The sequence below is a fragment of the Pseudomonas sp. genome (assembly GCF_035512415.1).
Classification (GTDB): Bacteria; Pseudomonadota; Gammaproteobacteria; order Pseudomonadales; family Pseudomonadaceae; genus Aquipseudomonas.
The window spans coordinates 1-55,913 of record NZ_DATKDZ010000042.1; the positions used below are offsets into that span (position 1 = coordinate 1).

51 protein-coding genes and 4 tRNA genes (1 of these 55 running past the window's edge) are annotated in these 55,913 nt (G+C 62.2%); 31 read left to right on the top strand and 24 right to left on the bottom strand.

Features of this window, described 5'->3' with window-relative positions:
* Window positions 1–301 precede the first annotated feature (301 nt).
* Together VMP31_RS20915 and VMP31_RS20920 are read left to right on the top strand one after the other, a co-directional pair.
* Entirely contained in the window at window positions 302–913 is a 612-nt protein-coding gene (locus tag VMP31_RS20915) for a LysE family translocator (RefSeq protein ID WP_325509635.1), read from the top strand.
* The gene (locus VMP31_RS20920) at window positions 913–2,109 is read left to right on the top strand and encodes a benzoate/H(+) symporter BenE family transporter (protein WP_325509636.1); all 1,197 of its coding nucleotides are present in this window, start codon (window positions 913–915) and stop codon (window positions 2,107–2,109) included. The genes VMP31_RS20915 and VMP31_RS20920 overlap by 1 nt, the downstream gene beginning before the upstream one ends.
* Before the next feature lie 189 nt (window positions 2,110–2,298).
* Here VMP31_RS20920 and VMP31_RS20925 read toward each other — a convergent pair whose 3' ends face one another.
* Together VMP31_RS20925 and VMP31_RS20930 are read right to left on the bottom strand one after the other, a co-directional pair.
* The gene (locus VMP31_RS20925; RefSeq protein WP_325509637.1) at window positions 2,299–3,375 is read right to left on the bottom strand and encodes a 3-deoxy-7-phosphoheptulonate synthase; all 1,077 of its coding nucleotides are present in this window, start codon (window positions 3,373–3,375) and stop codon (window positions 2,299–2,301) included.
* 285 nt (window positions 3,376–3,660) lie between these two features.
* Entirely contained in the window at window positions 3,661–4,104 is a 444-nt protein-coding gene (locus tag VMP31_RS20930) for a PilZ domain-containing protein (RefSeq protein WP_325509638.1), read from the bottom strand.
* Window positions 4,105–4,424: 320 nt separating this feature from the next.
* Between VMP31_RS20930 and VMP31_RS20935 the strand changes: the two genes are divergently transcribed.
* The 4 genes from VMP31_RS20935 (at window position 4,425) to cysB (ending at window position 8,001) form a co-directional block, all read left to right on the top strand.
* Window positions 4,425–5,372, top strand: a complete 948-nt coding sequence (locus VMP31_RS20935) for a putative 2-dehydropantoate 2-reductase (RefSeq protein WP_325509639.1) — start codon at window positions 4,425–4,427, stop codon at window positions 5,370–5,372.
* A gap of 10 nt (window positions 5,373–5,382) precedes the next feature.
* Window positions 5,383–6,288, top strand: coding sequence for a 5'-nucleotidase (locus VMP31_RS20940; protein ID WP_325509640.1), 906 nt, complete (start codon window positions 5,383–5,385; stop codon window positions 6,286–6,288).
* A gap of 120 nt (window positions 6,289–6,408) precedes the next feature.
* Complete coding sequence (locus tag VMP31_RS20945; protein WP_325509641.1) at window positions 6,409–6,909, top strand: universal stress protein; 501 nt, start codon at window positions 6,409–6,411, stop codon at window positions 6,907–6,909.
* Between the two features lie 117 nt (window positions 6,910–7,026).
* Window positions 7,027–8,001 carry an HTH-type transcriptional regulator CysB gene (gene cysB / locus VMP31_RS20950; RefSeq protein ID WP_325509642.1) on the top strand — a complete coding sequence of 325 codons (975 nt, stop codon included), beginning with the start codon at window positions 7,027–7,029 and terminating at the stop codon, window positions 7,999–8,001.
* Between the two features lie 93 nt (window positions 8,002–8,094).
* Here the strand turns inward: cysB and VMP31_RS20955 are convergent, their stop codons facing one another.
* Entirely contained in the window at window positions 8,095–8,856 is a 762-nt protein-coding gene (locus VMP31_RS20955) for an SDR family oxidoreductase (RefSeq protein ID WP_325509643.1), read from the bottom strand.
* Window positions 8,857–9,082: 226 nt separating this feature from the next.
* Here VMP31_RS20955 and VMP31_RS20960 point away from each other — a divergent pair, with 226 nt between their 5' ends.
* Together VMP31_RS20960 and VMP31_RS20965 are read left to right on the top strand one after the other, a co-directional pair.
* The gene (locus VMP31_RS20960) at window positions 9,083–10,090 is read left to right on the top strand and encodes an NADP-dependent oxidoreductase (protein WP_325509644.1); all 1,008 of its coding nucleotides are present in this window, start codon (window positions 9,083–9,085) and stop codon (window positions 10,088–10,090) included.
* 451 nt (window positions 10,091–10,541) lie between these two features.
* A complete protein-coding gene (locus tag VMP31_RS20965; protein ID WP_325509645.1) occupies window positions 10,542–11,489 on the top strand; it encodes a transposase in 948 nt (315 codons plus the stop codon).
* A 16-nt stretch (window positions 11,490–11,505) separates the two neighbouring features.
* Here the strand turns inward: VMP31_RS20965 and VMP31_RS20970 are convergent, their stop codons facing one another.
* The 4 genes from VMP31_RS20970 to VMP31_RS20985 form a co-directional block, all read right to left on the bottom strand.
* On the bottom strand, window positions 11,506–14,574 hold the full coding sequence (locus tag VMP31_RS20970; RefSeq protein WP_325509646.1) for an efflux RND transporter permease subunit: 3,069 nt from the start codon (window positions 14,572–14,574) through the stop codon (window positions 11,506–11,508).
* Window positions 14,571–15,602, bottom strand: coding sequence for an efflux RND transporter periplasmic adaptor subunit (locus VMP31_RS20975; protein WP_325509647.1), 1,032 nt, complete (start codon window positions 15,600–15,602; stop codon window positions 14,571–14,573). Before VMP31_RS20975 ends, VMP31_RS20970 begins: the two co-directional genes overlap by 4 nt.
* A 125-nt stretch (window positions 15,603–15,727) precedes the next feature.
* The gene (locus tag VMP31_RS20980; protein WP_325509696.1) at window positions 15,728–16,507 is read right to left on the bottom strand and encodes an ABC transporter permease; all 780 of its coding nucleotides are present in this window, start codon (window positions 16,505–16,507) and stop codon (window positions 15,728–15,730) included.
* A gap of 11 nt (window positions 16,508–16,518) precedes the next feature.
* Window positions 16,519–17,451, bottom strand: coding sequence for an ABC transporter ATP-binding protein (locus tag VMP31_RS20985; RefSeq protein ID WP_325509648.1), 933 nt, complete (start codon window positions 17,449–17,451; stop codon window positions 16,519–16,521).
* Window positions 17,452–17,910: 459 nt separating this feature from the next.
* Here VMP31_RS20985 and VMP31_RS20990 point away from each other — a divergent pair, with 459 nt between their 5' ends.
* Window positions 17,911–20,358 carry an acyl-CoA dehydrogenase gene (locus tag VMP31_RS20990; protein ID WP_325509649.1) on the top strand — a complete coding sequence of 816 codons (2,448 nt, stop codon included), beginning with the start codon at window positions 17,911–17,913 and terminating at the stop codon, window positions 20,356–20,358.
* 208 nt (window positions 20,359–20,566) lie between these two features.
* A complete protein-coding gene (locus VMP31_RS20995; protein ID WP_325509650.1) occupies window positions 20,567–20,977 on the top strand; it encodes a PA2817 family protein in 411 nt (136 codons plus the stop codon).
* Between the two features lie 117 nt (window positions 20,978–21,094).
* Here the strand turns inward: VMP31_RS20995 and VMP31_RS21000 are convergent.
* The 4 genes from VMP31_RS21000 to VMP31_RS21015 all read right to left on the bottom strand — a co-directional run bounded on the left by VMP31_RS21000 (window position 21,095) and on the right by VMP31_RS21015 (window position 21,494).
* A tRNA-Gly gene (locus VMP31_RS21000) sits at window positions 21,095–21,170 on the bottom strand.
* A gap of 26 nt (window positions 21,171–21,196) precedes the next feature.
* Window positions 21,197–21,272: transfer RNA gene (locus tag VMP31_RS21005), tRNA-Glu, on the bottom strand.
* A 43-nt stretch (window positions 21,273–21,315) separates the two neighbouring features.
* Window positions 21,316–21,391 (bottom strand) — tRNA-Gly (locus VMP31_RS21010).
* A 27-nt stretch (window positions 21,392–21,418) separates the two neighbouring features.
* Window positions 21,419–21,494, bottom strand: a tRNA-Glu gene (locus tag VMP31_RS21015).
* A gap of 226 nt (window positions 21,495–21,720) precedes the next feature.
* On the opposite strand from VMP31_RS21015, the gene VMP31_RS21020 reads away from it, so the two are divergent.
* The gene (locus VMP31_RS21020; RefSeq protein ID WP_325509651.1) at window positions 21,721–22,491 is read left to right on the top strand and encodes a hypothetical protein; all 771 of its coding nucleotides are present in this window, start codon (window positions 21,721–21,723) and stop codon (window positions 22,489–22,491) included.
* A 49-nt stretch (window positions 22,492–22,540) separates the two neighbouring features.
* Window positions 22,541–23,203, top strand: coding sequence for a glutathione S-transferase family protein (locus VMP31_RS21025; protein ID WP_325509652.1), 663 nt, complete (start codon window positions 22,541–22,543; stop codon window positions 23,201–23,203).
* Window positions 23,204–23,221: 18 nt separating this feature from the next.
* On the opposite strand, the gene VMP31_RS21030 is transcribed toward VMP31_RS21025, so the two are convergent.
* Both VMP31_RS21030 and VMP31_RS21035 read right to left on the bottom strand, forming a co-directional pair.
* Window positions 23,222–23,704 (bottom strand): GAF domain-containing protein, encoded by a 483-nt coding sequence (locus tag VMP31_RS21030; RefSeq protein WP_325509653.1) that lies wholly within the window; start codon window positions 23,702–23,704, stop codon window positions 23,222–23,224.
* Window positions 23,697–24,590 (bottom strand): ATP-binding protein, encoded by an 894-nt coding sequence (locus VMP31_RS21035; protein WP_325509654.1) that lies wholly within the window; start codon window positions 24,588–24,590, stop codon window positions 23,697–23,699. Before VMP31_RS21035 ends, VMP31_RS21030 begins: the two co-directional genes overlap by 8 nt.
* Before the next feature lie 99 nt (window positions 24,591–24,689).
* On the opposite strand from VMP31_RS21035, the gene VMP31_RS21040 reads away from it, so the two are divergent.
* Window positions 24,690–27,005 (top strand): hybrid sensor histidine kinase/response regulator, encoded by a 2,316-nt coding sequence (locus VMP31_RS21040; protein ID WP_325509655.1) that lies wholly within the window; start codon window positions 24,690–24,692, stop codon window positions 27,003–27,005.
* 27 nt (window positions 27,006–27,032) lie between these two features.
* Here VMP31_RS21040 and VMP31_RS21045 read toward each other — a convergent pair whose 3' ends face one another.
* The 3 genes from VMP31_RS21045 to msrB form a co-directional block, all read right to left on the bottom strand.
* The gene (locus VMP31_RS21045; protein WP_325509656.1) at window positions 27,033–27,500 is read right to left on the bottom strand and encodes a MarR family winged helix-turn-helix transcriptional regulator; all 468 of its coding nucleotides are present in this window, start codon (window positions 27,498–27,500) and stop codon (window positions 27,033–27,035) included.
* Window positions 27,497–27,982, bottom strand: a complete 486-nt coding sequence (locus VMP31_RS21050) for a glutathione peroxidase (RefSeq protein ID WP_325509657.1) — start codon at window positions 27,980–27,982, stop codon at window positions 27,497–27,499. Before VMP31_RS21050 ends, VMP31_RS21045 begins: the two co-directional genes overlap by 4 nt.
* Before the next feature lie 111 nt (window positions 27,983–28,093).
* Entirely contained in the window at window positions 28,094–28,489 is a 396-nt protein-coding gene (gene msrB, locus VMP31_RS21055) for a peptide-methionine (R)-S-oxide reductase MsrB (protein ID WP_325509658.1), read from the bottom strand.
* Window positions 28,490–28,796: 307 nt separating this feature from the next.
* On the opposite strand from msrB, the gene VMP31_RS21060 reads away from it, so the two are divergent.
* From VMP31_RS21060 to htpX, 4 genes are all read left to right on the top strand, one after another.
* Window positions 28,797–30,008 carry a pyridoxal phosphate-dependent aminotransferase gene (locus VMP31_RS21060; RefSeq protein ID WP_325509659.1) on the top strand — a complete coding sequence of 404 codons (1,212 nt, stop codon included), beginning with the start codon at window positions 28,797–28,799 and terminating at the stop codon, window positions 30,006–30,008.
* Between the two features lie 12 nt (window positions 30,009–30,020).
* Entirely contained in the window at window positions 30,021–30,764 is a 744-nt protein-coding gene (locus VMP31_RS21065; protein ID WP_325509660.1) for an SDR family NAD(P)-dependent oxidoreductase, read from the top strand.
* Window positions 30,764–31,216 (top strand): hypothetical protein, encoded by a 453-nt coding sequence (locus tag VMP31_RS21070; protein WP_325509661.1) that lies wholly within the window; start codon window positions 30,764–30,766, stop codon window positions 31,214–31,216. The genes VMP31_RS21065 and VMP31_RS21070 overlap by 1 nt, the downstream gene beginning before the upstream one ends.
* A 145-nt stretch (window positions 31,217–31,361) precedes the next feature.
* Entirely contained in the window at window positions 31,362–32,234 is an 873-nt protein-coding gene (gene htpX, locus VMP31_RS21075) for a protease HtpX (protein WP_325509662.1), read from the top strand.
* Window positions 32,235–32,287: 53 nt separating this feature from the next.
* On the opposite strand, the gene VMP31_RS21080 is transcribed toward htpX, so the two are convergent.
* Window positions 32,288–32,944 carry a thiopurine S-methyltransferase gene (locus VMP31_RS21080; protein WP_325509663.1) on the bottom strand — a complete coding sequence of 219 codons (657 nt, stop codon included), beginning with the start codon at window positions 32,942–32,944 and terminating at the stop codon, window positions 32,288–32,290.
* Between the two features lie 173 nt (window positions 32,945–33,117).
* Here VMP31_RS21080 and VMP31_RS21085 point away from each other — a divergent pair, with 173 nt between their 5' ends.
* Window positions 33,118–33,885, top strand: a complete 768-nt coding sequence (locus VMP31_RS21085) for a class III extradiol ring-cleavage dioxygenase (protein WP_325509664.1) — start codon at window positions 33,118–33,120, stop codon at window positions 33,883–33,885.
* A 148-nt stretch (window positions 33,886–34,033) separates the two neighbouring features.
* Here VMP31_RS21085 and VMP31_RS21090 read toward each other — a convergent pair whose 3' ends face one another.
* Window positions 34,034–35,761: a DEAD/DEAH box helicase gene (locus tag VMP31_RS21090; RefSeq protein ID WP_325509665.1), complete on the bottom strand. Its 1,728-nt coding sequence runs from the start codon at window positions 35,759–35,761 to the stop codon at window positions 34,034–34,036.
* Window positions 35,762–36,113: 352 nt separating this feature from the next.
* Between VMP31_RS21090 and VMP31_RS21095 the strand changes: the two genes are divergently transcribed.
* Window positions 36,114–36,905, top strand: coding sequence for a crotonase/enoyl-CoA hydratase family protein (locus VMP31_RS21095; protein WP_325509666.1), 792 nt, complete (start codon window positions 36,114–36,116; stop codon window positions 36,903–36,905).
* A gap of 100 nt (window positions 36,906–37,005) precedes the next feature.
* Here VMP31_RS21095 and VMP31_RS21100 read toward each other — a convergent pair whose 3' ends face one another.
* The gene (locus VMP31_RS21100; RefSeq protein WP_325509667.1) at window positions 37,006–37,779 is read right to left on the bottom strand and encodes a spermidine synthase; all 774 of its coding nucleotides are present in this window, start codon (window positions 37,777–37,779) and stop codon (window positions 37,006–37,008) included.
* A 163-nt stretch (window positions 37,780–37,942) separates the two neighbouring features.
* Here VMP31_RS21100 and VMP31_RS21105 point away from each other — a divergent pair, with 163 nt between their 5' ends.
* The 5 genes from VMP31_RS21105 (at window position 37,943) to VMP31_RS21125 (ending at window position 43,173) form a co-directional block, all read left to right on the top strand.
* On the top strand, window positions 37,943–39,283 hold the full coding sequence (locus VMP31_RS21105; RefSeq protein ID WP_325509668.1) for a flavin-containing monooxygenase: 1,341 nt from the start codon (window positions 37,943–37,945) through the stop codon (window positions 39,281–39,283).
* The gene (locus tag VMP31_RS21110) at window positions 39,283–40,218 is read left to right on the top strand and encodes a bile acid:sodium symporter family protein (protein ID WP_325509669.1); all 936 of its coding nucleotides are present in this window, start codon (window positions 39,283–39,285) and stop codon (window positions 40,216–40,218) included. Before VMP31_RS21105 ends, VMP31_RS21110 begins: the two co-directional genes overlap by 1 nt.
* Window positions 40,218–41,000 carry an SDR family NAD(P)-dependent oxidoreductase gene (locus VMP31_RS21115; RefSeq protein WP_325509670.1) on the top strand — a complete coding sequence of 261 codons (783 nt, stop codon included), beginning with the start codon at window positions 40,218–40,220 and terminating at the stop codon, window positions 40,998–41,000. The genes VMP31_RS21110 and VMP31_RS21115 overlap by 1 nt, the downstream gene beginning before the upstream one ends.
* Complete coding sequence (locus VMP31_RS21120; RefSeq protein WP_325509671.1) at window positions 41,000–41,728, top strand: sulfite exporter TauE/SafE family protein; 729 nt, start codon at window positions 41,000–41,002, stop codon at window positions 41,726–41,728. Before VMP31_RS21115 ends, VMP31_RS21120 begins: the two co-directional genes overlap by 1 nt.
* Before the next feature lie 98 nt (window positions 41,729–41,826).
* The gene (locus VMP31_RS21125) at window positions 41,827–43,173 is read left to right on the top strand and encodes a class II 3-deoxy-7-phosphoheptulonate synthase (protein WP_325509672.1); all 1,347 of its coding nucleotides are present in this window, start codon (window positions 41,827–41,829) and stop codon (window positions 43,171–43,173) included.
* Window positions 43,174–43,293: 120 nt separating this feature from the next.
* Here VMP31_RS21125 and VMP31_RS21130 read toward each other — a convergent pair whose 3' ends face one another.
* Together VMP31_RS21130 and VMP31_RS21135 are read right to left on the bottom strand one after the other, a co-directional pair.
* On the bottom strand, window positions 43,294–44,205 hold the full coding sequence (locus tag VMP31_RS21130; protein ID WP_325509673.1) for a response regulator: 912 nt from the start codon (window positions 44,203–44,205) through the stop codon (window positions 43,294–43,296).
* A 1-nt stretch (window position 44,206) separates the two neighbouring features.
* On the bottom strand, window positions 44,207–45,322 hold the full coding sequence (locus VMP31_RS21135) for a sensor histidine kinase (protein WP_325509697.1): 1,116 nt from the start codon (window positions 45,320–45,322) through the stop codon (window positions 44,207–44,209).
* A 346-nt stretch (window positions 45,323–45,668) separates the two neighbouring features.
* Here VMP31_RS21135 and VMP31_RS21140 point away from each other — a divergent pair, with 346 nt between their 5' ends.
* Window positions 45,669–45,845, top strand: a complete 177-nt coding sequence (locus VMP31_RS21140) for a DUF2897 family protein (protein WP_325509674.1) — start codon at window positions 45,669–45,671, stop codon at window positions 45,843–45,845.
* Window positions 45,820–47,214, top strand: coding sequence for a hypothetical protein (locus VMP31_RS21145; protein ID WP_325509675.1), 1,395 nt, complete (start codon window positions 45,820–45,822; stop codon window positions 47,212–47,214). Before VMP31_RS21140 ends, VMP31_RS21145 begins: the two co-directional genes overlap by 26 nt.
* A gap of 29 nt (window positions 47,215–47,243) precedes the next feature.
* Here VMP31_RS21145 and VMP31_RS21150 read toward each other — a convergent pair whose 3' ends face one another.
* The 3 genes from VMP31_RS21150 to VMP31_RS21160 form a co-directional block, all read right to left on the bottom strand.
* Window positions 47,244–48,077, bottom strand: coding sequence for a transporter substrate-binding domain-containing protein (locus tag VMP31_RS21150; RefSeq protein WP_325509676.1), 834 nt, complete (start codon window positions 48,075–48,077; stop codon window positions 47,244–47,246).
* A gap of 67 nt (window positions 48,078–48,144) precedes the next feature.
* Window positions 48,145–48,963: a substrate-binding periplasmic protein gene (locus VMP31_RS21155; protein ID WP_414705484.1), complete on the bottom strand. Its 819-nt coding sequence runs from the start codon at window positions 48,961–48,963 to the stop codon at window positions 48,145–48,147.
* 66 nt (window positions 48,964–49,029) lie between these two features.
* A complete protein-coding gene (locus tag VMP31_RS21160; RefSeq protein WP_325509677.1) occupies window positions 49,030–49,653 on the bottom strand; it encodes a TetR/AcrR family transcriptional regulator in 624 nt (207 codons plus the stop codon).
* Between the two features lie 216 nt (window positions 49,654–49,869).
* Here VMP31_RS21160 and VMP31_RS21165 point away from each other — a divergent pair, with 216 nt between their 5' ends.
* The 5 genes from VMP31_RS21165 to VMP31_RS21185 form a co-directional block, all read left to right on the top strand.
* Window positions 49,870–51,657: an acyclic terpene utilization AtuA family protein gene (locus VMP31_RS21165; protein ID WP_325509678.1), complete on the top strand. Its 1,788-nt coding sequence runs from the start codon at window positions 49,870–49,872 to the stop codon at window positions 51,655–51,657.
* Between the two features lie 99 nt (window positions 51,658–51,756).
* Window positions 51,757–52,626 (top strand): SDR family oxidoreductase, encoded by an 870-nt coding sequence (locus tag VMP31_RS21170; RefSeq protein WP_325509679.1) that lies wholly within the window; start codon window positions 51,757–51,759, stop codon window positions 52,624–52,626.
* Window positions 52,627–52,630: 4 nt separating this feature from the next.
* Entirely contained in the window at window positions 52,631–54,247 is a 1,617-nt protein-coding gene (gene atuC, locus VMP31_RS21175; protein ID WP_325509680.1) for a geranyl-CoA carboxylase subunit beta, read from the top strand.
* A gap of 119 nt (window positions 54,248–54,366) precedes the next feature.
* Window positions 54,367–55,527, top strand: coding sequence for a citronellyl-CoA dehydrogenase (atuD, locus tag VMP31_RS21180; protein ID WP_325509681.1), 1,161 nt, complete (start codon window positions 54,367–54,369; stop codon window positions 55,525–55,527).
* Window positions 55,528–55,537: 10 nt separating this feature from the next.
* Window positions 55,538–55,913, top strand: the beginning of a protein-coding gene (locus VMP31_RS21185) for an enoyl-CoA hydratase/isomerase family protein (protein ID WP_325509682.1). It continues 422 nt past the right edge of the window; only the first 376 of its 798 coding nucleotides appear in the window; the start codon lies at window positions 55,538–55,540; its stop codon lies off the right edge, out of view.

Sequence of the window (55,913 nt, forward strand, 5' to 3'; positions counted from 1 at the left end):
TCGTATCGACATGGTGGTGCACTCCTGCCACGGCATCGCTCGAACTCCTCATTCGAAAGATTCCGTAAGCCTAAATGCGTTACCTATGTCTCCCGACACCTGTTACCTATGTCTCCCGGCTGAACACACGGCGCACCCTACGGCCACAGGCAGGCCAACTGTATTGCTGAGCCGGCGAAACTGTACCGGTGTTTTATCAGTGCACTTTGCAACTGTTACGCCCATTGCCCGCCCCGCTGTACCGCGACGCCCTGCCCCGCGCGCCTTAGGCTGAGCAGCACTATCCCCGAGTGCCGCCGCCATGACTGCCGAACTGCTGATCGCCTTTATCGCCTTTGCCTTCGTTACCTCGGTAACGCCTGGGCCAAACAATATGATGCTGCTGGCCAGTGGGGTGAACTTCGGCCTGCGCCGCAGCCTGCCGCATATGTTCGGCATCAGCCTGGGCTTTATGCTGCTGGTGGCCTCGGTGGGCCTGGGTCTCGGCCAGTTGTTCGAGCAGGTGCCGTTGCTGCACAACGTGCTGCGCTACCTGGGCGCGGCTTATCTGCTGTACCTGGCCTGGAAGATCGCCCGCTCCGGTGCGCCGCAACATGGCGAGCAGCCGGTGGGCAAGCCCTTTACCTTTCTCCAGGCAGCGGCCTTCCAGTGGGTCAATCCCAAGGCCTGGATCATGGCTATCGGCGCGATCACCACCTATACCCCGCAGGAGAATTTCGTGGTCAATGTGCTGCTGATTGCGGCACTCTTCGCCCTGGTCAACTGCCCCAGCGTGGGCCTGTGGACCGTTGCCGGCAGCCTGCTGCGCAACTGGCTGAGCAACGCCCGCGCCCTGCGCGTGTTCAATATCGGCATGGCCCTGCTACTGGTGGCCTCGCTCTACCCCATCTTCGCGGACACCGGATTGCTCTGATGCACGACCTGTCTCAAGCGCGTTTACGGCCACTGGCAGACACCTCCACTTCGGCGGTGGTGGCCGGCTTTATCGCCATGCTCACCGGCTACACCAGCTCCCTGGTGTTGATGTTCCAGGCCGGCCAGGCCGCGGGTCTGACCAGCGGGCAGATTTCCTCGTGGATCTGGGCGCTGTCGATCGGCATGGCGCTCTGCTGCATCGGCCTGTCGCTGCGCTACCGCGCGCCGATCATGATTGCCTGGTCGACCCCCGGCGCGGCGCTGCTGATCACCAGCCTACCCGGGGTGCCCTATGCCGAGGCCATCGGTGCCTATATTTTCGCCTCGGCGCTGATCGTGCTGATCGGCCTGACCGGCACCTTCGACCGCCTGATGCGCCGTATCCCCGCCTCCATCGCCGCCGCCCTGCTGGCCGGAGTGCTGTTCAAGATCGGCCTGGAAATCTGCGGTGCCGCCGAACAGCAACCCGTGCTGGTGGTGGCGATGCTGTTCGCCTACCTGCTGGGCAAGCGCCTGCTGCCGCGCTATGCGGTGCTGGCGGCGCTGATTGTCGGCTGCCTACTGGCCGGGTTGTTCGGCCTGCTGGATTTCAGCGAATTCGAGTTGCAATTGGCCACGCCCGAATGGACCACGCCGAGCTTCTCCTGGGCCGCGGCGATCAGCATCGGCATTCCGCTGTTTATCGTCGCCATGGCCTCGCAGAACCTGCCGGGCATGGCCGTGCTGCGCGCCAACGGCTACGACGTACCGGCCTCGCCACTGCTGAACACCAGCGGCCTGGCTTCCATCCTGTTGGCACCCTTCGGCTCCCACGGCATTCATATGGCGGCCATCAGCGCAGCCATCTGCGCCAGCCCGGAAGCCCATGAGGACCCGGCCAAGCGCTACACCGCAGCCATCTGGTGCGGGGTGTTCTATGGTATTGCCGGCATTTTCGGCGCAACTCTGGCGGCGTTGTTCGCCGCCCTGCCCAAGGCGTTGATCCTGTCCATCGCCGCATTGGCGCTGTTCGCCTCGATTATCGGCGGCCTGACCCAAGCTATGAGCGAGCCAAAAGAGCGCGAAGCGGCGCTGATCACCTTTCTGGTCACCGCCTCGGGCATGACCCTGTTCTCGGTGGGTTCGGCGTTCTGGGGCATAGTCGCGGGCTTACTGACCCTGGTGATTCTCAACTGGGGCAAGCGGGACGGATAGGTGCCGTATTGTTGATCTTTGCAGCCAGTGCTGCGGACCTGTAGGAGGCGCTTCAGCGGCGAGCTTTTATCGCGGCTGTCGCGGCTAAAGCCCCTCCCACACAGCCTCTGCGCAACTCCACATAGCACCCAAACATAAAAAACGGGCTTATGCATACGCATAAGCCCGTTGTTGTTACAGCGGGTGCAATCAGCCGCGCTGGCGCTTGGGCAGCACGTCCTTGAGTTTGGCGTGCATATTGCGCAGGGTCTTCTCGGTGCTTTCCCAGTCGATGCAGGCATCGGTCACGGATACACCGTACTTGAGCTGGCTGAGGTCCTTGGGAATCGACTGGTTGCCCCAGCCCAGGTGGCTCTCCACCATCAGGCCGACGATGGACTGGTTGCCTTCCAGAATCTGGTTGGCGACGTTGTCCATCACCAGCGGCTGCAGGGCCGGATCCTTGTTGGAGTTGGCGTGGCTGCAGTCGACCATGATGTTCGGGCGTATGCCGGCTTTTGTCAGTTCCTGCTCACAAACGGCAACACTGACCGAATCGTAGTTGGGTTTGCCGTTGCCGCCGCGCAGCACCACATGACCGTAGGCATTGCCCTTGGTGGTGACGATGGAGACGCCGCCTTCCTGGTTGATGCCAAGGAAACGGTGCGGGCTGGAAACCGACTGCAGGGCGTTGATGGCCACGGTCAGGCCGCCATCGGTGCCGTTCTTGAAGCCAACCGCCGAGGACAGGCCGGAGGCCATCTCGCGGTGGGTCTGGGATTCGGTGGTGCGCGCGCCGATGGCCGACCAGCTGATCAGGTCCTGCAGGTACTGCGGGGAAATCGGGTCCAGGGCCTCGGTAGCGGTGGGCAGGCCCATTTCCGCCAGGTCGCGCAGCAGCTGGCGACCGATATGCAGACCGTCCTGGATCTTGAACGAGTCATCCAGGAACGGATCGTTGATCAGGCCTTTCCAGCCGACGGTGGTCCGTGGCTTCTCGAAATACACGCGCATGACCAGATACAGGCTGTCCGACACCTCGGCGGCCAGGGCCTTGAGGCGCTCGGCATACTCGTGGGCGGCCTTGATGTCGTGGATCGAGCACGGCCCTACCACCACAAACAGGCGATGGTCCGTGCCATCGAGGATATTGCGGATCACCTCACGACCGCTGGCAACCGTATGCAGCGCAGTCTCGGTCAGCGGGATTTCACGCTTGAGCTGTGCTGGGGTAATCAGGGTGTCGTTGGAGGCAACGTTCAGGTCATCAATCGGTAAATCAGCCATCGTGCTATTCATCAGTCAGAGTCATCAGGTCACGGGTGCCGGCCGCCAGCGATCCCCGTGTGGCGGAGCACAGCAATATGAGCACAGCGGGGAAGCCGAACCTTAGCGCGTAAAGGCCTGGCTCGACAATGGGCCTTAGGTCGTTAACAGGCCGTTGAAAACTACCTACGTTGCCGATACGGCGTTAAAAACAGGCTCGGAATGCTCATTTGCAGCTCGTAAACTCCGCTTCCTCGCCTGTTTTTGCCTTGTCTCGGCGGCCTCGCCTACATTTTCAACAGCCTGTTAAGCGCCCCGATAGCCTAAATCGCTGTTCAGACTGGCCTGGGAGAATTCCACGGCATGCTCGGCTATCCATTCCTGGGCGACCACCTCGGCGCACAGGGTGCAGCCCAACTCCTGCTCGCGCTGGTGACGGTAATGCTCGATCTGACAGACCTGCTCGACCATACGCGCGCGAAACAGAGTGTCCTCGTCGACAAAAGCGATACCGACCAGATAGCCCTCCTCCTGCTTGCGGCACCAAGCCACCACGCCGGGGTAACGGGCATACTCGCCAAACACCGGGATGCGCATCTCCACCGCAGTACCGCGCCGAAAAGCCCGTTTGGAATTGCATGCCACACCACCGAGGCTGATATTGTTCAGGCGCTGCTTCGGCACGGGAGCCTGCTTGCGCACAATCAACTCGACCGGCATATCACTGGGATGACGCAAAAAATGACGCATCTCAAACAACCTCTAATGCCATCAAATTGATACCACAGCGAACAGTATAGTGAATGAGCTGGAACTGCTTGATCTCGTTGCCTATCGCCATCTGCCGGACCTGCCGCGGCTTCACTGTTGCTATTTACCAGCATAGGCTGTGCCAGTTGCCGCTGAACACGCCATACAGCGCGGCGCAGAGAGGCCTGGCCGGCAAGCAGCGAGCCGCCATAAATGCCCTGGTGATACTTTTATGGCGCAGCGCGGCTATGCCTGCACTGCGTTGACTTAATTCTGGCGCTGGACAATCCCTTGTCGCGCCCAACTGAGGAGCTTGTTTGATGAATGCCTCTCCCCGTATCGGCATTATCGGTGCCGGTGCCATTGGTGGTTTCTACGGTGTGATGCTGGCCAGCGCCGGCTTTGACGTGCACTTTCTGCTGCGCAGCGAGTTCAATGCGGTAGCCCGCCAGGGTCTGCAGCTGAACAGCGCGGTGCACGGTGCCCTGAGCCTGCAACCGGTGCAGGCCTACCGCAGCGCCACCGAGATGCCCGCCTGCGACTGGTTGCTGGTGGGCGCGAAAACCACCAGCAATGCCGAACTGGCCTCCACTATTGCCCAGGCCGCCGCGCCCGGAGCCAAGGTGGTGCTGCTGCAGAACGGCCTGGGGGTTGAAGAAGAACTGCGCCCTCTGCTCCCGGACAGCCTGCATCTGCTTGGCGGCCTCTGCTATATCTGCGTACACCGCAGTGCCCCGGGGGTGGTCGAGCATCAGGCCCTGGGAGCGATCAATCTGGGCTATCACTCAGGGCCGAGCGACGCAGCCGAAAGCCGCCAGGCAATCCTCGAGACTGGTGTGGCGATGTTCAAACAGGCCGGCCTGGACTCCAGTGCCATGGCCCAACTGGATCAGGCACGCTGGCAGAAGCTGGTGTGGAACGTGCCCTACAACGGCCTGGCCGTGCTGCTGAACAGTGACACCACAGCCCTGATGGGCAATGCCGACAGCCGCGCGCTGGTCGAGGCGATCATGCAGGAAGTGGTAGACGCCGCCACCGCCTGCGGCCATCAACTGCCGCCCGGTTTTGCCGGCAAGCTGCTGGCCGCCACCGACCGTATGCCCGACTACCTGCCGAGCATGTACCACGACTTTGCCCGGCAGCGGCCCATGGAGCTGCATGCCATCTACGCCGCGCCCCTGGCCGCCGCCGCGCAGGCGGGTTGCGCCATGCCGCGCACCGAGATGCTCTACCAGGCCCTGCGCTTTCTCGCACAACGTCCGCGATAGGAACAACCTTATGAGCAAGGGATTAGGCGACAAGCTGGTGCTGGCGATTTCCTCGCGGGCGCTGTTCGACCTCAGTGAAAGCCACCGCATCTATGAAAGCCAGGGCGTTGCGGCCTACCGCCAGTACCAGATCGAGCATGAGGACGAAATCCTCGCCCCGGGCGACGCCTTTCCCCTGGTGGAAAAACTTCTGGCCCTTAACAGCGCCCTGCAGCAACAACGGGTGGAAGTGATCCTGGTCTCGCGCAACAGCGCCGACACCGGCCTGCGCGCCTTCAACTCGATTCAACACTATGGCCTGGGCATCTCCCGCGCCGCCTTTGTCGGTGGCCGCAGCCCCGATCCTTACCTGGCCGCCTTCGGCTGCCACCTGTTTCTCTCCACCCACGCCGAGGATGTGCGCAGCGCCCTGCGTGCCGGTTTCGGTGCGGCCACCATCCTTTCCGGCGGTGCCCGGCGCGCGGCCAGCAACGAACTGCGCATCGCCTTCGACGGCGACGCCGTGCTGTTTTCCGATGAATCCGAGCGGGTCTATCAGCAGGCCGGCCTGGAAGCCTTCCAGAGTCACGAGCGCCAATCAGCCCGCGAGCTGCTCGGCGGCGGCCCGTTCAAGCCCTTCCTCGCCGCCCTGCACCGCCTGCAGCAGGAGTTCCCGGAAGAACAGTGCCCGATTCGCACCGCCCTGGTCACCGCCCGCTCGGCCCCAGCCCATGAGCGAGTGATCCGCACCCTGCGCGAATGGAATATCCGTCTGGATGAGTCCTTCTTCCTCGGCGGCCTGGAAAAAGCCGCGATCCTGGAAACCTTCGGGGCCGACGTCTTCTTCGACGACCAGGCCGGCCACTGCGAAAAGGCCCGCGAGGTGGTCGCCACCGGCCATGTGCCCCATGGTGTCAGTAACGAGCCGCAACCCTGACCGCCAGCAGACGGCCTGGGTATATAACCATTCGTCCTCAATAGCGGCGCTTTCTTGGACTTATCAAAGGCGCTGCTAAGCTCAAATCAGGCCCGCCCCTCAGGCAGTCAAGGAGGCCGGATGATCCGCACGATTCTCTACGCAACCGACCTCGGTCTTTATGCCCCCTATGTGCTGCAACATGCGCTGGCGCTGACCCGCGCCTTCAATGCCAATCTCTATGTGGTCCACGCCGTGGAGCCCATGGGCCTGTTTGCCGAGTCGGTGCTGCAAACCTATCTGGACGAGGAAAGGCTCAAGGAACTGCGCAAGAACGGCCTGAGTACGGTCATGGCCAGCATCGAACAACGGGTACTGGAGGGCTTTCGCGACGAAATCGGCGAAACCTGCCACGACCTTGATCTGATCAAGGCGGTGCGTGTGGTGCAAGGGGACCCGCCGCTGGTGATTCTCGAACAGGCCCAGCAACTCGGCGTGGACTTGCTGGTCTTAGGTAGCCACAGCCACGGCACGGATATGGACACCCCCCTGGGGCGCACGGCCTCGCGCCTGGTTCAGCTCGCCGAAGCGCCGGTCTATCTGGTGCCCATGCTGCAGCACCGCAGCCGCGGGGAGCTTTAGGAGAATAAAACAGCACATCTAAATATCTGGTCTAGATTTAAGGCTCGACCCATTAATATGGTTATATAAAAACATGCCGGTAACCTGAACGGCTCCGACCAGCTTTGAGGGATTTTTATGAAGCTTCAGCAACTGCGCTACATCTGGGAAGTCGCGCATCACGACCTCAACGTATCCGCCACAGCGCAGAGCCTCTATACCTCGCAACCGGGCATCAGCAAACAGATCCGCCTGCTTGAGGACGAACTGGGCGTGGAAGTCTTCGCCCGCAGCGGCAAGCACCTGACCCGAGTGACGCCGGCTGGCGAGCGAATCATCAATACCGCCGGGGAAATCCTGCGCAAGGTCGAAAGCATCAAGCAGATTGCCCAGGAATTCTCCAACGAGAAGAAAGGCACCCTATCGATTGCCACCACCCATACCCAGGCGCGTTACGCCCTGCCGCCGGTGATCAGCAGCTTTATCAAGCAATACCCGGATGTCGCCCTGCATATGCACCAGGGCACGCCGATGCAGATCGCCGAAATGGCCGCCGACGGCACCGTCGACTTCGCCATCGCCACCGAAGGCCTGGAACTGTTCAACGACCTGATCATGATGCCCTGCTACCGCTGGAACCGCTGCGTAGTCGTGCCCCAGGGCCACCCGCTGACCAAGCTGCCGAAGCTGACCCTGGAAGCTCTGGCCGAATACTCCATCGTCACCTACGTGTTCGGTTTTACCGGTCGCTCCAAGCTGGACGAAGCCTTCAGCCATCGTGGCCTGACGCCCAAGGTGGTGTTTACCGCCGCCGATGCCGACGTGATCAAGACCTATGTGCGCCTGGGCCTGGGCGTGGGCATCGTGGCCAAGATGGCGGTCGACGCCAAGCTCGACCCGGACCTAGTGGTGCTGGATGCCAGCGAGCTGTTCGAAGCCAGCGTGACCAAGATCGGCTTTCGCCGCGGCACCTTCCTGCGCGGTTTTATGTGCGACTTTATCGAGAAGTTCGCCCCGCACCTGACCCGCGACGTGCTGGCCAAGGCCGTGCAGTGCCATACCAAGGCCGAGTTGGAAGAGTTGTTCGAAGGGGTTGAGCTACCGATTCACTAGGGTCGTGCGTGCCAGTGCGCACTACCGTTACGACGCAGATAACCATGCAAAAGGGCAGCTATGAAGCTGCCCTTTTGCATTGCGCCAATCTGTTCAGATCGCCGTCGCGCCGCCATCCACTGCCAGCGCCTGGCCGGTGGTGAACGCCGCGTTATCGCAGCACAGGTAGAGCACCGCGGTGGCGATTTCCTCGACCTTGCCAATACGCCCGACCGGGTGCATGGCAGCGGCGAACTCGCCCTTCTTCGGGTCAGCTTCATAGGCGCGGCGGAACATGTCGGTGTCGATCACCGCCGGGCACACCGCGTTGACGCGGATCTTCTTCTTCGCGTATTCCACCGCCGCCGATTTGGTCAGACCGATCACCGCGTGCTTGGAAGCCGCGTAGATACTCATCTTCGGGGCCGCGCCGAGGCCGGCGACCGAGGCGGTGTTGACGATGGCACCGCCCCCCTGGGCCAGCAGCAGCGGGATCTGGTGCTTCATGCACAGCCACACGCCTTTGACGTTGACGCCCATGATGGCGTCGAACTCGCTCTCGCTGCCATCGGCCAGCTTGCCCTTCTCGATCTCGATACCGGCGTTGTTGAAGGCATAGTCCAGACGACCGTAGGCGGCCACCGTGGCATCCATCAAGACCTTGACCTCGGCATCGCGGGTCACGTCGCAGCGCACGAAGGTGGCCTGGCCACCCGCAGCGCGGATCAGTTCGGCAGTGCCCTCGCCGCCTGCCACGTCGACATCGGAAACCACGACCTTGAGGCCTTCGTTGGCAAACGCCAGGGCGGTCGCCCGGCCAATACCGGCAGCGCCGCCGGTGACCAGGGCAACCTGGCCGGAAAAGCTCAAACTCATCTGTGTGTCCTCGCAAGGCGTTGAAGTCTGCGCCGAGTCTAGTCAGAGCAGCGCCCTAGGCGGCAGCACTATTCGAACAGCGGTTATGGCTCCATGCAAAATAATGATTAAGACCCTGGGCCTGCTATCAGCCGAATGGATTAAGCGCTATTCGGGCCAAGGGCAAACCTTGCCCATCGGCCCAACAGGGGCTATCACAAGTCTTTCCGCTCACCGAGTAACAACCATGACTGCCAACCTGAATCGCCAGTTTCTCCTCGCCCAACGCCCGCTCGGCCTGCCCAGCCGCGACACCTTCAGCTACGTGGAAAGCGCCATCGGCGAACCCGGCCCCGGGCAGATCCTGGTGAAGAACCTGTATCTGTCCCTCGACCCGGCCATGCGCGGCTGGATGAACGATGCCAAGTCCTATATCGCGCCGGTCGGCATCGGCGAAGTGATGCGCGCCCTCGGCGTGGGCGAAGTGGTGGCCTCGCAGCACCCGGACTTTGCCGTCGGCGACCATGTCAACGGTGCCCTCGGCGTGCAGGACTATTTCCTCGGTGAGCCCAAGGGCTTCTACAAAGTCGACCCCAAGCGCGCGCCGCTGCCGCTGTATCTGTCTGCCCTGGGCATGACCGGCATGACCGCCTACTTCGCCCTGCTCGATGTCGGTGCGCCGAAAGCCGGTGAAACCGTGGTGATTTCCGGTGCGGCCGGCGCGGTCGGCAGCATTGCCGGGCAGATCGCCAAGCTCAAAGGTTGCCGTGTGGTCGGCATCGCCGGCGGCGCAGACAAGTGCAAGTTCCTGATTGATGAGCTGGGCTTCGACGGGGCCATCGACTACAAGAACGAAGAGGTAGTTGCCGGCCTCAAGCGCGAGTGCCCGAAAGGTGTGGATGTGTATTTCGATAACGTTGGTGGCGACATTCTCGATGCCGTGCTCACTCGCCTGGCCTTCAAGGCGCGGGTGATCATCTGCGGCGCGATCAGCCAGTACAACAACAAGCAGGCGGTCAAAGGCCCGGCCAACTACCTCAACCTGCTGGTCAACAGCGCACGCATGGAAGGCATGGTGGTAATGACCTACGCCCCACGCTTCGCCGAAGCAGCGGCGGAGATGGGCGGCTGGCTGGCCAGCGGCAAGCTGAAGTCCAAGGAAGATATCGTCAGCGGCCTGCAGACCTTCCCGGAAACCTTGCTCAAGCTGTTTAGCGGCGAGAACTTCGGCAAGTTGGTGCTTAAGGTCGAGTGATACACCTACCGTAGGAGCGGGGGGGACGCCCAGCTCCATGCCCGCGATGTTTTTAGCCGGCGATCCGGCGATTTCGCGGGCATGGCCCGCTCCTACGAAAACAGTTTGTAGCCCGGATGCAATCCGGGGAAACCCATCGCCTGCCACACCGCTCCCGGATTGCATCCGGGCTTGTATGTTCATCTGGCACTCTAAAGTGGCAGCGGTAAGCCAAAAAGAGAGTGCCGAGGCGGAGGGACTATCCGGGCTATCTGTCGCTTATGCGAACAGACTTCCGTAGCCATTTCCCTGCTTCGTCAGCCTTAGTGTCGATTAGGGATGCAGCGGCGTGGTCCGAACTTAGCAAGCGACGACCACGACCGCCGATAGCTAACAAGCTCACACCCAAGCTGACGCCGCCCGGCCTCGCCAGTGTAACCGCTGATTTCTCGATAGCAGAAGGAGCGACGAGATGGACAGCGAACAGGTCTATATCGGAATCGACGTCAGCAAAGACGAACTGGTGATTAGCCGCCTGGGCATCACCGAGGTACAGCGTCTGGTCAATCGGCCAGTTGAGATTAAGCGCTGGCTTAAAGCATTGCCGGCAGGTTGCTGGATCGGCATGGAAGCCACCGGTATCTACCACCGAGCCCTCGCCGAACACACGTACGTTGCAGGGCATCGGGTGTATGTGCTTAACCCCAAGCATGTGGCCCAGTATCTCAAGAGCCTGAGGCAGCGCGGTAAGACCGATCTGCTCGATGCCCAGGGGATCGCGCGCTTCGTCGCCAACGAAACCGATCAGTGCCATCCGTTCGTGCCGCCCAGCGCAGAGCAACGCAGCATCAACAGCCTGCTAAAGCGCCGTAGTCTGTTGGTTAAACACCGCTGCGCGCTTCGCCAGAGTGTCCAGGACGAACCCAGCCTCAAGAAGATGACCCTTCCTTTGCTGAAGGTGTATCGCCAAACGCTGGCGGAAATAGACGCCAAGCTGGATGCGCTGGTGCTCGCCGAGAAACGCCAGTTGTTGCTGAGCATTCCGGGCATAGGCCCGCTGATCAGCATCGCCGTGACTAATCGCCTCAGCCAGACCCCCTATTGCAACAGTGATGCTGTGGTGGCGGCCTATGGGTACGACCCCAGACCGCGTGAGTCGGGCACTTATCAAGGGCGTCGCAAACTGTCCAAGCAAGGTCTGTCGGAGGACCGCCGACTGATGTTCATGGCGGCTCGGGGAGCGCGCCGGGCAGGCTTGTGGAAAACAGAGTGTTCTCAATGGCTCGCCAAAGGCCTGAGCAAGACGGCCATCAATTGCATCATCTCCCGCAAGCTACTGCGCGTTGCTTTTGCCGTGTGGCGGTCGAATACACCGTTTGATCCAGCCATGATCGGCAAAAATACTTGCGCAGGAACATAGGATCTACGCCGCGGCATTACGCTACCGCCATTTCCTCACTTTCCTGCTTTATCGGCTGCCAGCGGCGCAGCAGCATATAGAGCGTTGGAATAACAAACAGAGTGAAGAAGGTGCCGACCAGCAGGCCGCCGACGATTACCAGACCGATCTGCTGACGGCTTTCCGCCCCCGCGCCGCTCGCAATCGCCAGGGGCAAAGAGCCCAGCACCATGGCCCCGGTGGTCATCAGGATCGGCCGCAGACGCTGCACCGATGCATCGATCACCGCGCCGCGCAGTTCATGGCCCTGACGCAGCAGCACGTTGGCGAATTCGACGATCAGGATGCCGTGCTTGGTGATCAGGCCGATCAGGGTCACCAGGCCGATCTGCGAATAGATATTCAGAGTGCCGCCGAACAGGGTCAGGGCCAGCAAGGCCCCGGCCATCGACAGCGGCACGCTGAACAGGATGATCAGCGGGTCGCTAAAGCTCTCGAACTGCGCCGCCAGCACCAGGAAGATAAAGGCCAGGGCCAGGGCGAAGATCAGCCCGATACCGGCGCTGGACTCCTTGAAGTCCCGCGAGGTGCCGGTGTAGTCATACTGGGTCTCGGCCGGGAACACCCCGCGCGCGGTATTTTCCAGATGCGCCAGGGCTTCGCCCAGGGTGTAACCGGAGCCGACGTTGGCGCTCACGGTCACCGCTCGCAGCTGGTTGAAGTGGTTGAGTTCGCGCGGGGCCACGGTCTCGCGCACCTCGATCAGGTTGGACAGCTGCACCATGCTGCCGTCGCGGCCGCGCACATAGACACGGTCGAGATCCTGCGGGTTGCTGCGGTCGACGTCCTGCAACTGCACCATCACGTCGTACTGCTCGCCGCTCTGCTTGAAGCGGGTCACCTGACGGCTGCCGAACAGGCTTTCCAGGCCACGGCCAATAGTCGCCACGTCGGTGCCGACCGCCACCGCCTGTTCGCGGTTGATTGTCACCTTGAGCTGCGGCGCATTGAGCTTGAGGTCGCTGTCCAGGCTCTCCAGCCCCGGATAGTCGCGCAGCTGGCCTAGCAACTCATCGACATAGCCCTGCAGCTCGGCGTACTCCATGGACGAGCGAATCACGAAATTCACCGGCTGGTTGCGCGCGCTCTGCCCCAGCGGCGGGCGGTTGACCGGGAAGGCGCGCACCCCGGCGATATCCTGCAGCTTGGGCAGCAGCTCATTGCGGATTTCGAACTGGCTGCGGCTGCGCTCGCCCCAGTCCTCCAGCTTCATAAAGGAAATACCCTGGGCCACCGTGGGGAAGCCGGCGATCACCATATAGCGGTTGGTCTCGGGGATGCTGGCGTAGGCCGCTTCAATCTCGCGGGCATAGCGGCCGGTGTAGTCGATGGTGGCCCCGTCCGGGCCGTTGAAGACTCCGATAATGGTGCCGGTATCCTCGGTGGGAGCCAGCTCGGACTTGAGCCCGGAAAATAGCAGCGCACAGGCCAGCATGGTCCCCAGCAACACCGCGATCACCAGCCACCAGGCACTCAGGGCCCGGGCCAACAGGCGCTTGTAGTTGTGGGTCAGACCATTGAGAAAATCTTCGATCAGGTTGTACACCCGGTTGTGCCGCTCACCGGCCTGGTGCGGCTTGAGCAACAGCGCGCACATCATCGGCGTCAGGGTCAGGGCGACGAAGCCCGACACCAGCACCGCGCCGGCCAGGGTCCAGGCGAACTCGGTAAACAGCTTGCCGGTGGTGCCCTGCATAAAGCCGATGGGGGCAAATACCGCGGCCAGGGTCAGGGTCATGGCGATGACCGCGAAGGCAATCTCGCGGCTGCCCTTGAGCGCCGCCTGCAGCGGCTGCATGCCCTCCTCGATATGCCGGTGGATGTTCTCCAGCATCACGATGGCGTCGTCCACCACCAGGCCGATCGCCAGCACCATGGCCAGCAGGGTCAGGGTGTTGATGGTAAAACCCATCAGGCTCATCAGGGCAAAGGCACCGATCAGCGACACCGGAATGGTCACCAGCGGAATGATGGTGGCGCGCAGTGAACGCAGGAAGATAAAGATGATCAGGATGACCAGGCCAACCGCTTCCCAGATGGTGATAAACACGTTATCGATCGACTCGCGGATAAACAGCGAGTTGTCGTTGGCCACCTGCATATGCATACCGTCCGGCAGCAGCGCCAGCACATCGGGCATGGCCGCGGCCAGGCCGTCGGAGATATCCAGCGGGTTGGCGGTGGCCTGCTTGATCATGCCCATGGACACGGCCGGCTGGCCCTTGTAGCGGACGATACTGCGCTCGTCGCGGGCGGCAATTTCCGCATAGCCGACATCCGCCAGGCGCAGCAGATAGCCCTGGGAATCGTCGAGGATCAGCTGGTTGAACTGCTCCGGGGTGTTCATGTCGGTTTCCGACAGCACGGTGAATTCGCGTTGTTGCGATTCGATGCGCCCGGCGGGAATCTCGACGTTCTGCCGGCGCAGGGCGTCTTCCACGTCCTGCACGGTGAGGTTGTGCGCGGCGAGCTTTTCCGGATCCAGCCAGATGCGCATGGCAAAGGTACGCGCGCCGCGGATCTGTACTTCGGAGACGCCGGGAATGGTCTGCAGGCGATCCTTGATCACCCGCTCCAGCACGTCGGTGATCTCCATAGAGCTGTAGCGCTCGCTGTAGAACGCCAGCCAGATCACCGGCTGAGCGTCGGCCTCGACCTTCTGCACGATGGGCTCGGTAATTTCGTCCGGCAGCAGGCCGCGCACGCGACCCAGGCGGTCGCGCACATCGTTGGCGGCTTCATCGGAGTTGCTGCCCAACTTGAACTGGGCGGTGATCTGGGTGTTTTCCGAGCGACTGATGGAGCTGACGAAATCCAGCCCCTCGATGCCGGACAACACATCCTCGATCGGCTGGGCGACCTGGGATTCCATGATCTCAGGGCTGGCCCCGGGATAGGTGACGTTGACCGTGACGATCGGCACATCGATATTCGGGTACTCGCGCACGGCCAGACGGTCATAGGCCATCAGCCCGAGCAGCACCACAATCAGCGATAACACGGTGGCAAACACTGGCCGGCGGATGCAGATATCCGACAGGCTCATGGCGCGAGCTCCACCACCTTGGTGCGGACTTGCAGGCCCTCGCGCACCTTCTGCCAACCGGCACTGATCAGCACCTCGCCACCGACCAGGCCTTCGCGTACCTCAACCTTGCCGTCAAAACGCTTGCCCAGCTTGACCTCGCGCAGCTCGACCTTGTCGTCCACCACCAGGTTGACCAGCAAGCGCTCGCCCACCGGCATCACCGCTTCTTCCGGGATCACCAGGGCCTCGGGGCGCTCGGCGAGGATCACCGAAACCTTGACGAACTGACCGGGGCTCAGACGCCCCTGGGCATTATCGATATGGGCGCGAATCGCCTGGCTGCGCCCGGCTTCGTCCAAACGCGGATTGATGGCGAAGATCTCGCCGGCAAAACGCTCGCCGGGGTAGGCGTCCAGGCCTATCTCGACGGGCTGGCCGAGGCGGATCAGGCTGACGGCCTTTTGCGGAATGCGGAACTCCACCTTGAGTGGATCGAGCACCTCCAGGTTGATGATGTCCTGGCCTTCGCTGAGGTAATCGCCGGGGCTGACATGGCGCAGGCCCAGCACCCCTGCATGGGGGGCAAGAATCCGCGTCTTGTCCAGACGCGCCTGGGACAGCGCCAGAGTCGCGCGAGCCGCCTGCTGCTGGGCGCTGGCTTCATCCAGAGCCTGGGCATTGCTGGCCCCGCGCTTGAACAACATCTGCGCGCGCTGAAAGTTGCTTTCCGCCAGGTTCAGGTTGGCCCTGGCCTGGGCCAGTTCGGCGCGGGCGATGGCATCGTCCAGGCTGACCAGCAAGGTACCGGCCGCGACGCTCTGGCCTTCGCGAAAATGCAAAGTAGCCAGGCGACCGGCGATTTCCGGGCGGATCATCACCGACTCGTCCGAACGCAGCGAGCCGAAGGTGATCAGCTCGTCACGCACCAGGGTTTTCTCTGCCTGTACCACTTCAACCAGGGGGCCCTGATTGGCCACGACCGGCGCAGCGGCCACGACGAGCAGCCACAAGGCCGAACAGAGAAATGCCTGCGGACGGGAAAACATATACAACCCCTATTATTTTGTAGAGGCCGAGTCTAACGGCCAGGCCGTCACCCTCAGCCGTTAAAAATGTTTCCCTTTGTTTTCAGGTTTTGCATGCAGCAATTCCCTGAAGAGGACCCGCGCTCTTACTGACGCATACCGCGGCCACTGACCAGCAAACGAATGCACACGCCATACAGCACGGCGGTGGCCACCAGCATAAAGCCGATGGCCACGCCGATGCGGATATCGGAGACGCCGAGAATGCCGTAACGGAAGGCGTTGACCATATGCAGCACCGGGTTGGCCAGGGACACCGTTTGCCAGAACTGCGGCAGCAAGGTGATCGAATAGAACACCCCGCCCAGGTAGGTCAGCGGCGTCAGGACAAAGGTCGGGATGATCGAAATATCGTCGAAGTTGCGCGCGAACACCGCGTTGATAAAACCGCCCAGGGAGAAGATGGTCGCGGTCAGCAACACCACCAGCACTGTCACCCCCAGGTGGTGCACCTGCAGCTTGGTGAAAAACAGCGACAGCAAGGTGACGATAAAACCCACCGCCAGACCGCGCAGCACACCGCCCACCACATAGCCGGTGAGGATGATATGCGGCGACACCGGCGAGACCATCAGCTCCTCGATGGAGCGCTGGAACTTGCTGCCGAAGAAGCTCGACACCACGTTGCCATAGGAGTTGGTGATCACCGACATCATGATCAGCCCCGGCACGATGTACTCCATATAGGTGAAGCCGCCCATATCGCCGATCTGCCGACCGATCAGGTTGCCGAAGATCACGAAGTACAGAACCATGGTGATCGCCGGGGGTAGCAGGGTCTGCGGCCAGATGCGGGTAAAGCGGCGAATCTCGCGGTAAACGATGGTGCGCAGGGCCACCATATTGGCGGCGAATTCGGAATTCAGATAAGCCGTGCTCATACCGCCTCCTTGACCAGGTTCTTCTCGACCAGGGAGACGAACAACTCCTCCAGGCGGTTGCTCTTGTTGCGTAGGCTGAGCACCTCGATATTCTGCTGAGCCAACTGGCGGAACAGCTCGGTGATGCCCTGAGCCTTGTCCACCTGCACCTCCAGGGTATGCCCATCGAGCAACTGCGCCGGGTAGCCGGTCAGCTGCGGCGGCACCAGCATGGACTCCTTGAGGTCGAGCATAAAGGTCTCCACATGCAGCGTCTTCAACAGCGTCTTCATGCTGGTGTTCTCGACAATCCGCCCGTGGTCGATGATGCCGATATTGCGGCACAGCTGCTCGGCCTCTTCCAGATAGTGGGTGGTCAGAATAATGGTGATGCCCTGCTGGTTGAGCTCGGTAAGAAAGCTCCACATCGAGCGGCGCAGTTCGATATCGACCCCTGCGGTGGGCTCATCGAGAATCAACAAGCGCGGCTGATGCACCAGGGCGCGGGCAATCATCAGGCGGCGCTTCATGCCCCCGGACAGCTCGCGCGACGGCACATCATGCTTGCCCCACAGCCCCAGCTGGTTGAGGTACTGCTCGGCGCGCTCCTTGGCAATTTTTGCTGGGATACCGTAGTAACCGGCCTGGGTCACGACGATGTCGAAGGCCTTCTCGAACTGGTTGAAGTTGAACTCCTGGGGCACCACGCCCAGGCAGCGTTTGAGCGCCGAGGGTTGTTTGTCCAGGTCATGGCCGAACACGTTGACGGTGCCGCTGGTCTTGGTCACCAGAGTGGAAAGAATGCCGATGGTGGTGGATTTGCCGGCACCGTTGGGGCCGAGCAAGGCGAAGAAATCGCCTTCAGCCACGTCCAGGTCGATGCCGTGCAGCGCCTGGAAGCCGTTGCCATAGGTCTTGGTCAACTGGCGAATGGACAGAGCGGTACTCATAAAAATGCGCGCACCTGATTAGATAGAAAGGAATTCAAGAGGGGCTGCGCCACACAGCGCGAAGTGGCCCAAGTCTAGCGCCTGGAACAACTCCACAGCAGCCTACTTGCGGAAAAACTGCTGCGCCCAAAGCCGGGCAGCAGCCTACCAGCGCCCGGCGCAGAATAAACCCGGCAGTTTCCGATGGTGCTTATCAGCCCCGTCGATATATAGGCCGGTACTGGCTGATGTATCGACGGACGCCCCGGGTACTTTTGTCGAACTCCATCAGCGCCGGGTGGTCACTATCGAGGCAGCGGCCGGGCATAGGGCACGTCCTGTATGACTGTGGCTACAGTCTAAGGGGGCTGATCGTGCCCATGTCACGACGATTCGACCAAGCTCACCGCGCTTGTCGCCACCCTCGGCGGCTAAGCTTGTTAAGGTGTAATCGGCACCTTGCCATCACGGAGGATTCTCATGCTCGTTATCTGGTTACTCGTTCTGGTCCTTGGCGTGGCCTATCTGGCCCACCGCCGCACGCCGCCCTGGACCGCCCTCGGTGTAACAGCCGGCTACCTGCTGCTGATGGGCATCTTCAGTCATGCCCCCGTCTGGCTGATGGCCGTGCTCTGGCTGGTACTGCTGGCCGTGGCCCTGCCCCTGGCCCTGCCAGAACAGCGCCGCAGCCTGTTCAGCGCCCCGCTGTTCGCCTGGTTCAAGCGCGTGCTGCCGCCGATGTCGGCCACCGAACGTGACGCCATCGAGGCAGGCACCGTGTGGTGGGATGGCGAGCTGTTCAGCGGCCGGCCCAACTGGGACACCCTGCTCGCCTACCCCAAGGCGCAACTGACCGAGGAAGAACAGGCCTTTATCGACGGCCCCACCGAAGCCCTCTGCGCCATGGTCAGCGACTGGCAGATCGGCCAGCAGATGGATCTGCCCGTCGAGGCCTGGGCGCATATCAAGCAGCACGGCTTCTTCGCCCTGATCATCCCCAAGCAGTACGGCGGCAAAGGCTTTTCCGCCTACGCCCACTCCCAGGTAGCGATGAAGCTGGCCACCCGCTCAGGCGACCTGGCCTCCACCGTAATGGTGCCCAACTCCCTAGGCCCGGCCGAGCTGCTGCTGCACTACGGCACCGACGCTCAGCGCGATCATTACCTGCCGCGCCTGGCACGCGGTGAAGACATCCCCTGCTTCGCCCTCACCGGCCCCCTGGCCGGCTCCGACGCCGGTGCCATGCCGGACACCGGGATCATCTGCAAAGGCCAATGGCAAGGCGAGGAAGTTATCGGTCTGCGCCTGAACTGGGAAAAGCGCTATATCACCCTCGGCCCCGTCGCCACCCTGCTCGGCCTGGCCTTCAAGGCCTACGATCCCGAGCACCTGCTGGGCGAAGAAGAAGACCTGGGCATCAGCCTGGCCCTGGTCCCCACCGAAACACCCGGCGTCGAGATCGGCCGTCGCCATCTGCCCCTCGGCGCGGCCTTTATGAACGGTCCCAACTCCGGCAAGGATGTGTTTATCCCGCTGGAGTACCTGATCGGCGGCCAGGAGATGCTCGGCAAGGGCTGGATGATGTTGATGAACTGCCTGTCCGTGGGCCGCTCCATCTCTCTGCCGGCAGTCGGCACCGGCGCGGCCAAGTTCACCAGCCTGACCACCGGCCAGTACAGCCAGATCCGCGAGCAGTTCAACGTGCCACTGGCCGCCTTCGAAGGCATTCAGGAAGCCCTGGCGCGGATCGGCGGCAACGCCTGGCTGATGGACAGCGCGCGCATCCTCACCGCCAACGCAGTGGACCTGGGCGAAAAACCCTCGGTGCTCTCGGCCATCCTCAAGTACCACCTGACCGAGCGCGGCCGCGAATGCATCAGCCACGCCATGGACGTGCACGGCGGCAAGGGCATCGTCATGGGCCCGAACAACTACCTGGCCCGCTCGTGGCAAGGTGCGCCGATCTTTATCACCGTGGAGGGGGCCAATATCCTTTCGCGCAACCTGATGATCTTTGGTCAGGGGGCGATTCGCTGCCACCCCTATGTGCTCAAGGAAATGGCACTGGCAGGTCGCGAAGACCAGGACCAGGCGCTGCAGGAGTTCGACTCACTGCTGCTGCAGCATATCGGCTTCGCCGTCAGCAACGCCGCCAGCAGCCTGGTGCTCAGCCTTGGTCTGGGGGTCTTCAGCCAGGTGCCGGGGGACCGCATCAGCCGCCCCTACTTCCGCGCCCTCAATCGCCTGGCCGCGGCCTTCGCCCTGCTCGCCGACACCAGCATGATGTTGCTGGGCGGCGAACTGAAACGCCGCGAGCGCCTGTCCGCACGCCTCGGCGATGTTCTCAGCCACCTGTATCTGGCCTCGGCGGCGCTCAAGCGCTACCACGACCTCGGTTACCCGGAACATTCACAGCCCATGCTGCGCTGGGCCGTGGAAGAAAGCCTGGGCAAGGCCGAACAGGCGTTGGAAGAACTGCTCAGCAACTTCCCCAACAAAGTCCTTGGCTGCGCCCTGCGCGTGCTAGTCCTGCCCTTCGGCCGTCGCCATAAAGGCCCCAGCGACGCACTGGACGCGCAGATCGCCGAGATCATCGGCCGCAACAGCGGCGACCCGGCCCTGGAAGAACTGCTCGAAGGTTGCTATCGCCCGCAAGCCGAACAGGACCCGGTGGGTGCCTTGCAATACGCCATGAACCTACTGCGCGAAGCGCAACCGCTGCAGAAAAAGCTGCACAAAGCCGTCAAGGCGGACCAGGTGCAGGCACTACCAGGGCAAAGCCTGATCGAGGCCGCGGTTAGCGCCGGGGTATTGAGCGCCGAAGAAGCCCACGAGCTGCAACAGGCCGAAGCGGCGCGGCGGGTGGTGATCGATGTCGACGACTTCGCCAAAGAAGAGCTGACGTTGGAGGCAGGGAAAGTCCGCTAGAGCCTATACATGATCTGCTGCGCGTCGGCCCTGCTGCGTTAAAAGCAGGCTCGGAATGCTCATGTACTACTCGTACACTGCGCTTCCTCGCCTGCTTTTGCCTTGCGTGGCTCTAGCTCGCAAGATCATGTGCAGACTCTAAGCAGGCAGGACAGCGGGCGACGCGAGCCTTATACTTGCGCGCCCGTTTTACCTACAGGATTGCCCCATGGCCAACGCCCACATCGACCACCACCTCGCCCTGCTCAACCACTTGCGCACCATTCTGGTGGCCCTTGGCGAAGCCGAGCAGATTCTCGATGACAGCCATGCCATGTACCTGGAGCGCTACGACGAACTGCTCAGCGACCTGCCGAGCGATCCGGAAGCCAGCCTCTATCTGGGCCAGGACCTGATCAGCCAGATCTTCCAGCGTTACCCGCAAATCGCCCACCTGGTACCCCGTGACCTGCTGTGGTTCTTCGGCGGCGACTGCCTGCACTTTATGCCCGACGAAGAAATCGAGATGTACCAGACCCTCGAAGAACGCCGCTTCTACGCCCAGGAGAACGACGAGCCCTTCGACTGGAACCAGGAAAAGCAGTTGCTGGCAATGCCCGCCCAGGGCAGCAAGCACTGACAGGCCGGGACACCAGAAACACAAAAGCCCGCTCGGCATCTACCGGCGGGCTTTTTTACATGCTTCAAAAACAGCAGACACAAAAACGCCGCTCAGTGAGCGGCGTTCTTGATTATATGGAGCGGGAAACGAGACTCGAACTCGCGACCCCGACCTTGGCAAGGTCGTGCTCTACCAACTGAGCTATTCCCGCAATACAGCCTGTATCTACAACAAAAATGGCGTCCCCTAGGGGACTCGAACCCCTGTTACCGCCGTGAAAGGGCGGTGTCCTAGGCCACTAGACGAAGGGGACCTTGGAACTTGTCGGCCACCTGCCGAAGCAGATGCCCTTAATCTGGAGCGGGAAACGAGACTCGAACTCGCGACCCCGACCTTGGCAAGGTCGTGCTCTACCAACTGAGCTATTCCCGCTTTATAACAACCCACTTCTTTAAGAAGTGGCGTCCCCTAGGGGACTCGAACCCCTGTTACCGCCGTGAAAGGGCGGTGTCCTAGGCCACTAGACGAAGGGGACACTGCCCGGAATATACACCACTTTATTCCGGCTTTCGCAGGCTAGGCCCTGAGGCATTGCGCTACGAAGTGGCGCGCATTCTATGGAGCCTTGCAGGTATCGTCAACCTCTGTGTAAAAAATTTTATAAATCAATGACTTCAGCCCTGAATATGATGCCGCTCTATCAGCCTCAAGGCTAACGCACTACACTCGAACGAAAACTGGTGTTCGAGAGGCTGCACCCCATGTCCCCACTCGTTATTACCTTAATGATTGTCGCCGGCATCGCCCTACTGATGGCCATCGCCTACATCAATCATATGGTCGAGAACAATAAGCTGGAAAAGGCCCGCCTCAAGGCCGACCTCAACGATCGCCTGCGGCGCAGCGAGGACCTGGCGGAAACCCTGCCCGGTCAGCTGATGACGCCCGCCTTGAAACTTCTGCTCAGCCGCCTGCAGCTGCACTTCGGCGAACGCCTGCTGCCGCTGGACAAGCACAACAGCGCCCTCAAGGCACGCATCGACGAGCTACGCAAACTGATCGCCCTCGGCGAATCGATACCGGTCAACAACCCGCCGCAACAGATCCTTTCCGAGGCCAAGGCCAAGGAAATCCGCTACCAGCTGGAAAGCCTCCATGGCCAGATGACCCGCTCGGCTCAGGAAGGCCTGCTACCGGCCAACGAAGCCAAGCACTGGCTGAAAGAAATTCGCCACATGCTCACCCAGGTGCATATCGAATTCTTCGGCAACCTCGGCCAGCAGGCGCTGCAGCAAGGCCAGCCAGGCCAGGCGCGCCTGGCCTTCGAGCGCGGCGTGCAATACCTGCGCAAACAGAATGACCCTGCCCGCTACCAGAACGAGTTGAAAAAATTCGAGGAGCAGCTGGCCCGTGCCAATGCCATGGTGCTGGACAAAACCCAGCCCGCCGCCGATGAAGCCAGTGAACTGAACCAGGGCCTCGAATCCCTGGAAAGCGAAGAAGACTGGAAGAAAAAGAATATCTACGACTGAGGTCGACGCAGTAACGTCCCCGCCTTCCAACAAAAACGAGACCTGCCCCATGAGCCTGACACTTTACGGTGCCCCGCTGTCACCCTATGTGCGCAAGGTCCGGCTGCTGCTGGACGAAAAAGCCCTGGACTATCAGCTGGAGATTATCCTGCCCTTCGCCCAGCCAGACTGGTACCGCGAACTTAGCCCTCTGGGGCGGATCCCGGCGCTCAAGGATGGTGACTTCAGCCTCGCCGACTCCAGCGTGATTTGCCAGTACATCGAGGACAAGTATCCGCAGTTACCGCCGCTGCTCGGGCAGACTGCCGAACAGCGCGCCCGGGTACGCTGGCTGGAGAAATACGCCGATTACGAGCTGGGGCCCCTGTGTACCTTTACCCTGTTCCGTAACCGCGCCCTGAAGCCCAGCATGGGCCAGCCCTGTGACGAGCAGGCGGTGCAAAAAGCCCTCAGCGGAAAACTGCCGGCACACTTCGACTACCTCGAACAAACCCTGGGCAGCGCCGAGTTTCTGGTCGGCGACAGCCTGACCCTGGCCGACCTGGCGCTGGCTTGCCAGCTGATCAATATGGAACACGGCGACGTGCGACTGGATGCCCAGCGCTGGCCCAACCTGGCCGCGTTCCATGACCGGATCAAGGCGCGGCCATCGCTGCAGAAAGTCCTCCCTGGCGAGCTGCGCACCCTGGCCAAGATGGCCGGCAAGGCCTGAGACCACTCGGGCTCGGGCTCAGCAGTCCGTCAGCTGCAGAAAGATTTCGGCCAAACGCTCGATAGCGGCCTGATCCTGCAGCGAAAAGCGTGCTGGCCTGGGGCTGTCCAGGTCGAGTACGCCGATCAAGCGCCCGTCCTTGACCAGTGGCAGCACCAGCTCGCTGGCGGTAGCGCTGTCACAGGCGATATGCCCGGCAAAGGCATGCACATCCTCCACCCGCTGGCTCTGCCGGGTGGCCGCCGCCATGCCGCACACCCCGCGACCGAAGGGAATCCGCACGCAGGCCACCCGACCCTGAAAGGGCCCCAGCACCAGCTCCTCACCACGGGCCAGGTAGAAACCGGCCCAGTTCAGATCAGCCAGCTCCTGAAACAGGAACGCGGAAAACTGCGCGGCATTGGCAATAAAGTCGCGCTCATCGGCCAGTAGCGCCTGCAATTGCGCAAACAATAGCGGGTAGCCATCGAGCCCCCGACCACTCTGTTGCAGATCAATCATCGTCTTGACTCAAAAGTTGCAGACCGACCCAGTCCCGAGCGAACTGATAGGCGCAGCGGCCATTGCGATTACCACGCCCCAAAGCCCAGCGTATTGCGGTCTTTTCCAGGGCCTCGCTCCACTCCCAGCTCAACCCGGCCTGGGCGGCATGCACCTCGACCCAGTGACGCACCACGGCGAGAAAGTGCTCCTGGGTAAAGGGATAGAACGACAGCCACAGGCCGAAACGGTCGGACAGGGCAATCTTGTCTTCCACCGCCTCATTGGGATGCAGCTCGCCATCGACCCGCTGCCAGTTCTCGTTGTCGCTTTCCTTCTCCGGCAGCAGGTGGCGGCGGTTGGAGGTGGCATACAGCAGCACATTGTCCGGCGCGCGCTCCAGGGAGCCATCGAGCACGGTCTTCAGCATGCGGTAATCGCCCTCGCCGGCTTCAAACGACAGGTCATCGCAAAACAGCACGAAACGCTGCGGCAATCCCGCCAGCTGTTCGACCACCCGCGGCAGGTCGGCCAGATGATCGCGCTCGATCTCGATCAGGCGCAGTCCCGCCGCTGCCTGCTCGGTCAGCAGCGCCCGCACCAGGGACGACTTGCCCGTACCCCGCGCGCCCCAGAGCAGCGCGTGGTTGGCCGGCAGGCCACGGATAAATTGCCGGGTATTACGCGCCAGCTGCTCGCACTGACGATCCACCCCGATCAGGTCGCTCAGGCGCAGGTCGAGACTGACCTCAAGCGGTTGCAGATAACCGCCACGCCCTTCGCGCTGCCAGCGGGCCGCCAGGCTCTGCTGCCAGTCGATTGCACTGCGTTGCACCGGCAACCAGGGCTCGAGCCTGAGCATCAGCTGCTCGGCTCCCTGTAAAAAAGTGCTCAAACGGGAATCCACGACACACTCCAGAATATTCAGGGCAACCCAGGGGCTGCCATCAAGTAAAACAGATGGGCTATGCTTGGCAGGCGATTCACACGAGAACGACCAGCCCATATGGATATTGCGTTAACCCAACGCCTGTCATTCAAGCAGGCCGGCCTGACCGTGTTGGTGGCGTTTATCCTCGGCACAGCGCTCAGCGTGCTGCAGGTCGGCATCGATTATGCCAGCGAAGATGCCTCCATCAATCGCGAGGTTAATGCGCTGCTGGAGATCAGCCACAACCCGGCTGCGCGGATCGCCTACAACATCGACGCCGAACTGGCCCAGGAACTGGTGCTGGGTCTACTGCGCTCGCCGGCGGTCATCAGCGCCGAGATCATCGACAACAACCAGCTGACCCTGGCCACGGTCAACCGCCCGGCCATGGAAAGCCGCTACCGGGTGCTCAGCGACCTTATGTTCGGCCCGCGCCGGCACTTCGAAACCGCCCTGTTCGTCAGCCACTCCCCCAGCGAGGCCCTCGGTAACCTGAGCCTGGAAGTGGACACCTACGCCTTCGGCAGCCACTTCCTGCGCCGCTCGCTGCTCACCCTGCTGACCGGTTTCGCCCGCAGCCTGCTGCTCTCGCTGATCCTGCTGGTGATGTTCTATTTTATGCTGACCAAACCGCTGACCGGCTTTATCAGCGCCCTCAGCGAGCGTGACCTGCGCAGCCCCAAGGCCAGCAGGCTGCCCTACCCGCCCAACCATGAGCGCGATGAAATCGGCGTGCTGGTCGATGTAACCAACCGCCAACTGAGCAGCATCGCCAGCGAGATCGAACAGCGGCAACAGGCCGAAAGTCGCCTGACCCAGTACCTGGCGCAGCTGGAAGACGTGGTGTCGGCACGCACCGCCGAACTGGAAGCCACCAACACCCGCCTGCTCGACTCCAACCGCGAGCTTGAACAGGCGCGCCGCACCGCCTTGGACATGGCCCAGGCGCGCTCGGCCTTTCTGGCCAATATGAGCCATGAAATTCGCACCCCACTCAACGGCCTGCTGGGCATGCTCGCCCTGTCCCTGGATGGCCCACTGAACAACGAGCAGCGCCAGCAACTGTCGATTGCCCACGACTCCGGCAAGGTGCTGGTGGAATTGCTCAACGACATCCTCGACCTGTCGAAATTCGAGGCCGGCCAGCTCGAACTGGAAAGCATTCCCTTCGACCTCGCCAGCCTGGTCGAAGACACCGCCAACCTGCTCTCGCAAAATGCCGCACCCGGGGTCGAACTGACCTGCCTGATTGATCCACAACTGCCCACCCTGCTGCTGGGCGACCCGACCCGGGTGCGCCAGATCGTCAGCAACCTGCTGTCCAACGCTCTCAAATTCACCCGCTTCGGCCGTGTCGACATCAGCGTCAGCGCCCAACCGCAAGGGGTGCGAATTGTCGTTCGGGACACCGGTATCGGCATCGCCGAGGAAGCCCAGACGCGGATTTTCCACCCCTTCGCCCAGGCCGGGGTCGGCATCACCCGGCAATTCGGCGGCACCGGCCTGGGCCTGGCCCTGACCCGGCGGCTCTGCGAGGCCATGCAGGGGCAATTGAGCCTGGAGACCAAGGAAGGCTTCGGCAGTCAATTCTGCATGGACCTACCGCTCCCCACCCAGGCCAGCATCCAGCAGCTACCCCAGTTGACAGGTCACGTTCTGGTCGTCAGCCCCACCAGCTCGGGCCTCAGCGAACAGCTGGCGCGCCTGCTGCCCGCCTGGGGGCTGAGTTATGTGCACCTGGATCCCGACGCCAAACTGGACGGTCACACCGCCGACCTACTGATCAGCGACTGCCCGCAGCACCTCCAGCAGCTGCGCACGGCGTATCGCCAGCCCATCCTGTTGGTCAGCGCCTACGGCAACTTTCTCTCCGCGGTCCAGGTCCAGGCTCTGGCCCCCATCGAGCAGCTGGCCCGCCCCCTGGCCCGCCAGGCCTTGCTGCAGGCACTGCGGCGCAGCCTGGGGCAGCATGAGCCCAACGCGACACAGCAGCAGCCCGAGCCGGAAAACAGCCGCCAGGCACGGGTGCTGCTGGTGGAGGACAACCCGGTCAACCAGTTGGTGGCCAAGGGCATGCTCGCCAAGCTGGGCTGCGAAGTGCTGCTGGCCAATCACGGCGGCGAAGCCCTCACCGTGCTGGAAACGCAGCAGGTCGACCTGGTGCTGATGGACTGCAATATGCCGGTCATGGATGGCTATGAAACCACCCGCCATATTCGTCAGCACCCCGAGTACCAGCAGCTGCCGATCATTGCCCTGACCGCCAACGCGCTCTCCGACGAACGCGAGCGCTGCCGCGCCGCCGGCATGAACGACTACCTGGCCAAGCCCTTCCGCAAGGAAGAATTGGCCGCCCTGCTCGACCAATGGCTGACTACCAGGGTCAATTGAGGCCTCGTTGCGCGCCGCGCTGCGGCGTCAACGCGCTATAAGCTGATCAAGCAGCACGCCCACCTGACCACGCAGCGCCGCCAGGGCATGCGCATCGACCCCACGTTCGCAGAGCAGTTGCTCCTTCAACGGCATCACCCGCTCGCGCAAGGTGCAACCGGCTGCAGTCAGCCCTAGGTGCATCTCACGCTCATCGCTGGCCGAACGTCGGCGCAGCAGCAGCCCCTGGGCCTCCAGGCGTTTGAGCAGGGGCGTCAGCGTGCCTGAGTCGAGCAGCAGACGCTCACCCAGGGCCTTGACCGTGGGTTGCGCCGGCGGTTGCTGCTGCCATTCCCACAGCACCAGCATGGCCAGGTACTGCGGGTAGGTCAGGCCGAGCTGATCGAGCATCGGCTTGTAGGCACGGATCACCGCCCGCGAGGCGGCGTAAAGCTTGAAGCACAGCTGGTTGTCCAGCTGCAGCCCTTCATCCACATGCAGACTGGCCTGGGTCATTTCAACAGTGCTTCGATCTCGGCAGTCAGGTCTTCGGGCTTGGTGGTCGGGGCGAAACGCTTGATCACCTCACCGTCGGCGCTGAGCAGAAACTTGGTGAAGTTCCACTTGATGCCCTGGCTGCCGAGCAGGCCCGGGGCGTTTTTCTTCAGATTGACGAACAGCGGATGGGCATCGCTGCCATTCACATCAACCTTCTTGAACAGCGGAAAGCTCACGCCGAAGTTCAGCTCGCAGAACTCGCTGATCGCGCCCTCATCACCCGGCTCCTGCTTGCCGAACTGATTGCAGGGGAACCCCAGCACCACCAGGCCCTGGTCCTTGTACTGCTGCCAGACGTTTTCCAGGCCCTTGTACTGCGGAGTGAAACCGCACTTGCTGGCGGTATTGACCACCAGGATGGCCTTGGCGCCGAAGTCGGCCAGGGTTTTCTGCTCGCCTTTGATGGTGGTAACCGGAATATCGAAGAGATCGCTGCTCATGCTTGTCGCCTATGGTGAGTTGAAGTGAACGGAAGATAGCGAGCAATTAAATTGCATGCAATTTAATTAAAGCAAAATAAGGCCCGCTGATAGCGGGCCCGTGCAAATGCATCAAGCGTTCGGCACCAGCTTGAGCGACGCCGAATTGATGCAATAGCGCAGCCCCGTCGGCACCGGCCCATCGGGAAACACGTGGCCCAGGTGCGCGTCACACTTGCTGCACTTGACCTCGATGCGGTGCATGCCATGGCTGAAATCGTCCAGGCTGGCGATCGCCTCCGGGTTCACCGGCTGGAAATAGCTGGGCCAGCCACTGCCGGAATCGAACTTGGCCGCCGAATCGAACAGCTCGGCACCGCAGCAAGCGCAGAGATAGATGCCCGGCACCTTGCTGTCGTGGTATTCGCCGGTAAAGGCGCGCTCGGTACCGCCCAGGCGGCACACATGAAATTGCTCATCGGAAAGCTCTTCGCGCCAGCTTTCCAGGGGTTTTTCCAGCTTGTCCAAGGGCACAGTCCTCAATAGAAAAATCGCCGAGAGCGATCTTAACGTCGCGTAGCAACGGCCCGCAGGGTGGCGGCCATGGATGGCACGCCACAAAAACGCCGGGAGCGTTTTTGCGCGCAAACCCCGAAGGGGTAAAGCACATGGATGTGCTGAGCGCAAAAAAGCCCGACCAGTACCTTTGCCAAGGTCGGGCCGCCACGTATCATTCGACCCCAGTCTGTCACCGGCGTTACAGCCTGCCAAGGCTCGCCAGATCGAGTCTTTTACAGGGTAATTCAGCGGCGTTTCACCATTCGGGATTCCTTACATGCAGTTCAGCAAATCGAACAAGCTGGCCAACGTCTGCTACGACATTCGCGGGCCGGTGCTCAAGCACGCCAAACGCCTGGAAGAGGAAGGCCACCGCATCCTCAAGCTGAATATCGGCAACCCGGCACCGTTCGGTTTCGAGGCACCCGAGGAAATCCTCCAGGATGTGATCCGCAATTTGCCCACCGCCCAGGGTTACAGCGATTCCAAGGGCCTGTTCAGCGCGCGCAAAGCGGTGATGCAGTACTACCAGCAGAAGCAGGTGGAAGGCATCACCATCGAGGACATCTACCTCGGCAACGGCGTCTCCGAGCTGATCGTGATGGCGATGCAGGCGCTGCTCAATAACGGCGACGAAGTGCTGATCCCAGCCCCCGACTACCCGCTGTGGACCGCCGCCGTGGCCCTGTCCGGCGGCAAGCCGGTGCATTATCTGTGCGACGAGCAGGCCGGCTGGTTCCCCGATATCGCCGATATGCGCGCCAAGATCACCCCGAATACCAAGGCCCTGGTGCTAATCAACCCGAACAACCCCACCGGCGCGGTGTACTCCAAAGAAGTGCTGATGGATATCGTCGAACTGGCGCGCCAGCACAACCTGGTGCTGTTCTCCGATGAGATCTACGACAAGATCCTCTACGACGAAGCCGTGCATATCTGTACCGCCTCCCTGGCCCCGGACGTGCTCTGCCTGACCTTCAACGGCTTGTCCAAATCCTACCGCGTGGCGGGCTTCCGCTCCGGCTGGGTGGCGATTTCCGGGCCCAAGCACCGCGCCCAGAGCTATATCGAAGGCATCGATATCCTCGCCAATATGCGCCTGTGCGCCAACGTGCCGAGCCAGCATGCGATCCAGACCGCCCTCGGCGGCTACCAGAGCATCAACGACCTGGTGCTGCCCAACGGCCGCCTGCTGGAGCAGCGCAACCGCACCTGGGAGCTGCTCAACGACATTCCCGGGGTCAGCTGCGTCAAGCCCATGGGCGCGCTGTATGCCTTCCCCAAGATCGACCCGAAGGTCTGCCCGATCCACAACGACGAGAAATTCGTTCTCGATCTGTTGCTCTCGGAAAAACTGCTGATCGTTCAGGGCACCGCGTTCAACTGGCCGTGGCCGGACCACTTCCGCGTGGTCACCCTGCCGCGGGTGGATGAGCTGGAAATGGCCATCGGCCGTATCGGCAGCTTCCTCAAGACCTACCAACAGTAAGCGGAGAACGCCATGAGCCAGGGCAAACGCTACCTGCTGACCGGGGCCAGTTCCGGCATCGGTGCCGCCCTGGCCCGCGAGTTGGCGGCCAAGGGTTACGACCTGGCGCTGGCCGCGCGCCGCGAAGACAGCCTGCACCTGCTCGCCGCCGAGCTGCAGGCACGCTTTAACCGCAAGGTGGTAGTGCTGCCGCTGGATGTCACCGATTACGCCGCCTGCCAGGACGCCGTAGGCCTGGCCGCCAACCTGCTTGGCGGGCTCGACGGCCTTATCGCCAACGCCGGCATCGCCCTGACCGGCAAGGCCGGTGGCGGCCACTTCGAACGCACCCGCCTGACCCTGGAAACCAACCTGATCGGTGCCATCGCCTGCCTGGATGCCGCCTGTGCGTATTTCCGCCAACAGGGCCACGGCCACCTGGTCGCCGTCGCTTCAGTGGCCGGCACGCGCGGCCTGCCCTATACCGCCGGCTACTCGGCGAGCAAGGCCGGGCTGATCAACTATATGCAGGCCACCCGCGCCGAACTGCTGGGCAAGAACATCGACACGACCCTGCTGCTGCCGGGCTTTATCGATACGCCGCTGAACAGCGATATGGCCAACCGGCCGTTTCTGATTGATGTCGAGCGCGGGGCCCGGCTGATCGCCCGGCATATCGACAAACGCGCCGCGAGCGCCTATGTCCCGGGCTGGCCCTGGGCCCTGCTGGGCCGTCTGCTGCCCTACCTGCCCACCTCGCTGATTGGCAAATTCTGATGGACCTGCAGATCGACGAGTTCTACAAGGACGCGGCCGCCGGCCTGCTGAGCCTTTACCAGGTATTTCCACGCAAGGCCGCGCTGTATGTCGAAGACCTGATCGGCCGCGAGGAGCCCGACGAATTCGGCCTGCCCACGCCACGCCATCAAAGCTGCCTGGGTGCCCTGCTATGGCTGGCCGAGGAAGGCTATATCCGCTTCGACTCGACCATCGGCTACGACGCTCTGGACCAGGCGGTTCTCTCAGAAAAGGGCTTTCTACGTCTGACCCGAGCCATACCCCATGCCCTGCGCGAGGGCGAGGCCTTGCCACCCAGCGTGCGCCGGGTACATGCCACCCTGGCCTTCCAGCTACGCGAAGCACTGGGACAGCGCCACGGCGAACGCATCTCGCGTCTCAGCCGCTTGCTGTTCGAGAGCAGCCTGAACGGCGCAAGCGACATAGTTTGAAATAGTCGCCAGGTTGAAGTGCTGGGGGGTGCGCCCTTATATAGCCGGCATAACCAATAGTGGTTGTTGAAAAACCAGGCGAAGCAGCCGAAACAGGGTTTTCAGCAACCTGATAGATCTTTCCCGTGAGGAGTCTCAATACACCATGATGCGCATTATGCTGTTCCTGGCCACCAACATGGCGGTGTTGATCATCGCCAGCATCACCCTGAAGTTGCTCGGGGTCGACCGTTTTACCGGCCAGAACTATGGCAGCCTGCTGGTTTTCTGCGCCGTGTTCGGTTTCGCCGGGTCGCTGATTTCGCTGTTCCTGTCCAAGTGGATGGCGAAGATGAGCACCAAGACCGAAATCATCACCCAACCGCGCACCCGTCACGAACAGTGGCTGCTGCAGACCGTGGAAGAGCTGTCCCGCGAAGCCGGGATCAAGATGCCGGAAGTGGGTATCTTCCCGGCCTATGAGTCCAACGCATTCGCCACCGGCTGGAACAAGAACGACGCCCTGGTAGCCGTCAGCCAAGGCCTGCTGGAGCGCTTCTCGCCTGATGAAGTACGCGCCGTACTGGCCCACGAAATCGGCCACGTAGCCAACGGCGACATGGTCACCCTGGCGCTGATTCAGGGCGTGGTGAACACCTTTGTGATGTTCTTCGCACGGATCTTCGGCAATTTCGTTGACAAGGTGATCCTGAAAAACGAAGACGGCCCGGGCATCGGCTACTTTGTTGCGACCATCTTCGCCGAGCTTGTTCTGGGCATCCTGGCCAGCATCATCGTTATGTGGTTCTCGCGTAAGCGCGAATTCAAGGCCGACGAAGCCGGCGCACGCCTGGCCGGTACTGGCGCGATGATCGCCGCCCTGCAGCGCCTGCGCGCCGAACAGGAAGTACCGGTCACCATGCCTAACAGCCTGACCGCCTTTGGCATCAACGGCGGTCTGAAGAGCGGCCTGGCCGGCCTGCTGATGACTCACCCGCCACTGGAAGTGCGCATCGAAGCCCTGCGTCAGCGCGGCTAAGTACAACGCAGACGAAAAAGGCGGCCCACGGGCCGCCTTTTTCTTTTCCGGCTTCAGGCCTTACACAAGCGGTACACCCGCTCATCCAGGCGTTCAAGGCCGCGCTTGAGAAACTTCCAGTTGTCGCCCAGCACATCACCGCACGCTAGCTCCTGCAACTGCCAGGTGGACGCAAACAGGCGCTGCACCTCGCTATCGGCCACGGCAAAGGGTGGCCCATCCATTTGCGTCTGCTCGTAGTCCAGGGTCACCAGCAAGCCCTGACAATCCGGCGGCAGGATGGCCGCAAGGTGCGCGACATAGCGCGCACGCATCTCTGGCGGCAGCGCAATCAGCGCCGCGCGGTCATACAGGCCCTGACACTCGGCAACCTGCTGTGGCGTAAGCGCAAAGAAGTCGCCGCAGTATATCTCCAGCGCCTCACATCGATAGACCCGAAAGCCACATTCCTCGCTGATCACCGGCTCTAGCTGGTGTTCGGAGAAAAAATCCTCCACCGCCTTCTGCGCCAGTTCGACCCCACACACCCGATAACCCTGGCCGGCCAGCCAGAGCATATCCAGGCTCTTGCCGCACAAGGGCACCAGCACCCGCGAGCCTTGCGCCAAGGCCAGGTCGGGCCAATAGCGCTGCAGGTAGGGATTGACCTCGGATAAATGAAAACCTATTTCGCTGCGCGCCCAACGCGCCTGCCAGAATTCCGCGTGCATATCGACTCCGAGGCATATTTATCGACCAATCCTGCCGGAAAGCGCCGAACAAGACCAACCGACCATCGGCCAGGCCGGATCAATCTACCAGCCCGATTAAAAAACCCGGATATTTGCGCTTTTATGGCCGTATTGACTGATAGATGATGAACGCATTCGATCAGGAGAACGCCATGTTACCCAGCCTGTTTATCTCCCACGGCTCACCCATGCTGGCCCTGCAACCCGGCGCCAGCGGCCCTGCCCTGGCTCGCCTGGCCAGCCAACTGCCCAAGCCACGCGCCATTGTGGTGGTTTCGGCGCACTGGGAAAGCCGCGAGCTGCGGGTAGGCAGCGCGGTGCAACCGCGAACCTGGCATGACTTTGGCGGTTTCCCGCCCGAGCTCTATCAAGTGCAATACCCAGCGCCTGGTAACCCAGCGCTGGCGGCGGAAATAATCCAACTGCTGGCCGCAGCCAACCTGCCAGCCCAGCTCGATGCCGAACGACCGCTGGATCACGGGGCCTGGGTGCCACTGACGCTGATGTACCCGCAGGCCGATATTCCCGTGGTGCAGGTCTCGCTACCCAGCCAGCACGGCCCGGCCTTGCAACGCCAGGTTGGCCAGGCACTGGCCGGCCTGCGCGCACAGGGCGTGCTGCTGATCGGTTCAGGTAGCATCACCCACAACCTCGGTGAAGTGGACTGGCACGCAGGCCCTGAGGTCATAGAGCCTTGGGCCCAGGCGTTTCGCGACTGGATCGTCGCGCAGCTGGAAAGCCAGAATACCGCGGCCCTGCAGGACTACCGCCGGCAAGCCCCCTTTGCGGTGCGCAACCACCCCAGCGACGAACACCTGCTGCCGCTGTTCTTCGCCAAAGGTGCAGGCGGACAGTTCAGGGTCGAACACAGTGGTTTCACGCTTGGCGCACTGGGGATGGATATCTACAGTTTCAGCTGAGTCGCCTCAGCCCTTATCGCGGACAAGTCCGCTCCTACCTGGCCTGCCTACAGGCCAGCAGGTAAACCTGGCGGGCAAGCGCTAAGGCGCAAAACTCAACACATAAAAAAGCCCCGCACTAGGCGGGGCTTTTTTATTCAGCGAAGAATCAATCTTCGCGATAACGACGCAGCTTCAGTGGCTTGCCACCGACGCGGGTGTCTTTCAGCTTGGTCAGCAGACGCTCGAGGCCTTCTTCCGGCAGCTCGACCAGGCTGAAGCTCTCGCGCACCTGGATGCGGCCGATGGCTTCACGGACCAGGCCGCCTTCGTTGAGGATGGCACCGAGCAGGTTCTTCGCAGCGATACCGTCACGAGCGCCCAGGGCGGTACGGCAACGGGCACGGCCTTCGGCCAATGGCACCGGAGCACGACGCTCGCGGCTGCCATCACGCTCAGGACGATCAGGGCGATCACCGCCACGGTCACTGCGCTCGCTACGCTCACGCGGGCCACTGCTGTTCGGTACCAGCGGTTGATCACGCTCAACTTCAGCCAGGGTCAGCGCTTGGCCATTGGTGGCCTTGCGCAGCAGGGCTGCGGCCAGGGCACGCGGGCTGCAACCGATGTCGGCAGTCAGACGATCAAGCAGCTCACCGTGGCTGGCTTCGGCATCAGCAACCAGCGGAGCCAGGCTGTTGGTGAGTTTCTTGATACGTGCGTCCAGCACCTGCTTGGCGTCTGGCAGCTTGACTTCGCCAACCTTCTGCCCGGTGACACGCTCGATCACTTGCAGCATGCGGCGCTCGCGCGGCGTCACCAGCAGCAGGGCGCGACCGGTACGACCGGCACGACCAGTACGGCCGATACGGTGGACGTAGGATTCCGGATCGTAGGGCATGTCCACGTTCATCACGTGGGTGATGCGCGGCACGTCGAGGCCGCGAGCGGCAACGTCGGTGGCGATTACGATGTCCAGACGGCCATCTTTCAGCGAGTCGATCACGCGCTCACGCTGGTTCTGCGCGATGTCACCGTTCAGTGCGGCAGCCTTGTAGCCCTTGGCTTCCAGCGCGGCGGCCAGATCCAGGGTGGCTTGCTTGGTGCGTACGAAACCGATCAGCGCGTCGAACTCTTCGACTTCCAGCAGACGCAGTACGGCGGCGTGCTTCTGGTCGGCGTGAACCATCAGATGCACCTGCTCGATGGCAGTTACGGTCTGGGTTTTGGTTTCGATCTTGACGTGCTTGGGGTCACGCAGGTGTTTTTCGGCGATGGAACGGATCGAGTGCGGCAGAGTGGCAGAGAACAGCACGGTCTGACGGCTTTCCGGCATGGCCTTGAAGATGACTTCGAGGTCATCCATAAAGCCCAGCTTGAGCATCTCGTCGGCTTCGTCGAGTACCAGGTGCTGAATGGTCGACAGCACTTTCTCGTCGCGACGCAGGTGGTCAACCAGACGACCCGGGGTGGCCACAACAATCTGTGCGCCATTGCGGATGGCCTTGAGCTGCGGGCCCATCGGCGCACCGCCGTAAACGGCGATAACACTGACGCCCGGCATTTGCTTGGCGTAGGTTTCAAAAGCGGTGGCAACCTGCAGCGCCAGCTCACGGGTCGGAGCCAGGATCAGCGCTTGTGGCTGACGCTTGGCCGGGTCGATGCGGCTGAGGATTGGCAGGGCGAAGGCAGCGGTTTTACCGGTACCGGTCTGCGCCTGGCCGATCATGTCGTGGCCGGCGAGGATTACTGGAATCGCTTGAATCTGAATAGCCGAAGGCTCTTCATAGCCAGTGGCAATTACAGCAGCGAGAACATTGGGGTGTAGATCGAGAGCGGCGAAGCCGCCGATTTCCTGGGTCATGGGTCTGCCTCTAGTGCATCCGCAAAGACCCATGTTCCAAAGCTGCGCATGCCGTGTAAGACCCGAGAGTCACCCTGGCAGCCATGTCGGCGGGGATTTGCGAAAACGTGTGATAAATGAATCGTCAAGGATAGTCCGCAAAACGGACTAACTGCCAAAGTTAACCTTCGGGCGAGTTGTACTACCTGAACGTGGCCATGAATTGACCGGCGCGCACTATACCGGAAAACCTGGCCGATGTGCCTGCTTTTCCGCACACAGACCTGAAATAAAGCATAAATAACGCCTATAGCGTGCCATACGGTCATGCTCTGATAGCCTGCAGCTGCCATGCTGTAACGGCTTCACGCCCCAGCCTACCAACTGCGCATAAGGACTCCCTGCCATGACCCAAAGCACCAGCGGCCGCGTCAGCCGTGAAAAACGCGGCCCGATCATGTTGATCGGCCTGGACCGAGCGAGCAAACGCAACGCCTTCGATATGCCCATGCTCGATGACCTGTGCCTGGCCTACGGTGAGTTCGAGCGCGACAGCGAGGCGCGGGTGGCGCTGGTATTTGCCCATGGTGAGCACTTCACCGCCGGATTGGACCTGGCCAACGTGGCGGCGCAGTTTGCCGCCGGCTGGAAGATTCCCGAGGGCGGCTGCGACCCCTGGGGCGTATTCGGCGGGCCGCGAGTGAGCAAACCGGTAATCGTGGCCGCACAAGGCTACTGCTACACCATCGGTATCGAACTGATGCTCGCCTCGGATATCAACCTGTGCGCCAGCAACACCCGCTTCGCCCAGATGGAAGTGCAACGCGGGATCTTCCCCTTCGGCGGGGCCACCCTGCGCATGCATCAAACGGCCGGCTGGGGCAACGCCATGCGCTGGCTGCTGACTGGCGATGAGTTCGATGCTCACGAAGCCTATCGTCTGGGCTTTATCCAGGAGGTTGTCGCCAGCGAAGAGTTGCTGCCCAAAGCGCTATGGCTCGCCGAACGCATCGCCGCCCAGGCACCGCTAGGCGTGCAGGCCACCCTGGCCTCGGCACGTCAGGCCGTGGTCGAAGGCCCGACAGCCGCAGCCGCCAGCCTGCACCCCACCGTGACCCGCCTGATGGCCAGCGCAGATGCCCAGGAAGGCGTCAAAGCCATGCTCGAACGCCGCCCAGGCGACTTCAAGGGGCGTTGAAGAGCACTGAGCTGCCAACCCGTAGGGTGCGCCGTGTGTGCACCAGGAACCTCTGGCCTGCGCCGGTGCGCACGGCGCACCCTACCCATCCGGCACCTGCTTAGGTCGCCGGGCGTAGCGCCTGTATTAACGACCTCAGTGAATAACCCAGCCGCGGGGCCAGCAGTTCGTCGCGGCGCAGCAACTCATCCTGATCAAGCTGCTGGTCAAGGTCCGCCGGCACCAGCAGCACCACGTTGCCTTCCTTTACCGGGCACTCCCAATAATGCCGATGGTAGAGGCCGCGCAATAGCGGTGCGCCAAGCGGTTTGCCATCGTTGCCGGCCCACTGGTTGATAATCAGCCAGCCGCCGGGGTTGAGCTGCTTCTGGCAGTTCTCCAGAAAGCGCCAGGCCAGATGCCCGGTCGCAGGACCATGGTCGGTATACAGGTCGACAAACAGCAGATCGGTCTTTTCCGCGCTTTCCAGCAGCTCCAGGGCATCGCCGATGCGGATGGTCAGGCGCGGATCATCGACCAGGCCCATATGCTCCATGGCCAAGCGCGGCACATCGGCGCGCAGCTCGATCACTTCGACATCTTCCAACGGCAGAAACCGCAGGCAGGCCTGGGTCAGGTTGCCGGCACCGAGGCCGAGAAACAGCGCGCTTTCCGGGTGTTCATGGCACAACGCGCCGAGCAGCATGGCGCGGGTATAGTCGTACTCCAGCCAGCTGGGGTCCGGCATATACACGCAGCTCTGCTCGATCGCTTCGCCGAACTCGAGAAAGCGGTAAGCACCCATTTCGACTACCTGGATCACCCCGAAGGCATCGTGCACTTCGGCGATCAACAGCGGGTCCGGCATCTGACCGACCGGGGGTAAACCTGGCATCCACCACTCTCCACCATGACATCCCCGACCATTTCGGCCAGGGGAAAGGCGCTAATTGTCATTGAGGCACCCTCCCCTGGTCACGCGATAATTTGCCGCAGTCGGGAGCGCCGAGTTCGTCGTTATGCGGCTACAACAATAAAAACAAATATCGAGGTTTGCCATGTACGCCATTATCGGTGCCGGCCCCATGGGGCTGTGTACAGCACGTCAACTGCACAAGCACGGCATCGACTTTGTCGGTTTCGAACTGCACGCGGATGTCGGCGGCCTGTGGGACATCGAGAACCCGCACAGCACCATGTACGACTCGGCGCACCTGATTTCCTCCAAGGGCACCACCCAATTCACTGAATTTCCGATGCGTGCCGAGGTGGCCCCCTACCCGCACCACAGTGAAATGCGCCGCTATTTCCGCGACTACGCCGAGCACTTCGGCCTGTATGCGCATTACCAATTCAATACCCGTGTGGTGGCAATCCAGCGCCTGGACAAAGGCTGGAAGCTGATCAGCGAGCAGGACGGCGTGCAGCGTGAATGGCTGGTCGACGGCGTGCTGATGGCTAATGGCACCCTGCACACGCCCAATCAGCCGGCGCTGCCTGGCGCGTTTACTGGCGAGCTGATGCACTCCAGCGACTACCGCTCAGCAGCGGTGTTCGACGGCAAGCGCGTGCTAGTGATCGGCTGCGGCAACTCGGCCTGCGATATCGCCGTGGACGCCGTGCACCGCGCCGCCTCGGTGGACCTGTCGGTGCGCCGTGGCTATTACTTCCTGCCCAAATTCACCCTCGGCCGACCGACCGATACCCTCGGCGGCGCGATCAAGCTGCCGCGCCCGCTCAAGCAGTTTCTCGACAGCCTGCTGGTGCGCGCATTGGTCGGCAAGCCGTCGCAATACGGCCTGCCCGACCCGGATTACAAACTCTACGAATCACACCCGGTGATGAACTCCCTGGTGCTGCATTACCTCGGCCATGGCGATATCAAGGCGCGCCGCGATGTGGCCAAGGTCAACGGCCTGCAAGTGACCTTCAGCGATGGCGAACAAGCTGAGTACGATCTGATTCTGCAAGGCACCGGTTACAAGCTCGACTATCCCTTTATCGACCGCGCGCACCTCAACTGGCCGAGTAGCGCCGGCGCGCCGCAGCTGTACCTGAATGTGTTCCATCCCGAGTACGACGACCTGTTTATGCTGGGCATGGTCGAAGCTTCGGGCCTCGGCTGGCAGGGCCGCGACGAGCAGGCCGAGCTGGTGGCGCTGTATATCAAGGGGCTGCAGGCTGGCAGCCAGGCGGCCAGGGACTTCCAGGCGCTCAAACGCGAACGGGCGAGCATGCGTCTGGACGGTGGCTACCAGTACCTGCAACTGGAACGCATGGCCTACTACGTGCACAAGGACAGCTATCGTCAGAGCATCGCGCAGCACAGCAACAGCCTGCGCGCCGGTCTGGCGGCGCTGCCCGCTGCCGCCAGCCGCACTGTTGAAGGAAGCCCGTGATGGAGCCGGTGAATATCCAGTTCGACCCCAGCAGCCTGGTGCTGATCAACGTCATCGTCGCGCTGATGATGTTCGGCGTCTCTCTGGAGCTGCGCCTGGATGACTTCAAACGCATCGTCCGCGAGCCCAAAGCGCCGCTGATTGGCCTGTTCGCACAGTTTGTCCTGCTGCCGGCGCTGACCTGCCTGGCCTGCTGGGCGCTGCGCATCGAGCCGATGCTGGCCCTGGGCATGATGCTGGTGGCCGCCTGCCCCGGCGGCAGCTTCTCCAACATCATGACCTGGATGGCCCGTGGCAATGTGGCGGTATCGGTCAGCATGACTGCGGTATCCAGCCTCGCCGCCAGCGTGCTGACGCCGCTGAACTTCGGCTTTTATGCCTGGCTGAATCCGCTGACCCGCCCGCTGCTGACTGAAATAGCCATGGACCCAGTCAGCCTGCTACTCTTGGTAGTGCTGGTGCTCGGCCTGCCGTTGATCGCCGGCATGTGGATCGGCCGGCGTTTTCCCAGCCTGTCACTCAAGGTGGAAAGGCCGCTACGGATCTTTGCCCTGCTGGTGATGCTGGCCTTCGTCACCCTGGCCTTTAGCCGCAACTTTGACCAGTTTATCGCCCACTTCCACCTGTTTTTCTGGCTGGTGGTGGCGCACAACGCCCTGGCCTTGGCGGTGGGTTACGGCTGCGCACGACTGTCCGGCCTACCGGCAGCGGATCGGCGGGCGATCACCCTGGAGGTGGGTATCCAGAACTCGGCCCTGGGCCTGGTGATCATCTTCACCTTCTTCCCCCAGGCCAGCGGCATGTTGCTGATTGCCGCGTTCTGGGGCTGCTGGCATTTGGTCAGCGGCCTGACCCTGGCCTTTATTTGGTCACGTCGGCCACCCGCAAGCCTGCCGCTAACACCTGCGGCACTGGCCAGCGCTGGAGAAAAATAATGCACAGCGTATTGATTACCGGGGCCGCCAGCGGCCTCGGCTGGCAGCTTGCACGCGGCTATCACGCAGCGGGTTACCAGCTGCTGCTCACCGATATCAACGCCAGCGGCCTGAGCACACGGGTTAATGAACTGGGCGCAGAACGGGTAATCGGGCTGGCCGGCGATATCACTGACCCGGCCCTGCATCAGCAATTACTGCAGATCTGCAGCGAGCGCTTCGGCGGCCTCGATATGCTGATCAATAACGCCGGCATCACCCACCGCTCGCCCACCCTGCAGACCGACCCAGCCGTATTTCGCAAGGTCATGGCAGTCGATTACCAGGCCCCCGTGGAGCTGACCCTGAGCGCCCTGCCGCTGCTGCGCCAGAGCCGTGGGCAGATCATCGTCATCGGTTCCATGGCCGGCTGGATGCCGGTGCTGGGCCGCGCCGGTTATTGCGCGGCGAAAAGCGCCCTCGGCCAGTTCTTTGAAGTGCTGCGCGCTGAGGCTGCCCGCGACGGCATCCGCATACTGCTGGTGTACCCGAGCTTTCTCGATACACCCATTGAACAGAACGCCCTGGGCGGCGACGGCCGCCAGGCGCAACACGGCCGCTCGACCATCGGCCAGGTGCGTAGCGCCGAGTGGATGGCCGCGCAGATTCTCCAGGCCCAGGCGCAAGGCCGCGAACGGCTATTTCCCGACCGTGGCAGCTGGCTGGCCAGCCTGCTCTGGCGCATCGCCCCCGGTTTTTACTACCGCAAGATGAGCGCCCGCTTCGCCGCGGAGATGGGCTGATGGATGTTATCTGGCTGACGCTGGCCGGTTTTATTCTGCTGGCTTACACCCTGGAAGCGATCACCGGTTTCGGCAGCATCGTTATCGCCTTGTCGCTGGGTGCCCTGTTTCTGCCCATTGACCAGTTGCTGCCAGTACTGGTGCCGCTGAATATCTGTATGACCGGCTACCTGGTCTGGCGGCATCGGCAGATGATCGACCGCGGCCTGCTGCTGAGCATGATCCTGCCAGGCATGGTCGTCGGTACCCTGATCGGTTACGCCCTGCTGCCCTGGCTGGACGCCGCCCTGGCCAAGCGTCTATTTGGCGCGTTGGTGCTGTGGTTTGCCGCCCGCGAACTGTGGCGTTTGCGTCATGCTGCCGCGCAACCCGTCAGGCCGATGTGGCTAAACCGTCTGCTTAGCCTGTGCGCTGGTATCAGCCACGGCCTGTTTGCCTCCGGCGGCCCGCTGCTGGTGTTCGCCCTGGCCGGCACCCAGCTGGACAAGGCTCGCCTGCGCGCCACCCTGGTCACGGTCTGGTTCAGCCTTAACAGCCTGTTGACGGTGGCCTTTCTGCTCGACGGCCGCCTACTGCCCGCACTGCCGCAAGTCGCCAGCTATGCGCCCTTACTGCTGATCGGCGTGTGGCTGGGTGAGCGCCTGCATCGGCGCTTTAACGAACAGCATTTCCGTATCGTCATCTATGGCCTGCTACTGGGTACTGGGGCTTTGCTAGTGACTGCCTAGGCCTTATGCAATCGCTCTATCGCGGCTATCGGCTTGAAGCGCCGGGCTTATCGGTTACCATGCCCGTCCGCCCGAATTGTCAGAAGCCGAGAGCCGCAATGTCGCAACCCTGGAGCCCCGAAAGCTGGAGAGCCAAGCCCATCCAGCAGCAACCGCAGTACCCGGACGCCGCCCACCTGGGCAAAGTCGAGCAGACCCTGGCCGGTTATCCGCCGCTGGTGTTTGCCGGTGAAGCCCGCGAACTGCGCCGTCAGTTTGCTGAGGTCACTCAGGGTCGCGCGTTTCTCCTGCAGGGTGGCGATTGCGCCGAGAGTTTTGCCGAGTTCAGCGCGGCGAAAATCCGCGACACCTTCAAGGTGCTGCTGCAGATGGCCATCGTCATGACCTTCGCCGCCGGCTGCCCGGTGGTGAAAGTCGGGCGTATGGCCGGGCAGTTCGCCAAGCCGCGCTCGGCCAATGATGAAACCATCGACGGCGTGACCCTGCCCGCCTACCGCGGCGATATCGTCAACGGTATCGGCTTCGACTCTGCCAGCCGCGTGCCGGACCCGGAGCGTCTGCTGCAGGCCTACCACCAGTCCACCGCCTCGCTGAACCTGCTGCGCGCCTTCGCCCAGGGCGGTTTTGCCGATCTGCATCAGGTGCACCAGTGGAACCTGGACTTTATCGCCAACTCGGCCCTGGCCGAGAAGTACAGCCACCTGGCCAATCGCATCGACGAAACCCTGGCCTTTATGCGCGCCTGCGGCATGGACGGCTCCTCGCAAGTGCGCGAGACCAGCTTCTTCACTGCCCATGAAGCCCTGTTGCTCAACTACGAGCAGGCCTTCGTCCGTCGCGACAGCCTGACCGGCGGCGACTACGCCTGCTCGGCGCATATGCTGTGGATCGGCGACCGCACCCGCCAGCTGGACGGTGCCCATGTCGAGTTCCTGCGCGGCGTCGGTAACCCTATCGGGGTCAAGGTCGGGCCGAGCATGGACCCGGACGAGCTGATCCGCCTGATCGATATCCTCAACCCGGACAACGACCCGGGCCGCCTCAACCTGATCGTGCGCATGGGCGCAGACAAGGTCGAAGCCCATATGCCGCGCCTGGTGCGCAAGGTGCAGGGCGAAGGTCGTCAGGTGCTGTGGAGCTCCGACCCCATGCACGGCAACACCATCAAGGCCTCGACCGGTTACAAGACCCGCGACTTCGCGCAGATCCTCGCCGAAGTGAAGCAGTTCTTCGCCGTGCACCAGGCCGAGGGCAGCTACGCCGGCGGCATCCATATCGAGATGACCGGGCAGAACGTCACCGAATGCATTGGCGGCGCGCGCCCAGTGACCGAAGACAGCCTGTCGGACCGCTACCACACCCACTGCGACCCACGGATGAACGCCGACCAGTCGCTGGAACTGGCCTTTCTGATTGCCGAGACGCTAAAGCAGGTGCGGCGCTAGATAGAGTGGCGGACAACCCTTCGGGATGTCCGCCCTACATCTGTTCGCGGGCATGGCCCGCTCCTACAACCGAAATACCACGTAGGAGCGGGCCATGCCCGCGATCAATCCTTGCTCCAGTCAGGCAATCAGGCGTTCACGCAAACGCCCGAGCATACCCAGCAAACTGCCAACCTTCTCCCGCTCGCGGTCGTCACGCGGCTGTTGCGCCAGGCGGGTTACCACCTGCGCCGGTTGTGCGCGCCACTTCTGCGCCTGTTCGGCGGCGGCCAGCAGGCCCTTGTCGAATAGACCGCGGCGGATCGGCTTGGGCAGGTAACGAAAGATCTGCGCCTCGTTGATCAGCTTGAGCAGCGCCTGGGTATCGCAGAACGGCGTAACCACCAGGCTAAGCAGCCGCGGGTGGGCCTGGGCCAGACCTTTCAGCAGCGGCGCGATGTCTTCCCCGGCCACTTGCAGATCACTGACCAGCAGATCGACCGGCTGGCTGTTGAGCAGCGCCACGGCCTCGTTCAGCGAAGCCGCGCGCAACAAGCGATGGCCGCCGGCCACGCAGAACTCGGCCACCACGTTGAGGGTCGGCGCATCCTCATCCAGCAACAGCACATTGAGCGCCGCCTGCGGCATGGCCGCCAGCACATCGGGGACCTGCAACTGGCGCGCGGCAATCTGCGCCGCCTGGCGCAGGGTGAAGGCCATTTCCTGCTGGTCCCAGGGTTTGGTCAGGTAACGGAAGATGCCACCGCTGTTGAGCGCTTCCACCGCGGCATCCAAATCGGAGTAGCCGGTGAGCAGAATGCGCAGGGTATCGGGGGCGATCTGCCGCGCCTGGGCCAGCAGTTCGGCACCGCTCATCTGCGGCATGCGTTGGTCGCTGACAATGATATGCACCTTCTCGCTGCGCAGACGTTCCAGGGCGCGGCGCGGGTCGCTCTCGGTGAGCACCTGGTACTCGCGGCGAAACTGCAGGGCCAGGCTGCGCAGGATGCGCTCTTCGTCGTCGACAAAAAGGATGCGGATCGGCTCGCTCATTTCAGGCACTCCGTTGCAGTGGGGCCGCCTGGGGGCGCGGCAGACGAATCAGAAAGCGCGTACCGCGCCCAGGCTCGGAAGCCACGCGGATCTGCCCGCCGTGGTCCTGGATGATTTTGTAGCTGATCGACAAGCCCAGCCCGGTACCCTGACCCACCGGCTTGGTGGTGAAAAACGGATCGAAGATGCGCGCCAGCACCTCGGCCGGCATACCGCGCCCGGAGTCCTGCAGGGAAATAAACACGGCGTTGTCATCGGCCCAGGTTTTCACCAGGATCTGGCCGAAGCCATCGATGGCCTGGGCGGCGTTGTTGAGGAGATTGAGCAGCACCTGGTTGATCTGCGAAGGGGCGCAGGGAATGCGCGGCAAGTCACCAAGCTGCAAGGTGGTTTCGGCCTTGTCCTTGATGCCGTTACGGGCAATTACCAGGGCGCTGCGGATGCACTCATTGAGGTCGACCTCCTCGCTCATGGCGCGGTCCAGGCGGGCAAAATCCTTGAGCCCCACCACCAGCTCGGCAATCTGCTCCAGGCCATAGAGGGTGTCGCTGAACAACTGGGTAAAGTCCTCCACCAGCAGTTCCGGCGCAGCCTTGGCACGCGCGTCGGCGGCTGCCTCAAGGGCCATGGACAGGCGCGCCTCATCACAACCTGGGTCGTTCAGGCAGTCGCCCAGCGCCGCTTGCGCCTCGGCCAGCTCGAACAGCGGCGCGCTGAGTTCACGCAGCAGTTGCACGTTGTTCTTCACATAGCCCAGTGGGGTGTTCAGTTCATGGGCGACGCCCGCGACCATCTGTCCCAGGGACGCCATCTTCTCCGACTGCACCAGCTGAGTCTGGGATTCCTTGAGGTCGACCAGCGCCTTGCGCAGCACTCGATTGCGCTGGGCGATCCGGGCTTCCATGGCCTTGAGCAGATCGAGCACGGTGCCCAGGCCACGGTAGCGGCCCTGGCTGTCGACCAGGATAAAGTCCTCGGTAATGGGGTATTGCAGGCGCGCGGTGATGTGCTGGGCCGCCTCCTCCAGGCCGGTATCCAGGTCGACGACCAGAGGTGCCGGGTTCATCACCTCCTCCACCGGGTGGCGACCACGCAAGTCGCGGCCAAAGCGCTGCATAAAGATGTCCTGCAAGGCGCTGCGACTGACCAGCCCCCGCGGAATACCCGCCTCATCGACGATGGGCAGCGAGAGCAAAGCCTTGTGTTCCGGGGTCAACAGACGATCCGCGACATCCGCGATGCATAACCCGGGGGCCAACGGCGCAACCGGTTTAAGCAGGCGCGCTAGAGCGCTGGCGGTGCTCATTGGCAAACTCCCTGTGGCTTGGAAAGTCGCCATTCAAACAGTGCCAAGTTGCCATCGTGTGACAACCATCACAGCCCGGCCCTGGTTGCCCGCGGCCAAACGCCTCTGACAAACCGCCCCAGGCGCGATATGGTGAGGTCTACATGGAGGAACGAACATGCCTTGGTATATATGGTTACTGCTGGTGCTCGTGCTGGGCTCTATTGTGAGCGGCCTGTTTATGTTGCTGCGCACCGCCAATGACGACCCCCTGACCGCCGAACAGCTGGAAATCGTCCGTAAACGCAACCTCGAGATGGATGCCCAGGATGCCAAGGACGCTGAGCAGCGCTAGCCTGCTGTGCGTCCTGCTGCTGGGCTGCTCACAACTGCCACCGACCCAGGGTGGCGACAGCTGCAGCGTGCTGTTCGAGCAACTGCACAGCGCCACCCAGGCCCATCGGGACGGCCAGTATCAGCGCCTCGTGGGCTTTGCCGGCTTGCGCAGCGAGCGCACACTAGCCGCCTTGGGCGCAAGCGCACAGAGCCAGGCGCAACGGCTGCTGTGGCTGCAACGCCTGGCCGCACGGGATGCCGAAGCCAGCACGATCGAGCTGGCGCAACTGCCAGATGGGCCGCAGCGCCTGTGGCGCAGCCCGCAACGTCAGCACGCGCTGAGCACCTGCCGTAGCCGTCAGGTCGAGCGCCTAATCGATGACCCGCGCGCCTTTGCCCAGGCAGTCGCAGCGGCTCAGGTGGCCGATGATTACCGCACCTGGGCACGGGTGGCGGGCCTCTACCCCTTGTTCAAGCCTGTCTTCACCAAGGGCGTGGCTGCCTGGCAACGCAGCGCGGCCCAGGCCACAGCCCCCACAGACGGCGCGCAGTGGCTGGGCTACCAGCCGTTACCAAGCAAAATACAGGCGATTTCTATCAGGCTGAACGAGGATGCCTTGGGTCTGCCCCAGGCCCAGCCGGCAGAACTCGAAGCCCTCTTCAGCCGCCACGCGCCCTGGTTGAAGGTCGAGCAAGCCAACCGCAGCGACAGGCTTGGCAGCCCCCAGTTTCGCGCCGATGGCACCCGGGGCTTCAATCAGCAACATATTCGGCTATACCGGCACAGCAGCTGGAGCCGCTTGCAGGGCCGCTGGCACCTGCAGCTGAGCTACCAGTTCTGGTTCAGCCAGCGGCCCAAACCTCACGTTCTGGATCTGTTCGGTGGCGAGCTGGACGGCCTGATCTGGCGCGTCACCCTGGACCAGCAGGGGTATGCCCTGCTCTACGACAGCATTCATCCCTGCGGCTGCTGGCACAGCTTCTACCTGCCAGCTGGCTCACCGCTGCAGCTACGCCAGCCGGTGGATGAAGAGGCGCGTCAGGCTCACCGCCTGAGCTTCGAGGGCGACCGGGCCGCCACCCTGTGGTTGAGCGCGGGTGAGCACAACCTGAGCTGGGTCGATGCCCGTCGCTCGACCTACCCTGGGGTGAGTTACCAGACCCAGGCCCTCGACCACCTGCGCCAGCTGCCGCACCCCCAGGGCCCGCGTAGCCTGTACCGCGCTGACGGCCTGATTGCCGGCAGCCAACGTCTGGAACGCTGGCTGCTATGGCCGTCCGGGGTCAAGTCGCCGGGTGCCATGCGCCAGTGGGGACGCCACGCCACAGCCTTTATCGGCCGCGCGCACTTCGACGATCCCGATCTGCTTGAGCGCTACTTTGAGTAGCCTTAAGTCGTGGCGGGCCATTGAATGTCTTACGAGCCGCTAGCCCCCGGGCCGGCGCTAAGCGAGGTATCCGCTGCCGCCGGAACGACCCTCACCTGATAGCGCCCGAATATCTCGGCCAAGCGTCCGTTGCGGCGCAATGTTTCAAGCATCTCGCTAATCTGTTCGGCACTGATCGGTGCCCCGGGGCGCAACAGTACATGGTGGCGATAATGCTGATCGATACGCTCAGAGATCAGCAGTTGCCCGGCGTATTCGCGGTAGCGCTCAAGAAAGTCGCCGATATAGGAGCGCGTCACCAGGGCGATATCCGCCCGCCCGCGCAAAACCATCAGCAGGTTGCTGTCATGAGAGTGGGTAAGGGTCGCCTTGAAGCGCGCGATCAGGTACTTAGGCTCGGCATTGAAGTCGGCAAAGGCATAGTGGTAACCGTGGTACAGGGCCAGACGCTTGCCTTCCAACCGCTCGAAGTAGTGCTGATCGCGCCCAGGCTCGGCTCGGCTGACAAACACCTCCGAGTCCTCCAGGCCCATATCCACGGCGCTATGGGCGATTTCCTGCCAACCCCAGTCCGGGTTCTCGAAAATAGCCAGGTCGATCCGCCCCTGCCGAAAATCACCGAAGCGGCGGTTGATAGAGGTGGGCACCATGACAAAACGAAATGCAGCCTGCTGCTGGTTCAGTTCATCCAGCAGATCCGCAAGCAGCCCCACCTTCTGCAACTGCTCGTCGGCCTTGAACACATAGGGCGGGAAATACACGCCAGCAACATGCACCACCTTCTCGGCGGCAAAGGGGGCAGTCACCGACAACGCCAGCGCCAGACCGCAACCCCTGATCAATCTACCCATGGACACAGGCATATGGCCAACTTCCTTATTTATCTGGCTGCCAGCCTACTCCAGCAAAAGCTGACCGAATAGAGCGAATTCAGTCACGCAGCGACCCAGATGGGTTTAGCAAGTGATACCGCTTCAACAGACGGTCCAGTTGGCCGTTGCTATTGAGCGCCTGCAACAGCTCGGCAAAGCGCTCCGGCGTCACCGGGGCCTGCGGGCGAAAAAGCGCCTGGTGTCGATAGACCTGGTCGACCCGTTGCGATACCAGAAAGGCCTCACGCTGCTCCGGGTGTCGGTCCTGATAAAGGCGCAGGTAGGAATGGGTAATTACCGCGATATCCGCCCGATCACGCATCAGCATGACCAGGTTGCTGTCATGGGAATAGGTGAGCAGTGCATCGAAGTGTTCAGTCAGAAATTGCTGGTCCGAATTGAAATTGGCGAAGCCATAGTGATAGCCATTGTAGAGGGCCAGGCGCTTACCCTTGAGCTCATCGAAATAGCTCTGGTCGCGCCCCGTCTGCGCGCGGGTGACATACACCTCGGCATCCTCGATATGCAGATTCAACGCGGCATGCGGGGTGTCCTGCCAGCCCCACTGGGGGGACTCGAACAGAATCAGGTCGAAGCGGCCACTCTCCAGATCGCGGTAGCGGCGCATGGTCGAAGTCGCAACCAGAACAAAACGGTAGGTGCTCTGCAGCTGATTGAGTGCTGCCAGCAAATCCGACACCAGGCCCACTGGCTCAGCACTCTCGGGCTTATCCATATAAGGCGGAAAGTGATAGGCACCGACCCGCACCTCCTCAGCCGCCAATGCCGGCAGCGCGAGGCATAGCAAAAAGCCGAGGCACAGATTTCGCACCAGCATGCGCAAGAGAAACACCCCACCGTGGACAAAAACAAACATTGATTTCCCTAGGAGTACCACCGTCCCTTGACGCCAAAATACTAGTCCAAAGCCACCCCGTCTAACTCAAACTTCCTTGATCACCAGCGACAGCGCCTCTTCGGCCAGCTGATCGAGGGTCATCGGCCCTTCCGGACGAAACCAGGTAGTAGTCCAGCTTAGCGCGCCAGTCAGCAGGCGGCGCAGGATAAACGGATCAGCCTTGAAATAACCGGCGGCCTTGGCTTCACCCAACACTTGCAGCCAGAGCTGTTCGTAGTTGTCGCGCAACTCAAGGATAAACGCCTGACCGGGCTCCGACAGCGAACGCCACTCATACACCAGCACCGCCATGGCCTCACCAGTGCCGCCCATGATCGACTGCAGCTCGCAGCGGATCAGTGCCAGCACGCGGCCGCGCAAGTCGCTCGCTTCGGCCAGGGAAGCCTGCATCAACGCGGTGTTGTAGCGAATGGTCTCCTCCATCACCGAACGCAAGATCTCGTCCTTGCTCTTGAAGTGATGAAAGATGCTACCGGACTGAATGCCGACGGCGCTGGCCAGGTCGCGCACGGTGGTGCGCTCGTAGCCCTTGCTGCGAAACAGGTGCGCGGCAGTTTGCAGCAGTTTGCCGCGTGCGCTGTCCGGGTCGGTGATCTGCCCGCTGGCCACCAGTTGCTGCATCACCGCCTGCGCTTGTTGATCATCCACGCTAAATATTCTCCAACTCTCATATGCCTTGAACCCAACACCCTGCGCGTTTGAGCCAAGTGCTTGTCGTTATTAGTGAAATTTATGCTGCGCACGCTACCCAAGCAAGCGCTTGGCCACACTTTAGGTTAGAAAGATTCACCGAGGGGCTTTTCAACCAAGCGCTTGCTTGGTAGCCTTCAGATCACCTTATTTATGTGTTGCGGACCTATTCCAATGACTAAAACCGTACGCATCGGCTGCGCTTCCGCCTTCTGGGGCGATACCAGCACCGCCGCCGCCCAGCTGGTTCAAGGCACCGAGCTGGATTATCTGGTATTCGACTACCTGGCCGAAGTGACCATGTCGATCATGGCCGGCGCGCGGATGAAGAAGCCGGACGCCGGCTACGCCACTGACTTTGTGGAAACCCTCGCACCGCTGCTGCAGGACATCGCGGCGAAGAATATCCGCGTAATCAGCAACGCTGGCGGGGTTAATCCCAGCGCCTGCGCCGCCGCTCTGGCGGCGGCCTGTGAGCAGGCCGGAGTCGACCTGAAGATCGCCGTGCTGCATGGCGACAACCTGCAACCCACGCTCGGTGAACTGGCCAAGGCCGGCACAGTGGAGATGTTTAGCGGTGCGCCGTTGCCGCCCCTCTGCGTCTCGGTCAACGCCTACCTCGGCGCGCCGGGCATAGTCGAAGCCTTGAAGCTCGGTGCAGATATCGTCATCACCGGCCGGGTGGTCGACAGCGCCGTGGTCAGCGCCGCCCTGGTGCATGAATTTGCCTGGAGCTGGAGCGACTATGACCAGTTGGCCCAGGCCGCGCTGGCCGGGCATATCATCGAATGCGGCGCACAGTGCACCGGCGGTAACTTCACCGATTGGGAAAGCGTGCCGGATTTTGAGCATATCGGCTTCCCGGTGGTGGAAGTGGCGGCCGATGGTAGCTTTGTCGTGACCAAGCCGGAAGGTTCCGGCGGCTTGGTCACGCCTTTTACCGTAGGCGAGCAAATGCTCTATGAAATCGGCGACCCACGGGCCTATTACCTGCCTGATGTGCTCTGCGATTTCACCCAAGTGCAACTGACCCAAGTCAGCGACAACCGCGTGGAGCTGAAAGGCGCACGCGGCCTGCCGCCCACCGATCAGTACAAGGTCAGCGCCACCCACCCGGACGGTTTCCGCTGCACCGCCAGCTGCCTGATGGCCGGCATCGATGCAGTCAAGAAAGCCCAGCGCGTCAGCCAGGCGATCATCAACAAGACCGAGGAAATGTTCGCCGAGCGCGGCTGGGGCCCATACAAGGAAGTCAGCATCGAGCTCCTGGGCAGCGAAGCCACCTACGGCCCCCGTGGCCAGCGCACCGACAGCCGCGAGATCGTGATCAAGATCGCCGTGCGTCATGCCAAGAAAGAAGCGCTGATCCTATTCTCCCGCGAGATTGCCCAGGCGGCCACCGGTATGGCTCCGGGCCTGACCGGCATCGTCGGCGGCCGCCCTACGGTTTACCCAGTCATCCGCCTATTTAGCTTTCTCGCCGACAAAAGTGCCTGCGCTCTGGAAGTAGAACTGAACGGTGAGCGCACGTCCGTCGCACTGCCACAGACCGCCGTACTGGATAGCACGCAGATCGCCCCCGACAGCGCCGCCCCGCTGCCAAGCGGCCTGGCCGACGCCTGCGTGCCGCTGATCAAGCTGGCCGTGGCGCGCTCCGGCGACAAAGGTAATCACAGCAATATCGGCGTGATGGCCAGAAAGCCCGAGTACCTGCCCTGGATCGCCGCGGCGCTGACTGAGGGTGCCGTGGCCGAATGGATGCAGCACACACTCGACCCGCAACACGGCAAGGTCAGCCGCTGGTATCTGCCGGGCAGCCATAGCCTGAATTTTTTGCTGGAGAACGCCCTCGGTGGCGGCGGCGTCGCCTCCCTGCGTATCGACCCGCAGGGCAAGGCCTTCGCCCAACAGTTGCTGGAATTCCCGGTGCCGGTGCCCAAAGGATTGGCTAAGACTTTGTAGGGTGGATGACGCTTCACCCATCCACCAGCTCTTGGTGGACAACGCTTCGCGGTTTTCCACGGGCAGGCCAACCTGATTACGACTAGGACGATAAAAACAATGGCATACGACTCAGTCTTTAAACCCGGCCTATTCAGCGGCCAAACCATTATGGTCACCGGTGGCGGCAGCGGCATCGGCCGTTGCACCGCCCATGAACTGGCGGCCCTAGGCGCTCACGTGGTGCTGGTCGGGCGCAAGCTGGAAAAGCTCGAAGCCACCTGCGGCGAGATTATCGAGGACGGCGGCAGCGCCAGTTTTCACGCCTGCGATATCCGTGATGAAGAAGCGGTCAAGGCCATGGTCGCGGCAGTGGTCAGTGAACGCGGGCAGATTCACCACCTGGTCAACAACGCCGGCGGCCAGTTCCCCGCGCCGCTGATCGGCATCAACCAGAAAGGTTTCGAGACCGTGGTGCGCACCAATCTGGTGGGCGGTTTTCTGATCGCCAAGGAAGTCTATCTGCAGAGCATGAGCAAGCACGGCGGCAGCATCGTCAATATGCTCGCCGACATGTGGGGCGGTATGCCGGGCATGGGCCATTCGGGCGCAGCGCGCGCCGGTATGGAGAACTTCACCAAGACCGCCGCCTACGAGTGGGGCCACGCCGGGGTGCGGGTCAATGCCGTGGCACCGGGCTGGATCGCCTCCAGCGGCATGGACACCTACCCCGACTCGATGAAAACCATGATCCGCTCACTCAAGGATCACGTGCCGCTGCAACGCATCGGCAGCGAATCGGAGGTGGCCGCCGCCATCGTCTTCCTGCTCACGCCAGGGGCCAATTTTATCAGCGGCAACACCATCCGCATCGATGGTGCCGCCAGCCAAGGCACCCGCGCCTGGACCCTGGGCAAAGCGAAAAACAGCGAGACCTATAACGGCTTCCACCGGGCCTACGTGCCTGATGTTCTGAAAGATCAGGAGTAACGCCATGCCGGTTATTCAGTCCGAGATCGACGTGCATGGCGAGGACTTCGCCAAGAACCGCGAAGCCATGCTTGCCGCCGTGGCCAGCTTTCGCCAGATCGAACAGAACTGCCTGAACAAGGCTTTTGATGCCAAGGCCAAATTCGAAAAACGCGGCCAGCTGCTGCCGCGTGAACGCCTGAACCTGCTGCTCGATCCCGGCGCGCCGTTTCTCGAACTGTCATCCCTGGCTGGCTATAAGCTGCACGACGACAAAGACGGCACCCAGGCCGGCGGCGGGATTATTTCCGGTATCGGCTATATCGCCGGGGTGCGCTGCCTGGTCACTGCCAGCAACAGCGCGATCAAGGGCGGCACCATCTCCCCCACCGGTCTGAAGAAGACCCTGCGCCTGCAGCAGATCGCCTTCGAGAACAAACTGCCGGTGGTGGCGCTGACCGAAAGCGGCGGTGCCAACCTCAACTACGCCGCCGATATCTTCGTCGAAGGCGCGCGCGGCTTTGCCAACCAGGCGCGCATGTCCGCCATGGGTTTGCCGCAGATCACCGTGGTGCACGGTTCCAGCACTGCCGGCGGCGCTTACCAGCCGGGGCTGTCGGACTACGTGGTAGTGGTGCGCGGCAAGGCCAAGATGTTCCTCGCCGGTCCGCCGCTGCTGAAAGCCGCCACCGGCGAGATCGCCACCGATGAACAACTGGGTGGCGCCGAGATGCACGCTCAGGTCGCTGGCACCGCCGAATACCTGGCCGAGAATGACGCCGATGGCGTGCGTATCGCCCGCGAGATTCTCGCCATGCTGCCGTGGAATGCCCAACTGCCGGCGCGCTCAGCCAAGGCCTACAGCGAGCCGCTGTATCCGGTCGAGGAACTGCTCGGCCTGGTGCCGGCCGACGCCAAGAAACCCTACGACGTGCGCGAGATCATCGCCCGTATAGCCGACGGTTCGGCATTTCTCGATTTCAAGAACGAGTTCGACAACCAGACTGTCTGCGGCCACCTGCAGATCGAAGGCCAGCCCTGCGGCTTTATCGGCAACAACGGCCCGATCACCCCGCAAGGCGCGGCCAAGGCGGCGCAATTTATCCAGCTGTGCGAGCAAAGCAACACGCCAATCCTGTTCTTCCACAACACCACCGGCTTTATGGTCGGCACCGAGTCGGAACAGCTCGGCGTGATCAAGCACGGCTCGAAGATGATCCAGGCGGTGGCCAACGCCACGGTGCCGAAACTCACCATCGTGGTTGGCGGCTCGTATGGGGCCGGCAACTACGCCATGTGCGGGCGCGGCCTTGATCCGCGCTTTATCTTCGCCTGGCCCAACAGCAAAACCGCCGTGATGGGCGGCGCGCAGGCCGGCAAGGTGCTGCGCATCGTCACCGAGGAAAAACACCTGAAGGAAGGCAAAGAAGCCGACCCGAAGATGCTCGACATGCTGGAAACCGTCACCGCGCAAAAACTCGACAGCCAGTCCACTGCGCTCTACGGCACAGCCAGCCTGTGGGACGACGGCCTGATCGACCCGCGCGATACGCGCAAGCTGCTCGGCTACTTGCTGGATATCTGTGCCGAAGCCGCTGTTCGCCCGCTTAAATCAACCAATTTTGGTGTTGCCCGCTTTTGAGTCCCCTCTCCCCCTGCCTTTATTGAAGGGGGAGAGGGTTAGGGTGAGGGGCTAAACCTTCCACCCTCACCCCAGCCCTCTCCCTCAAGGGAGAGGGGGATAGAACGAGGAGAACAACAATGATCTTCACCCAAGAACACGAAGAGCTGCGCCGCACGGTCCGTAACTTTGTCGACAGGGAAATCAACCCGCACGTCGAGCAGTGGGAAAAGGACGGCCGCTTCCCGATCCACGAGATCTTCAAGAAAGCCGGCGACCTCGGCCTGCTGGGCATCTCCAAGCCGGAGAAGTTCGGCGGCATGGGCCTGGACTACAGCTACTCGATCGTCGCAGCGGAAGAATTCGGCACCATCATCTGCGGCGGCATTCCGATGTCCATCGGCGTGCAAACCGATATGTGCACCCCGGCGCTGGCACGCTTTGGCTCCGATGAGCTGCGCGAGGAGTTCCTTAAGCCGGCGATTACCGGCGAGATGGTCGGCTGCATCGGCGTCTCCGAAGTTGGTGCTGGTTCGGATGTGGCCGGGCTAAAGACCACCGCGCGCAAAGACGGTGATGACTATGTGATCAACGGCAGCAAGATGTGGATCACCAACTCGCCAAGCGCCGACTTTATTTGCCTGCTGGCCAACACCTCGGACGACAAGCCCCACGTCAACAAGTCGCTAATCATGGTGCCGATGAACACCCCAGGCATTACGGTCAGCCCACACTTGGACAAGCTCGGCATGCGCAGCTCGGAGACCGCACAGGTGTTCTTCGACAACGTGCGCGTGCCGCAGCGCTACCGCATCGGCCACGAAGGTGCCGGTTTTATGATGCAGATGCTGCAGTTCCAGGAAGAGCGCCTGTTCGGCGCGGCCAACATGATCAAAGGCCTGGAACACTGCATCAACGCCACCATCGACTACTGCAAGGAGCGCAAAACCTTCGGCAATGCGCTGATCGACAACCAGGTCATTCACTTCCGTATGGCCGAACTGCAGACCGAAGTCGAGTGCCTGCGCGCCCTGGTCTACCAGGCCACCGAGCAGTACGTACGCGGCCGCGACGTCACCAACCTGGCCTCGATGGCCAAGCTCAAGGCCGGCCGCCTCGGCCGTGAAGTCACCGACAGCTGCCTGCAGTACTGGGGCGGTATGGGCTACATGTGGGAAAACCCGGTGGCCCGCGCCTACCGCGACGTACGTCTGGTGTCGATTGGCGGCGGTGCCGACGAAATCATGCTGGGCATCATCTGCAAGCTGATGGGCATTCTGCCTGGCAAAAAGAAAGGCTGAGGACGCGACCATGGCCGCTCTACCGAACTGCGAAACTCTGCTGCTAAGCCTCGACGCCGGTGTGCTGCATATCACCCTCAACCGCCCGGACAGCCGCAATGCCATGAGCCTGGCCATGGTCAGCGAATTGCGCGCGGTGCTGGAAAGCCTGCGCAATGATCTGAACGTGCGCGCCATTGTGCTGCGCGGTGCCGGCGGGCATTTCTGCGCCGGTGGCGATATCAAGGATATGGCTGGCGCGCGCGCGGCTGGAGGCGATGCCTACCGCAGCCTTAATCGCGCCTTCGGCAGCCTGCTGGAAGAAGCGCAAAACACCCCACAGGTGCTGATTGCCGTGCTTGAAGGCGCAGTGCTCGGCGGCGGTTTTGGCCTGGCCTGCGTGTCCG

What these genes read in the sequence shown, in the direction of transcription:
- VMP31_RS21115 (WP_325509670.1), top strand. Translation starts at nt 40,218, where the DNA reads ATGCACAGCGTATTGATTACCGGGGCCGCCAGCGGCCTCGGCTGGCAG.
- VMP31_RS21125 (WP_325509672.1), top strand. Translation starts at nt 41,827, where the DNA reads ATGTCGCAACCCTGGAGCCCCGAAAGCTGGAGAGCCAAGCCCATCCAG.
- VMP31_RS20940 (WP_325509640.1), top strand. Translation starts at nt 5,383, where the DNA reads ATGAGCAAGGGATTAGGCGACAAGCTGGTGCTGGCGATTTCCTCGCGG.
- VMP31_RS20975 (WP_325509647.1), bottom strand. Translation starts at nt 15,602, where the DNA reads ATGTTTTCCCGTCCGCAGGCATTTCTCTGTTCGGCCTTGTGGCTGCTC.
- VMP31_RS21095 (WP_325509666.1), top strand. Translation starts at nt 36,114, where the DNA reads ATGACCCAAAGCACCAGCGGCCGCGTCAGCCGTGAAAAACGCGGCCCG.
- VMP31_RS21045 (WP_325509656.1), bottom strand. Translation starts at nt 27,500, where the DNA reads ATGACCCAGGCCAGTCTGCATGTGGATGAAGGGCTGCAGCTGGACAAC.
- VMP31_RS20965 (WP_325509645.1), top strand. Translation starts at nt 10,542, where the DNA reads ATGGACAGCGAACAGGTCTATATCGGAATCGACGTCAGCAAAGACGAA.
- VMP31_RS21110 (WP_325509669.1), top strand. Translation starts at nt 39,283, where the DNA reads ATGGAGCCGGTGAATATCCAGTTCGACCCCAGCAGCCTGGTGCTGATC.
- VMP31_RS21170 (WP_325509679.1), top strand. Translation starts at nt 51,757, where the DNA reads ATGGCATACGACTCAGTCTTTAAACCCGGCCTATTCAGCGGCCAAACC.
- atuC (WP_325509680.1), top strand. Translation starts at nt 52,631, where the DNA reads ATGCCGGTTATTCAGTCCGAGATCGACGTGCATGGCGAGGACTTCGCC.
- VMP31_RS20935 (WP_325509639.1), top strand. Translation starts at nt 4,425, where the DNA reads ATGAATGCCTCTCCCCGTATCGGCATTATCGGTGCCGGTGCCATTGGT.
- VMP31_RS21070 (WP_325509661.1), top strand. Translation starts at nt 30,764, where the DNA reads ATGGACCTGCAGATCGACGAGTTCTACAAGGACGCGGCCGCCGGCCTG.
- cysB (WP_325509642.1), top strand. Translation starts at nt 7,027, where the DNA reads ATGAAGCTTCAGCAACTGCGCTACATCTGGGAAGTCGCGCATCACGAC.
- VMP31_RS21130 (WP_325509673.1), bottom strand. Translation starts at nt 44,205, where the DNA reads ATGAGCGAGCCGATCCGCATCCTTTTTGTCGACGACGAAGAGCGCATC.
- VMP31_RS21100 (WP_325509667.1), bottom strand. Translation starts at nt 37,779, where the DNA reads ATGCCAGGTTTACCCCCGGTCGGTCAGATGCCGGACCCGCTGTTGATC.
- VMP31_RS21030 (WP_325509653.1), bottom strand. Translation starts at nt 23,704, where the DNA reads ATGATTGATCTGCAACAGAGTGGTCGGGGGCTCGATGGCTACCCGCTA.
- VMP31_RS21140 (WP_325509674.1), top strand. Translation starts at nt 45,669, where the DNA reads ATGCCTTGGTATATATGGTTACTGCTGGTGCTCGTGCTGGGCTCTATT.
- VMP31_RS20995 (WP_325509650.1), top strand. Translation starts at nt 20,567, where the DNA reads ATGGCCAACGCCCACATCGACCACCACCTCGCCCTGCTCAACCACTTG.
- VMP31_RS21155 (WP_414705484.1), bottom strand. Translation starts at nt 48,963, where the DNA reads ATGTTTGTTTTTGTCCACGGTGGGGTGTTTCTCTTGCGCATGCTGGTG.
- atuD (WP_325509681.1), top strand. Translation starts at nt 54,367, where the DNA reads ATGATCTTCACCCAAGAACACGAAGAGCTGCGCCGCACGGTCCGTAAC.
- VMP31_RS20920 (WP_325509636.1), top strand. Translation starts at nt 913, where the DNA reads ATGCACGACCTGTCTCAAGCGCGTTTACGGCCACTGGCAGACACCTCC.
- VMP31_RS21025 (WP_325509652.1), top strand. Translation starts at nt 22,541, where the DNA reads ATGAGCCTGACACTTTACGGTGCCCCGCTGTCACCCTATGTGCGCAAG.
- VMP31_RS20930 (WP_325509638.1), bottom strand. Translation starts at nt 4,104, where the DNA reads ATGCGTCATTTTTTGCGTCATCCCAGTGATATGCCGGTCGAGTTGATT.
- htpX (WP_325509662.1), top strand. Translation starts at nt 31,362, where the DNA reads ATGATGCGCATTATGCTGTTCCTGGCCACCAACATGGCGGTGTTGATC.
- VMP31_RS20915 (WP_325509635.1), top strand. Translation starts at nt 302, where the DNA reads ATGACTGCCGAACTGCTGATCGCCTTTATCGCCTTTGCCTTCGTTACC.
- VMP31_RS20945 (WP_325509641.1), top strand. Translation starts at nt 6,409, where the DNA reads ATGATCCGCACGATTCTCTACGCAACCGACCTCGGTCTTTATGCCCCC.
- VMP31_RS21090 (WP_325509665.1), bottom strand. Translation starts at nt 35,761, where the DNA reads ATGGGTCTTTGCGGATGCACTAGAGGCAGACCCATGACCCAGGAAATC.
- VMP31_RS21105 (WP_325509668.1), top strand. Translation starts at nt 37,943, where the DNA reads ATGTACGCCATTATCGGTGCCGGCCCCATGGGGCTGTGTACAGCACGT.
- VMP31_RS21080 (WP_325509663.1), bottom strand. Translation starts at nt 32,944, where the DNA reads ATGCACGCGGAATTCTGGCAGGCGCGTTGGGCGCGCAGCGAAATAGGT.
- VMP31_RS21145 (WP_325509675.1), top strand. Translation starts at nt 45,820, where the DNA reads ATGCCAAGGACGCTGAGCAGCGCTAGCCTGCTGTGCGTCCTGCTGCTG.
- VMP31_RS20985 (WP_325509648.1), bottom strand. Translation starts at nt 17,451, where the DNA reads ATGAGTACCGCTCTGTCCATTCGCCAGTTGACCAAGACCTATGGCAAC.
- VMP31_RS21150 (WP_325509676.1), bottom strand. Translation starts at nt 48,077, where the DNA reads ATGCCTGTGTCCATGGGTAGATTGATCAGGGGTTGCGGTCTGGCGCTG.
- VMP31_RS21135 (WP_325509697.1), bottom strand. Translation starts at nt 45,322, where the DNA reads ATGCAGCGCTTTGGCCGCGACTTGCGTGGTCGCCACCCGGTGGAGGAG.
- VMP31_RS21050 (WP_325509657.1), bottom strand. Translation starts at nt 27,982, where the DNA reads ATGAGCAGCGATCTCTTCGATATTCCGGTTACCACCATCAAAGGCGAG.
- VMP31_RS21120 (WP_325509671.1), top strand. Translation starts at nt 41,000, where the DNA reads ATGGATGTTATCTGGCTGACGCTGGCCGGTTTTATTCTGCTGGCTTAC.
- VMP31_RS20970 (WP_325509646.1), bottom strand. Translation starts at nt 14,574, where the DNA reads ATGAGCCTGTCGGATATCTGCATCCGCCGGCCAGTGTTTGCCACCGTG.
- VMP31_RS21020 (WP_325509651.1), top strand. Translation starts at nt 21,721, where the DNA reads ATGTCCCCACTCGTTATTACCTTAATGATTGTCGCCGGCATCGCCCTA.
- VMP31_RS21060 (WP_325509659.1), top strand. Translation starts at nt 28,797, where the DNA reads ATGCAGTTCAGCAAATCGAACAAGCTGGCCAACGTCTGCTACGACATT.
- VMP31_RS20955 (WP_325509643.1), bottom strand. Translation starts at nt 8,856, where the DNA reads ATGAGTTTGAGCTTTTCCGGCCAGGTTGCCCTGGTCACCGGCGGCGCT.
- VMP31_RS21065 (WP_325509660.1), top strand. Translation starts at nt 30,021, where the DNA reads ATGAGCCAGGGCAAACGCTACCTGCTGACCGGGGCCAGTTCCGGCATC.
- VMP31_RS20960 (WP_325509644.1), top strand. Translation starts at nt 9,083, where the DNA reads ATGACTGCCAACCTGAATCGCCAGTTTCTCCTCGCCCAACGCCCGCTC.
- VMP31_RS21085 (WP_325509664.1), top strand. Translation starts at nt 33,118, where the DNA reads ATGTTACCCAGCCTGTTTATCTCCCACGGCTCACCCATGCTGGCCCTG.
- VMP31_RS21040 (WP_325509655.1), top strand. Translation starts at nt 24,690, where the DNA reads ATGGATATTGCGTTAACCCAACGCCTGTCATTCAAGCAGGCCGGCCTG.
- VMP31_RS20925 (WP_325509637.1), bottom strand. Translation starts at nt 3,375, where the DNA reads ATGGCTGATTTACCGATTGATGACCTGAACGTTGCCTCCAACGACACC.
- VMP31_RS20990 (WP_325509649.1), top strand. Translation starts at nt 17,911, where the DNA reads ATGCTCGTTATCTGGTTACTCGTTCTGGTCCTTGGCGTGGCCTATCTG.
- VMP31_RS21165 (WP_325509678.1), top strand. Translation starts at nt 49,870, where the DNA reads ATGACTAAAACCGTACGCATCGGCTGCGCTTCCGCCTTCTGGGGCGAT.